Consider the following 57,671-nt stretch of genomic DNA (forward strand, 5'->3'; position numbering starts at 1 on the left):
TTCCACAAGGTCGTTCGGAACTGGAGCGTGTGGTCGATATCGACGGCGGCTTGCTGCTGTCCGGCGGTACGCTGTATGTCGCCAGCTATCAGGGTCGCGTTGCGGCGCTGGACCTGGAAAGCGGGCGTCAGCTCTGGCAGCGTGATGCTTCCAGCTATGCCGGCGTCGCCCAGGGTTTTGGCAGCGTTTACGTGAGCCTGTCCTCGGGCACCGTTGAAGGCGTCGACGAACGTTCCACCACCGCGTTGTGGAGCAACGATTCGCTGGCCCGTCGTCAACTGTCGGCTCCGGAAGTGTTCTCCAGCTATGTTGCAGTCGGTGATATGGAAGGCTACCTGCACCTGCTGAGTCAGGTGGACGGTCGTTTCGTCGGCCGCGAGCGCATCGACAGTGACGGCCTGCGTGCCCGTCCGCTGGTGGTGGGTGACACGATTTATCTGTATGGCAACAGCGGCAAACTGGAAGCCCTGACCATTAAGTAAGAACTATGCTTGGGGTTAACGCCCCAGGCTGCTTCACTTGTGGGAGCGGGCTTGCCCGCGAAGGGCGTCAACGATGACGCGTACAGCCTGAATAAACGCGGTGCTGTTACGCTTTTTCGCGAGCAAGCCCGCTCCCACAGTGATGCCCCGAGCACCAGCCGCTGCCTCGCAGCGGCTTTTGTATTTTCTGAAATAACGAAGTGGAGAGCCGCATGGTTCCCGTAATCGCCCTGGTGGGCCGACCGAACGTCGGCAAGTCCACCTTGTTCAACCGCCTGACCAGGACTCGCGACGCCATCGTCGGCGACTTGTCCGGTCTGACCCGTGATCGCCAATACGGTGAGGCCAAGTGGCAAGGGCGTTCCTACATTCTGGTCGACACCGGCGGTATCTCCGGTGACGAGCACGGTATGGACGAAAAAATGGCCGAGCAGTCGCTGCTGGCCATTGAAGAAGCGGATGTCGTTCTGTTCCTGGTAGATGCCAAGGCCGGTTTCACCGCCGCCGACCAGATGATCGCCGAGCATTTGCGCAAACGTAACAAGCGTTCCTACGTGGTTGCCAACAAGGTCGACAACATCGACCCTGAAATGGCCCGCGCCGAATTCGCCCCGTTGGGCATGGGCCACGCGATCCCGATCGCCGGTGCTCATGGTCGTGGCATCACCCAGATGCTGGAAATCGCTCTCAGCGACTTCCCGAAAGACGATGACGAGCTGGAAGTAGGCGAGGAAGAGATCGTTGCCGAAGGCGAGGAAGCCAAGCGCATTCCTGGCCCTAGCGAAAAAGACGGGATCAAGATCGCGATTATTGGCCGCCCGAACGTCGGCAAGTCGACCCTGGTCAACCGCATGCTCGGTGAAGACCGGGTAATCGTCTATGACGAACCCGGCACCACCCGCGACAGTATCTACATCCCGTTCGAGCGTAACGACGAGAAGTACACGCTGATCGACACCGCCGGTGTGCGCAAGCGCGGCAAGATCCACGAAGAAGTTGAAAAATTCTCCGTGGTCAAAACCCTGCAAGCGATCAAAGACGCCAACGTGGTGATCTTCGTGATGGACGCCCGCGAAGGTGTGGTGGACCACGACCTCAACCTGCTGGGCTTCGCCATTGAGTCGGGTCGTGCGCTGGTCATCGCGATCAACAAGTGGGACGGCATGACGCCGAGCGAGCGTGACTTCGTGAAGGTCGAGCTGCAACGTCGACTGTTCTTCGTTGACTACGCCGACATTCACTTCATCTCGGCCCTGCACGGCACGGGCGTGGGCAACCTCTACGCCTCCGTACAGAACTCGTTCAAGTCTGCGGTCACCCGCTGGCCAACCAACCGCCTGACCACGATCCTGGAAGATGCGGTCAGTGAGCACGCGCCGCCGATGGTCAACAACCGCCGGATCAAACTGCGTTATGCCCACTTGGGTGGTGCGAACCCGCCGATCATCGTGATCCACGGTAACCAGATCGAGAAGGTACCGAAGTCTTACGTCCGTTATCTGGAAAACACTTACCGTCGTGTCTTGAAGCTGGTCGGTACGCCGATTCGCATCGAGTTCAAGGGCGGCGAGAACCCGTACGAAGGTAACAAGACCTCGCTCACCGACCGTCAGGTCAACAAGAAGCGCCGCATGATGTCGCACCACAAAAAGGCCGACAAAAAGCGCCGCGACAAGCGCTGATTCAGGTGATCGATTGATCGTTCCCACGCTCTGCGTGGGAATGCCGCCATGGACGCTCTGCGTCCCCCGCGAATGTGACGCAGAGCGTCACGGGATGCATTCCCACGCAGAGCGTGGGAACGATCAATATAGAGAGGGCGCCAACGGGCGCCCTTTTTTTATGGGCGCCGGATGGGCTATCCTCGGGCTCTCCCGCGCCGCCGTTAGAGCCGGGTGTAGAGCAGGGAATCACCGATGATCACCAGTAAGCTGCCGAATGTCGGCATCACTATCTTCACTCAGATGTCTCAGCTCGCGGCGCAAACCGGGGCGATCAACCTGTCCCAGGGTTTTCCCGATTTCGATGCCCCGCAAGCCCTGTGCGACGCGGTCGGTCGGCACATTGCCAATGGCCACAACCAATATTCACCGATGACCGGCCTGCCAGCGCTGCGCCAGCAGATTTCGGCGAAGATCGCCCGCAGCTACGGCGTCAACGTGGATGCCGACCATGAAGTGACGGTCACTCCCGGCGCCACTCAAGCGATCTTCTGTGCGATTCAGGCGGTTATCCACAGCGGCGATGAAGTGATCGTGTTCGATCCGTGCTACGACAGTTACGAGCCATCGGTGGAACTGGCCGGTGGTCGTTGCGTGCACGTGCAACTGGGCCTGAATGATTTCTCCATCGACTTCCAGAAGCTGGCCGAAGCGATTACACCGCGCACCCGGATGATCGTGCTAAACGCTCCGCATAACCCGAGTGGCGCGCTGATCAGCCGTGCCGAGCTGGACCAGTTGGCCGCGTTGATTCGGGATCGCGACATCTACATCGTCAGCGACGAAGTCTACGAACACCTGGTCTTCGACGGCGTGCCTCACGTCAGCGTGCTGAATCACGAAGAGCTGTATCAACGCGCCTTTGTGGTCAGTTCCTTCGGCAAGACTTATCACGTCACCGGCTGGAAAACCGGCTACGTGGTCGCTTCGCCGGCGCTCACCGCCGAACTGCGCAAGGTGCACCAGTACGTCAGCTTCTGCGGCGTGACCCCGCTGCAATACGCCCTGGCCGACTTCATGGCCGAACATCCTGAGCACGTCGAAGAGCTGCCGGGTTTCTACCAGGCCAAGCGCGATCTGTTCTGCGATCTGCTGACGCCGTCGCGTTTCAGCTTCAAGCGAGTGACCGGCACGTATTTCCAGTTGGTCGATTACTCGCAGATCCGCCCGGACCTCAATGACGTCGAAATGGCACTGTGGATGACCCGTGAACATGGCGTGGCGAGCATCCCGATTTCGGTGTTTTACCAGACACCACCTGAAGGCCAGCGTCTGGTGCGCTTGTGCTTCGCCAAACGCGAGGAGACGTTGCGTGAAGCAGCGGCAAAACTATGCGTGATCTGAGTGAACTGCCCAATCTGAACGTCGCGCTGATCCAGACCACCCTGGCCTGGCACGACCGTCAGGCCAACCTGGAGCATTTCGAGCAATTGCTTGAGCAGGCTCGCGGGGCGGATCTGATTATCTTGCCGGAGATGTTCACCACCGGCTTCTCCATGGAGTCGGAAACCCTCGCCGAAGCGGAAAACGGTCCGACCAGCAAATGGTTGCGTGTTCAGGCGGCGAAACTCGATGCGGTGATTACCGGCAGCGTCATCGTCCAGGCCGCCGATGGCAGTCACCGCAATCGACTGTTGTGGGCGCGGCCGGACGGGGAGGTCTGGCACTACGACAAGCGCCACCTGTTCCGCATGGCCGGCGAGCACAACCACTACACGCCGGGCGAGCGCCAGGTGCAGTTCGAACTCAAGGGCTGGCGAGTGCGGCCACTGATTTGCTACGACTTGCGTTTCCCGGTGTGGAGCCGCGATGCACAGGACACCGACTTGCTGCTCTACACCGCCAACTGGCCCGGCGCACGCCGTCAGCACTGGAACCGCTTGCTGCCAGCGCGGGCGATTGAAAACCTCTGCTACGTAGCGGCGGTGAATCGCATTGGTACCGATGGCAAAGGCTTTGCTTACACCGGTGATAGCCAGGTGCTGGATTTTCAGGGTGAAACTTTACTCAGTGCGGGCGAGGCGGATGGGGTGTTTCAGGTCGTTCTGAATGCGGCGGATCTGCAAGCCTACCGCACACGCTTCCCGGCGAATCTCGATGCTGATACGTTCGAGTTCACGTAACCGATCGTTCCCACGCTCTGCGTGGGAATGCAGCCCGTGACGCTCCGCGTCACTGGACGCGGAGCGTCCCTTGAGGCATTCCCACGCGGAGCGTGGGAACGATCAAACAAAAAGGCCCCAAGGTTCTCACCCCGGGGCCTTTTGCGTTTCAGCGAAGGCTTACGCCGCTTTCGCTTCCGGCTGGCTCAGGGAGCGGTTCAGTGCGCTGAACAGGGCCTTGAAGCTCGCGGTGGTGATGTTTTCATCGATACCGACGCCATGCACCGCACGTTCACCGTTCACACGCAGTTCAATGTAGGCCGCTGCCTTGGCATTGGTGCCCGCGCCGATTGCGTGTTCGTTGTAGTCCATGATTTCCACCGGAATCGGCAGGCCGGCCACCAGGGCTTCCAGCGCGCCGTTGCCCTTGCCGCGCCAGTGCAGGTTGGTTTCGCCCTGGCCTTTACCCGAGACTTCCACTTCCACGGCGCTGTGACCGTTCTCTTCCTGCAAGCGATGGCTGACCAGCGCATACGGGGTGTTGGCCTGCAAATACTCGCTGTGCAGCAAGGCGTGGATCTGTTGGGCGGTCATCTCCAGACCGAGGCGATCGGTTTCACGCTGTACAACCTGACTGAACTCGATCTGCATGCGACGCGGCAAGCTGATGCCGTATTCCTGTTCCAGCAGGTAGGCGATACCGCCCTTGCCCGACTGGCTGTTGACGCGAATCACCGCCTCGTAGCTGCGGCCAATGTCGGCCGGGTCGATCGGCAAGTACGGCACTTCCCACAGTTCGTCTGGCTTCTGCTGGGCGAAGCCCTTGCGGATGGCGTCCTGATGGGAGCCGGAGAACGCGGTGTGAACCAGGTCGCCGACGTAGGGGTGACGCGGGTGCACCTGGATCTGGTTGCACTCTTCGACGACTTTGCGCACGCCGTCGATGTCGGAGAAGTCCAGCTCAGGGTGAATGCCCTGGGTGTAGAGGTTCAGTGCCACGGTCACGAGGTCGACGTTGCCGGTACGCTCGCCGTTGCCGAACAGGCAGCCTTCGACACGGTCGGCACCGGCCATCAGGCCCAGCTCAGTGGCCGCAACGCCCGTGCCACGGTCGTTGTGGGTGTGCAGGCTGATGATCACGCTGTCACGACGGTTGATGTGACGGCCGAACCATTCGATCTGGTCGGCATAGATGTTCGGGGTCGCGCATTCGACGGTGGCCGGCAGGTTAAGGATCACCTTGTGCTCAGGCGTCGGGTTCCAGACTTCGATGACCGCGTCGCAGACTTCTTTGGCGAACTCGAGCTCAGTGGCGCTGAAGGTTTCTGGAGAGTATTCGAAGGTCCACTCGGTGTTTGGCTGCTGGGCGGCATACTTGACGAACAGCTTGGCCGCGTTCACGGCGATGGCCTTGACCCCTTCCTTGTCCTGGTTGAAGACAATGCGACGGAAGGAAGGGGAGGTGGCGTTGTACAGGTGAACGATGGCTTTCTTCGCCCCGCGCAGGGATTCGAAGGTGCGCTCGATCAAATCTTCACGGCCCTGGGTCAGCACCTGAATGGTGGTGTCGTCCGGGATGTGGTTGCCTTCGATCAGGGTGCGCACGAAGTCGAAGTCGGTTTGCGAAGCGGCCGGGAACGACGCTTCGATCTCTTTCACACCGACCTGCACCAGGGTTTTCCAGAAACGCAGCTTCTTCACCGCGTCCATTGGTTCGATCAGCGACTGGTTGCCGTCACGAAGGTCGGAACTGCACCAGATCGGCGCTGCGGTGATGGTCTTCGATGGCCAAGTGCGGTCCGGGATATCGATGGTCGGGAACGCGCGGTATTTCGAAGACGGGTCTTTGAGCATGCTCATCGGGAAATCCTTATTGTGTGGGCCGAAAAAAGGCGGCCTGCCGGTGGATCAATGTTCTGGGGATAAAGCGTAAGACGAGGCACCGCAATTCAGCCTGGCAGTCGTGCGCTGACGAGGCACAGGCTGCGGTGCTGGCGAAGCTGAATGAGGGTGTGAGAGGTTTTCATGCCTTCAACCCTAACCTCGGGGGTGGAGGATGGCAAGCAGTCGAAAAAAATTGAGAGGAATACTCGAATGGGGCGATTTATCGAGATTTTATTGCGGTGAAAGAGAGTGATCTTGTGGATATTTGCGCGAGGTTTGAGGGATGCGCAATTGGGCGGGATTGGTTGTGTCTATGATATCGCCTTCGCGGGCAAGCCTCGCTCCTACAGGTTTTCGGTAACCACAAAACCCTGTAGGAGCGAGGCTTGCCCGCGAAGAGGCCAGTCGCCTCAAAGAAGATTCAGGGCTGAAACGCGCCAATAAAAATCGCCGGATCCACCCGCGCATCATTCAGGCTGACATTCCAGTGCATGTGCGGCCCGGTTGCCCGCCCGGTGGCGCCGACTTTCCCGACCACACCGCCACGCGCCAGCTGCTGCCCCACCTTCACGTCAATCTTCGACATATGGCAGAACATGCTGATAAACCCCTGCCCATGGTCGACAAACACCGTATTACCGTTGAAAAAGTAGTTACCGATCAGAATCACCTTGCCGGCGGCCGGGGTCTTGATCGGTGTGCCGGCGCCCACGGCGAAATCCAGGCCAGAGTGGGGATTACGTTCTTCACCGTTGAAGAAACGGCGCACGCCGAACTTGCTCGACAGCGGTCCGTTGACCGGTTTGTCCAGCAGCAGGTTGCTCGGGGTGTTCGGACTGAACGTGCGGTAGGCGGCGATTTGCTCGGCCAGTTCGCGCTCGATGCGCTTGAGATTGTCCGGGTCTGGATTGACCTGTTGGGTGTTTTTCAAGGTGATGCGCTGTTCCGGGTATTTCTTGCTGCCGACTGTGAAGCTCAGATTACGACCGCCGCTGCTGACCTGCTGCGTGCCCGGTTTAACCGTCAACGGCACGCCGACAATCGCCAGCCAATTGTTCTGTTCCTTGACCACCAGCACCGGCTTGCCCTGATAGCTGGCTTTTGGCGCCTGGGCAGAAGCGCCCAGATCCACCACGGCCACGCCCCCCGGCACCGGTTTGTTCAACAGGCGGGTGATGTAACTGTCGGCGTGGGCGTTGAAGGTCAGGCACAGCAACAGCAGCGGAGCTAAAAAACGCGGCATGGATCAATCCAGTAAAGAAAGGGTGACAGGCGTCAGGTGATTGTCTTCAACCCGGACCTGCAGTTCGCCGTCGCCCAGTTTGGCTTTCAGGCGCTGACCGGTGTGGGTTTGCCCGGCGCTGCGGATCGCATTGCCGCGCTCATCCAGCAGAATGCTGTAGCCACGTGCGAGGGTCGCGAGCGGGCTGACCACTTGCAGTGTCTGCACCTGACTTTGCAGTTGCAGGCGACGGGACTTGAGCCCTTCGCGCATGGCTCGCGGCAGGCGCTCGGCGAAGCTGTCGAGGCGCTGACGAAGCATTGCCAGTTGCCGTCCCGGGTGTTGCCCGGCGAGGCGGGTTTCCAGACGAATCAAGCGTTCGCGGCGAGCGTTGAGACTGCGCTCGAAGGCGCGGCGCATCCGCATGTCCAGGTCATCCAGGCGTTGTGCTTGCTGTCGCAGGCGTTCGCCGGGATGACGCAGACGGCGGGACATGCCTTCCAGGCGCAGCCGGTCGCGCATCAAGCGGTCGCGGATGCGCATCACCAGGCGCCGGTGCAGGCTTTCGACCCGGCGCACCAGGTCGCTGGAATCCGGTGCAAGCAGTTCGGCGGCAGCGGAAGGCGTCGGGGCGCGAACGTCGGCCACGAAGTCGCTGATCGAGACGTCGGTTTCATGGCCGACGGCGCTGACAATCGGTGTCACGCAGGCATCCACGGCGCGGGCCACCGCTTCTTCGTTGAAGCACCAGAGGTCTTCCAGCGAGCCGCCGCCACGGGCGAGGATCAGCGCATCGAAACCGCGAGCGTCCGCCAGTTTCAGCGCGCGGACGATCTGCGCGGTCGCTTCACGGCCTTGCACGGCGGTCGGGATCAGCGTCAGCTGGACCTGCGGCGCGCGGCGGCGAAAGACGCTGATGATGTCGCGAATGACCGCACCCGTCGGCGAACTGATAATGCCGATGCGTTGCGGATGCGCCGGCAACGGCACTTTGCGCTCGGCGCTGAACAGGCCCTCGGCGCTGAGTTTTTCCTTCAGTGCATCGAAAGCCAGGCGCAGCGCACCGTCACCGGCCGGCTCCACGGTGTCGAGGATCAACTGATAGTCGCCACGCCCCTCGAACAGCGAAACCTTGCCGCGCACCTTGACCGCCAGGCCGTCCTTCAGCGCCTGGCGAACCCGTGCCGCGTTCTGCCGAAACAGCGCGCAACGCACCTGGGCGCCGCTGTCCTTGAGGGTGAAATACACATGACCAGACGCCGGCCGGGCGAGGTTGGAGATTTCGCCTTCGACCCAGATGTTGCTGAACACGTCTTCGAGCAACACCCGCGCGCGGCCGTTGAGCTGGCTGACAGTCAGGACTTCACGGTCCAGGCCGAGTCTTGCAAAGGGATCTTTAATCATGGGGCGCAGTTTAAAGGCATTCGATGATCAATCTCCATGACCCAGCGAAAATCCCTTGTAGGAGTGAGCCTGCTCGCGATAGCGCTTTAACATTCAATAGTTCAGTCGACTGACACACCGCAATCGCGAGCAAGCCCGCTCCCAAAGTGATCGGTGCAGGTTTTGATGAAGTGTTGCACCAATGCGGTGGGATTTTGCTTGCAGGCGAGGGCGACGGTGCTATGGCAATCCGGATCGGCCAAGGGCAGGAAGTGGATGTCGGGCGGCGCAATGTCCTGCATCGATTCCGGCAGCAGAGCAATGCCGAACCCGGCCTGAATCAGTTGCAGTTGTGTGGTTTTGCGCGACACCACCCGCGCCGCTTTCGGGAAAAATCCCTGGCGCATGCACAGCTCGGCGGACAGGTAGCTCAACCCGCCACGCTGCGGATGAGGAATGGAAATAAACGCTTCATCCTTGAGTTGCGCCAGATCGATGCCCTGAGCGGACTTATCCACAGCCAAGCTGTGATGGGGAGGAACGGCCAGCAGCAATCGTTCGCGATACAACGGAACAATCTGCACGCCTTCACGTTGGCGCAACACCGGCAGGCGCAGCAGTCCGACATCCAGCCGATTGTCGGCCAACGCCTCGAGCTGCGCTTCGGAAGACAGCTTGACGATGTCCATGGACACGCCGACATGCTGATCCAGATAGTCGCTGATGCTTCGCAGCAAACGACCACTCATGGGCACGGTGCTGGAATGGCTGAGGCGCAAGGTGCCGAGTTCTCCATTGCCGACCTGGGTGGCCATCTCGCTGGCCTTGGTCAGCTCGTTCAGCAGGTTTCTGGCCCGGGGTAGAAAGGCTTCACCGGCCGCCGTCAGTCGGGGCTGGCGTGCGGTGCGTTCGAACAACGGCGTTTGCAGCCGGGTTTCCATGTCCTTGATTTGCCGGCTCAAGGCCGACTGAGCAATGAACAGTCGTTCGGCCGCGGCGCTGAAACTTCCGCAGTCGGCGATTTCCACGAAGTAACGCAATTGGCGGGTTGAAAGCACCAGGCATGCCTTTTTGAGATGGGTGGGTGGCTTTGAAGATATTAGTCGCAAGACTCGGCGCTGGCTAAAGTCATCACGGGTAGTCAAGGAAGCCGTGCAGATGAATGTGCTTGAGTTGTTGAACCAATGGCCATTCGGCGCCACGGATTGGCTGGTGATCGGATTGGGCATCGCCCTGGCCTATATCGTGTTTGGCATCGCCGGGTTTGGCACCGCGCTGGTGGCGGGGCCGATTCTGATTCTGTTCATGCCGCTGTCGAAGATTGTGCCGTTGCTGGTGCTGCTGGATTTCGTCGCAGCCTTCGGCAATCTGCTGCCGTCGCGCCGGGATGTGGCGAAACCCGAGTTGCTGCGGCTGCTGCCCTGCATGGCCGTGGGCTGCACACTGGGGGTGATCTTTTTGCTGAACCTCAAATCCGATGTGTTGTTGCTGTTGATGGGGCTGTTTATCAGCGCCTATGCGATTTACAGCTTGTGGGTGAAAACCCGGCCGACGCAATTGTCCTCCGGTTGGGCCGTACCGATGGGCACCGTGGGCGGGATGTTCGGGGCGCTGTTTGGCAGTGGCGGCTTTTTATATGCGATCTATCTGAACAGTCGGTTGCCGAAAGAGGCGGCACGGGCGACCCAGAGTGCGCTGATCAGTTGCAGCACCGTGGTGCGCTTGAGCCTGTTTGCCGTCGCCGGTGTCTATGCCGAGCTACCCTTGTTGGTATTGGCGCTGTGCTTGTTACCGGCCATGGCCTTGGGGTTGTGGATCGGTCGGCGGTTGACCATGAGGTTATCCCGCGAGGCGTTCGTGCGGCTGGTGACCTGGTTGGTGCTGGCCAGTGGGATTGCCTTGATCGGGCGTTATTTGAGTACTTGACCGGATTTTGTCAGGTATTAAGCTGCCGGCCGCCCTGATGCTATCGCGGGTGGCACACCGCAGAACTTTCTATTTAACGCAGTAGGCTGCATCCATGAATTCGCAAAGCATCATCGTCCCGAAAATCTCCACGCTGCCGGTGCATGAACCCCGGGCCCGGGCGGTCGTGCGCTGGTTGGTGCGCAAAAACATCGTCAAAGAAGAACTGACCACCTGTGGCCGCACGGGAAATCGCATGGCTCACGCCATCGGCGACGGTGCCCGCGCTGTAGTGCTTCACCCTGAAGCCCTGCCGTTCGGCGAATCGATCAATGGCCTGGAGATCATCACCAAACGCTGCATCTACACGCCGGCCAAGGGTTTCCTGGAAGAAGCGGGTTGTGCCGAGTGCCGCAAGGAAGTCGGTGAAGCGCTGTTCGAAAGCCTGGAAGACTGGATGCCGGGGCGCACCGATAACTTCACCTGCCCGGAATGCGGGCATGAAGACGATATCAACGGCTTTCTTTTTCTGCAGGAATGCGGTTTTTCCAACCTGGGGTTCATCTTCAACAACTGGGCCGAGGCCGGGTTCAAGCAGAGCTTTATCGATGAGTTTGCCGATTGGCTGGATCAGCCCGTCAGTTGGGTGAAAGTCGAGTTGTAGGAAGCGACAATCCCCGTATATCAGTAATGCTAATAATAGACAGAGTTTTACATTGAACCCGAGGGGGTGTCTGACTATAATGGCGCGCTTCCATTTTCCCGCTCGGGAGCCCCCGCGATGCTGCGTATCAGCCAAGAAGCTCTGACATTCGACGACATTCTCCTAGTGCCTGGTTATTCCGAGGTGCTTCCTAACGAAGTCAGTCTCAAGACCCGCCTAACCCGTGGCATCGAGCTGAATATTCCTCTGGTTTCTGCCGCCATGGACACCGTCACTGAAGCCCGTCTGGCAATCGCCATGGCTCAGGAAGGTGGCATCGGCATCATCCACAAGAACATGACCATCGAGCAGCAAGCTGCCGAAGTTCGCAAGGTCAAGCGTTACGAGGCCGGTGTGGTCAAGGACCCGATCACTATCGAGGCCGACGCCACGGTTCGTGAGCTGTTCGAACTGACCCGCCAGCACAACATCTCCGGCGTTCCGGTTTTGCACAATGGCGACCTGGTCGGCATCGTCACTTCCCGTGACGTGCGTTTCGAAAATCGTCTGGAAGCCACTGTCCGCGAAGTGATGACGCCGAAAGAGCGTCTGGTCACGGTCAAGGAAGGCGCCGACAAGAACGACGTTCGCGAGCTGTTGCACAAACACCGTATCGAACGCGTGCTGATCGTCGACGACAAATTTGCCCTCAAAGGCATGATGACCGTCAACGACATCGAAAAAGCCAAGGCTTACCCACTGGCCAGCAAGGATGATCAAGGTCGTCTACGTGTTGGCGCTGCCGTCGGTACCGGTAAAGACACCGGTGACCGCGTAGCCGCCCTGGTCAATGCCGGCGTTGACGTGGTGGTGGTCGACACCGCACACGGTCACTCCAAAGGCGTGATCGACCGCGTTCGCTGGGTCAAACAGAATTTCCCTGAAGTGCAGGTCATCGGCGGCAACATCGCCACCGGCGCTGCCGCCAAGGCCCTGGCCGAAGCCGGCGCTGACGCAGTCAAGGTCGGTATCGGCCCGGGCTCGATCTGCACCACCCGTATCGTCGCCGGTGTCGGCGTCCCGCAAATCAGTGCCATCGCCAACGTCGCCGCTGCCCTTGAAGGCACTGGCGTTCCGTTGATCGCCGACGGCGGCATCCGTTTCTCCGGTGACCTGTCCAAGGCCATCGTAGCCGGTGCTTCCTGCGTGATGATGGGCTCGATGTTCGCCGGTACCGAAGAAGCGCCGGGCGAGATCGAACTGTTCCAGGGTCGTTCGTACAAGGCTTACCGCGGCATGGGTTCGCTGGGCGCCATGTCCCAGGCTCAAGGTTCCTCCGACCGTTACTTCCAGGACTCCTCGGCAGGCGCCGAGAAACTGGTTCCGGAAGGCATCGAAGGGCGTGTTCCGTACAAGGGCAGCCTGAGCGCCATCATCCATCAACTGATGGGCGGCCTGCGTTCCTCGATGGGCTACACCGGCAGTGCCGACATCGAAGAAATGCGCACCAAGCCTGAGTTCGTGCGGATCACCGGCGCCGGCATGGCCGAGTCCCACGTCCACGACGTACAGATCACCAAAGAAGCGCCAAACTACCGCGTAGGTTGAGGCTTCCAGCAAAAAGTTAAGTAACCGGGGCTGTTTTATTCAGCCCCGAGTTGTTTCTGAATCACGACTGTTTCTGAATTACTAGACGAGACTGAATCATGGCCCTCGACATTCACGCTCACCGCATCCTGATCCTCGATTTCGGTTCCCAGTACACCCAACTGATTGCCCGCCGCGTGCGTGAAATCGGCGTGTACTGCGAACTGCATCCGTTCGATATGGATGAAGACGCGATTCGCGAATTCGCTCCAAAAGGCGTCATTCTCGCCGGCGGCCCCGAGTCCGTGCACGAAGCCAACAGCCCTCGCTGCCCGCAGGCGGTGTTTGACCTGGGCGTTCCGGTCTTCGGTATCTGCTACGGCATGCAGACCATGGCTGAACAGCTGGGTGGCAAGGTTGAAGGTTCCGAACTGCGTGAGTTCGGTTACGCTCGTGTCGACGTGGTCGGCAAGAGTCGCCTGCTCGACGGCATCGAAGACCACATCGACGCTGACGGCCTGTTCGGTCTCGACGTGTGGATGAGCCACGGTGACAAGGTCACCAAGATGCCCCAGGAATTCCACATCCTGGCCAGCACCCCAAGCTGCCCGATTGCCGGCATGTTCGACGATGCGCGTGGCTACTACGGCGTGCAATTCCACCCGGAAGTGACCCACACCAAGCAGGGCGGTCGCATCCTGTCGCGCTTCATCCTCGACATCTGCGGCTGTGAAGCGCTGTGGACGCCGTCGAAGATTGCTGAGGACGCCATTGCCCAGGTTCGCGCCCAGGTCGGCACCGACAACGTCTTGCTCGGCCTGTCCGGCGGCGTTGACTCCTCGGTGGTTGCCGCGCTGCTGCACAAAGCCATCGGCGACCAGCTGACCTGCGTCTTCGTCGACAACGGCCTGCTGCGTCTGCACGAAGGCGAGCAAGTGATGGCCATGTTCGCCGAGAACATGGGCGTCAAGGTGATCCGCGCCAACGCTGAAGACCAGTTCCTCGACAACCTGGCTGGCGAAAGCGATCCAGAGAAGAAGCGCAAGATCATCGGCCGTACCTTCATCGACGTCTTCGATGCCCAGTCCAACAAACTGGACAACATCAAGTACCTCGCCCAGGGCACCATCTACCCGGACGTGATCGAGTCGGCTGGCGCCAAAAGCGGCAAGGCTCACGTGATCAAGTCGCACCACAACGTGGGTGGCTTGCCGGAAGAAATGAACCTCAAGCTGGTTGAACCCCTGCGCGAGCTGTTCAAGGACGAAGTCCGTCGTCTGGGCCTGGAACTCGGCCTGCCGTATGACATGGTCTACCGTCACCCATTCCCGGGCCCGGGCCTGGGCGTGCGCATCCTCGGTGAAGTGAAGAAGGAATACGCCGACCTGCTGCGTCGCGCCGACCACATCTTCATCGAAGAACTGCGTAAAGCCGACTGGTACCACAAGGTCAGCCAGGCGTTCGTGGTGTTCCAGCCGGTGAAATCGGTTGGCGTGGTCGGTGATGGCCGTCGTTACGCCTGGGTCGTGGCCCTGCGTGCGGTGGAAACCATTGACTTCATGACCGCGCGTTGGGCACACCTGCCTTACGAACTGCTGGAAACCGTCAGCGGCCGGATCATCAACGAAATCGAAGGCATCTCCCGCGTCACCTACGACGTGTCGAGCAAGCCACCAGCGACGATCGAGTGGGAGTGATCCCGGTTTCAATTGATCGTCCGTAACACCTGAAAGGCCCCGTGAGCGTAAGTTCACGGGGCCTTTTTGCTATCAGGCCGCTACAGCGGGCAGGCGCCCTTCAATCGTCAGGCCCATGCGGTTGAGTGCATGAACAAGGCTGATCAGATTCGCGTAGGTGACCTGATGCACGGCGGTCCAGGCAGGGCGGTTGATCAGAAAGCCGCCATCCGCCGTTCGCTCAATCATCGTTCGCACAATCTGGTTGGTCCGGCTGCGATGAATCAGCGTCAACGTGTCCTCCGACCTTTCAATGGTGAACATGCCTTGGCGGAACAGCAGTTCATTGATTTGCTCGGGCGATCTTTGAATGACCTGAGTCGGCATCTGCAAGCTGATGTCGGCATACAGGGTGTCGAAATCGCCGCGCATTTGGGGGGGAGCCCCTGTAATGTCACGGCCTACGTCGATGCCATGGTCGATGTCCAGATGTAGATTCTGGTCAGGGCTCACTTCTTCGATTCGTAGACCGATACCTCCCTCTGTTTCGCTGATGCCGGCCATTCCCCTGAACGTGTTGGTACTCTCCTGGTCGGTGAGCACCACCCATTTACCGCCGCCGTTGCGGGCTTGAGTGGCCTGCATGATGGTATGGGTGAAGTAGGTCCTGACGGATTGCCGTGAGATGGCGCGGAAGTTCGAGTCTGTGTAGCGATAACTGGCCAGGCAATCGGTGGCCTGGATTCGAATGCCGTTCTGTTGGGCGGTCTTGACGACCTCCAGAGGGGTGAACTGTCCGGCAGGATCGCCTGGCAGCTTTTGCAGATACTTTTCCAGCATGCCATGCATGTCCCCGGTTTTGGCGAAGTCGTTCAGGTCGACTTGATTGAAGTCGTTGAGCAGGCGATGCATGTAGATCGTCTTGACGCCTTGTTTCGCCAGCGTCGGCATGTTTTCGATCAGGAATCGCATGCTGGCAATGCGGTCCTGACTTTCACCGACTACAAGGCCGGGCGCTGCGTTAAATATTTTCTCGATGAGTTCCGTAACGGTCGTGGAGGGCGTGATGACGGGCTGAACCGGGCGGGCCGGCAACGAGGCAAAAAAGTCCTTCGGGATCTGGAAGCCGGTTGCATCCCTGACCAGGACCGCTCGACGCCCGGCGACATACTCCTCATAGGGGGAGATCCCTCTGATGCTCCCGTCAGGCGTGGCGACGACTTTTAAATGGGTTTCGGGCTTTCCCAGGGCCAGGAAGTTCAGCGAACGTCCATTGGGGGCGTCGTATCTCGTCAAGTGCCTGAAAAAATCAGACTTTGGCCGGACATGAGTCGTCGGCTTCGAGGGGCCGGGAACAGGCTTGCTGAGGTTTTTGCCGCCGCCCTTCAATCCGGCTTTCGGCGCCAGCTCCCATTCACCCTCGCCATTCAGGCGCACGGGAATTGACCCCGTAGAGGCATGCGGGTTACCCGGGTCGATGATGGCCCACGTACCGCCACCATTGATGTCGGCTTCGTAGCGAACGTAGTAAGCCTGATCGTTCATCATGATGGCGGTGGAAGGGTTTGAGTTCAGCGAGTAGGTACCCTGGAATTTTCCGCTCGTGGCCATAGGGTAGTTTTCGAGGATTTCATTGCATTGCCAGTGCTCTGGCACTTCAAGAACTTCTGCGGTTTCATCTGACAGGGTGGGCAACACGCCCGATTGCAGGGGACCCTCCTCTGGTTCTTCAGGCGCCTGCGGGTCTTGTGTGTCGACGGTTTCTTCCGGATTTAGCGTTTTGTTCAAATCCGCCATCTCGGCCGCTTCAGCCGCCTCGGCTGCGGCCCCGACTTCCTCCAATACGTTGACTTCCTTGAGCATCGGAATATTGAACAGGGCATTGATTCCATCGAGCACCGCGCCGATGACACCTGCCTTGCGTTGCGCCGCCGTTTTGCCATTGACCGCCTTGTCGATGTTCAAGCCCATCGCGGCGATGCTGGCCCCGATCACCGGCAACGCGATCGGCCAGCCCATCACAGCCAAGGGGCCAAAAACATGCAGCCCGGCAGTCAGATAACCCAGCCAAAGTTGTTTGCGCATTTGTCCGTGGGTCACCAGCGTCAAGTCGGCCTCTTCCAGCATCGTGCTCTGGACCGCCCGGCTCTGCCAGGTGAAGGCATCGCCGCTGAGGGTGATGTCTTTCTGATTGATCAAGTGGTGGTCGTATTTTCCCCAGGTGCCGACCAACTGGTTCATCAGCGGAGTGATGTTGTCGTGGACTTCCTTGCGTGCCGACAGCGGGAAATGGGTCATGAACTCGGTGCGCGGCTGCTCTTCATTCATTTGCAGCAAGATCCACCAGTGCATGTCCGTCAATGTCGGATGCACGTGGAAAGCCTGTGCGGCGCCGGGAACGTAAGTGATCTGCCGACCGTTGCGCTCAACGATACGCAGAATATCGGTGGCGACATGCCCTGCGACATCCAGGGCGCAGACACGAAGATCCGCAGGCGAAGTGGTTTGGGACTGCAGGGTCGCCAGGGTGATTGGCCAGGCCGCGCCACCGACGACGGCCCTTATGACGGTCTGGAAATCCTCCTCTTCCAGTTCGCCGTTTTGCCGCGCCTCGACGGCTTTGCTGAGGTAGTTGGATTTGGCCAGGGTCCGGAAATCATCGAAATGAGTAGCCCAGAACGCGTTGAGTTTATTCAGATAGCGTTCACTGAGGTTCATCTCCCACAGGTCCGTGAGGACCTTGCTGGGGTACATCCGCACTTCATTGGTTTCATTGAAAATGCTGGCGCTTGCATCCTCAGTGTAAAACCCGCCGTTACTGTTCAGTTCGAGGGCGTCGTCTTGATCGGTCACGCGGTATCCCTGGATGACCAGTTGCGTCAGGGTCAATGATTCACAGGGTTTGGGGGCGTGCTCCCAACTCAGAAAGGCCTTGGTACTGCTGGCCGAGACGTTGTCGAACCGATGCCACCAGACCTGATCCGGGTCCATGCCGGTGATGCCGTGTTTTTGCAGGATTTCGCTGGCGACTGCGTGGGCTTCTTCCTTCAAGCCCGGACAGGCTGTCACAACGACGGGGGCAATCGTTTTCAGCTGCTCCTTGTCGGCAGCATTGGGTAACGCTTCGGTACTCTGATCAACAGGCATGCTCTCGCTCCTTGAGAAATGGGCCGTGAGGATGACCCCTTTGCTCAAGGCAAGTGCACTACATAGTTATGCCCACATGCCTTTCGTGACCGTGTAGGGTCAGCGCCGTGCCACATCCGAAAAGTAGAACTTGTCGAGGGTATGCCGTGATTCGGTGTACTCGAACTGGCGACCGTCCTGCAGGAAAGTCTGGTTGCTGACCACGATCACATGGCTCTGGCCGTCGAGGTCCAGGTGATGTTGGTCGTCCTTGCTCCGTGGGACCGCTTCAATGGTGCGCTGGGCGTAGGCGATTTGCAGTTGCAGGGTCTGTTCGATGAAGGCGTAGATCGACTGCTCGGCGATATCGCGGGACAAGCCGGGAATCACGTCGCTGACGAAATGGTTGATGTCGAGGATCACGCGTTTGCCGTCGATCCGCCGCACGCGCTTGATCCGCGTGATCAGACTGCCTTCTTCAGCCTTGATGTGGTCGAGCAGCGGGCCTTCGAGGGGGACTTGTGTGAATTCGACCACTTCGGTGCTGACGTCGTTGCCCAGGCGCGGATAAGTCTCCTGGAAGCTGACGATACCGCCCAACTGGAATTCGATCGGGTTGGTGGAGAGCACGAAGGTGCCTTTGCCGTGGACTTTCTGGGCGAAACCACGCTCCTGCAACTGCTCGATGGCCTTGCGCACGGTGCCGCGACTGGCCTGATAGCTGTCCATTAATTCGGTTTCGGAAGGCAACCGGGCGCCGCGTTCCAGACGTTCGGTCGTGATGCTGGCAAGCAGATCGCTGTAGATCTGGTTGTATTTACTCATGGGGATGGCTCTGTGCCGCGAGGTACTCAAGGTTTCGAACCTTAAGGGCAGGGTAGGGGTTTGTCCATGCAGCTTTAGGTTTCATCGTTCCGGGAAGTAGGAAAAGTCGCTGACTGCCCTGGTCAGAATAAACAAAATCAAACTCGTCTGTACGAGTTGTTGCTTTAACTCGTACAGACGAGTACTTTTCGCTTCGGCGTGCTGCCAAAAACAAAAAACTACAGCGGAAGAAAAGCATGAGCCACGACTATCCGAATATCGCCAGCGAGCTGCTGCAAAGCCTCGGTGGCAGCGACAACCTCGAGCAGGCCGCGCACTGCGTCACACGCCTGCGCCTGGCCCTCAAGGACCCGAGCCTGGTCGACAGCGCCACGCTGAATCAGGTTGACCTGGTAAAAGGCTCGTTCTTCACCGGTGGCCTGTTCCAGGTGGTCATCGGCCCCGGCGAGGTTGAAAAGGTTTACGCCGAACTGCGCCGTCAAACCGGCCTCGCCGCGTCAACCATCGCCGACGTTAAACAAAAAAGCGCCGACAAGATAAACGCCATGCAGCGTCTGGTGCGGGTGTTTTCCGACGTGTTCATGCCGATCCTGCCGGCGTTGATCATTGCGGGGCTGTTGATGGGCATCAACAACCTGATTGGCGCCAAGGGGATGTTCATCGAAGGCCAGACTCTGCTGGACGCCTACCCGAAACTCGACGGGCTCTGGAGCCTGATCAACCTGATGGCCAACACATCTTTCGTGTTCCTCCCTGCGTTGGTGGGCTGGTCGGCAGCCAAGCGGTTCGGCGGCAGCGAAATCCTCGGCATCGTGCTCGGCCTGATGCTGGTTCACCCGGACCTGCTCAACGCCTGGAACTACGGCAAAGCGGTGGCCGGGCTGGACGGGCAGAGCCTGCCGTACTTCGACATTCTCGGGCTGTTCCAGATCGAGAAGGTGGGTTATCAGGGACAAATCCTGCCGATCCTGCTGGCGGCCTATGTCATGAGCGTCATCGAAAAATGGCTGCGGGCGCGGGTCCCCAATGCGGTGCAATTGCTGGTGGTGCCGATTACCACCATCGTGGTCACCGGCGTGTTGGCGCTGGCCTTGATCGGCCCGGTGACCCGGCACCTGGGGATTCTCATCACCGAAGGCGTGGTCATGCTGTTTGACCTCGCGCCGATGGTCGGCGGCGCGATTTTCGGGCTGCTCTACGCGCCGCTGGTGATCACCGGCATGCACCACATGTTCCTCGCGGTCGACTTGCAGCTGATTTCCACCCAGGGCGGCACGTTCATCTGGCCGATGATCGTCATGTCCAACCTCGCCCAGGGCAGCGCGGCACTGGCGGTGTTCTACATGACCCGCAATGTGCGAGACAAAAGCATGGCCTCGACCTCGGCGATTTCCGCTTATTTCGGCATCACCGAGCCGGCGATGTTCGGGGTCAACCTGCGCTACAAGTTTCCGTTCTATGCGGCCCTGTGCGGCTCGGCCCTGGGTTGCATCTTCCTGTCGCTGAACAAGGTCCAGGCCTCGGCCATCGGTGTCGGTGGCTTGCCCGGTTTCATCTCGATCATTCCGCAGTTCATCCCGATGTTCGTGATCGGGATGGTCATCGCCATGGTTGTGCCGTTTGTTCTGACCTGTGGGTTGAGCATGAAGATTGTGCGGCCGGGGTATCGGGTTGCGTAAAGCATCTATTTATTGAAGGAATAGCGCCATGCAAGACTGGCAACGTTCGGTGATCTACCAGATCTACCCGAAGAGTTTTCACAGCCACGCCGGCAACCCCACGGGTGATTTGCTGGGTGTCGTGGCCAAGCTCGATTACCTGCAATGGCTGGGTGTCGATTGCCTGTGGATCACGCCGTTCCTGCGTTCGCCCCAGCGCGACAACGGTTACGACATCAGCGATTACTACGCCATCGACCCGAGCTACGGGACCATGGCCGATTGCGAGTTGCTGATTGCCGAAGCGGGCAAGCGCGGGATCAAGCTGATGCTCGATATCGTGGTCAACCACACTTCGATCGAACACGCCTGGTTCCAGCAGGCCCGCAGCAGCCTCGACAACCCGTACCGCGACTTTTACATCTGGCGCGATCAGCCGAACAACTGGGAATCCAAGTTCGGCGGTTCGGCCTGGGAGTACGAGGCGCAGACCGGTCAGTACTTCCTGCACCTGTTCGATCACACCCAGGCCGACCTGAATTGGGACAACCCGAAGGTGCGCGCCGAAGTCTTCAAAATGATGCGTTTCTGGCGCGATAAAGGTGTCGGCGGTTTCCGTCTGGATGTGATCAACCTGATCTCCAAACCGGCGGACTTCCCTGAAGACAACACCGACGGTCGACGCTTCTACACCGACGGCCCGAACGTGCATGAGTACTTGCAACAAATGCACCGCGAAGTCTTCGAAGGTCACGACCTGATCAACGTCGGCGAGATGTCGTCCACCCGCCTGGAACACTGCATTCGCTACTCGAAACCTGAATCGAAAGAACTGTCGATGACCTTCAACTTCCATCACCTGAAGGTCGATTACCCGAACCTGCAGAAGTGGATTCGTGCCGACTTCGACTTTCTGGAACTCAAGCGCATCCTCTCGGACTGGCAGACAGGAATGCAGGCTGGCGGTGGTTGGAACGCGCTGTTCTGGTGTAACCACGACCAACCGCGAGTGGTCTCGCGTTTTGGCCATGACGGCGAGCATCGCGTGGTGTCGGCGAAGATGCTTGGCACCGCGCTGCACTTCCTTCAGGGCACACCGTTTGTGTATCAGGGCGAAGAGCTGGGCATGACCAATCCGGGGTTTGATCACATCGATCAATACCGCGATGTCGAAACGCTGAACATCTTCCGCCTCAAGCGTGAAGCCGGTGCAAGCGATACCGACAACATGGCGGCGATCATGCAGAAATCCCGGGACAACGGCCGTACACCGATGCACTGGAACGCCGAGCCGAATGCAGGGTTCAGCGCCGCAGAGCCCTGGATTGGCGTACCGGCCAACGCGACGCAGATCAACGTCGCCACCCAGCTCGACGACCCGGACTCCGTGCTGCATCACTACCGTCAGTTGATTGCCCTGCGCCGCAGCGAAGCGCTGATGTCCGATGGCGTCTATCGGCAATTGTTGCCGGAGCACCCGCAAATCTGGGCGTATGTGCGTGAAGGTCATGGCGAGCGTTTGCTGGTGCTGAATAACTTCTATGGCGCGCAGTGCGAAGTCGAGCTGACGGATGACGTGATCAGCGAAATGACGGCTCAACGCCTGGTGATCAGCAACTACCCGGACTGTCCGCCGCGAAACCGGCAGATTTCTTTAAGGCCCTATGAGTCGTTCGTTTTGCACCTGACCGACTGACCGACCAAAAAAACACCGACTTTTTAAAAACACGCAGAACGCTGCGCGGGGAGTTTTGCGCGCTGATTTTGTGGAACGACACAATAAAAATAATGGGGTGGTTCTTGAAAACAACAATAAATCGCAGCCTTGCCGCCGCGAGCGTATGCCTGGCGTTGCCATTGTCGGCGCCGGCCCTGGAGTTCGGCGGTTACCTGCGTAGCGGCGTCGGAACATCGGTCAACAGTGGTAAGCAGCAGTGTTTTCAACTGCCCGGAGCGCAGACCAAATACCGCTTGGGCAACGAATGCGAGCAGTACGCCGAACTGGAACTACGCCAGGACCTGTACACCCTCGACGATGGTTCGGTGCTGAGCGTAGACGGCATGGCTTCGCTGTATAACCAGTACGACAAGGACCTGACGTTCAACGCCGATAATGGATCGGTGCGCATGCCGCAGATGTACGCGCAGTGGTCGAACATGCCTAGCCTCAACGGCGGCTCGTTGTGGGCCGGTCGGCGTTATTACAAACGGAACGACATCCACATCTCCGACTTTTACTACTGGAACCAGAGCGCCACGGGCGGTGGTATCGAGGACGTGCTGATCGGCGATCTGAAATACAGCTATGCCTTCTCGCGCAAGGACAACCTGTACCAGAAGGACTACATCAACCGTCACGATTTCAACGTCGCCGGTTTCCACACCAACCCCGGTGGTGAACTGGAACTCGGGCTGAGTTACATCGACAAACCCGACAGCCGCAATGCACACCGCGGCTGGGCAATCACCGCACAGCATGTGCAAAAAGGTTTTCTGGGCGGCAAGAACAAACTGGCTTTCCAGTACGGCGAAGGCCCAGGCACTGGATTGGGTTATACCGGTAACGTAAAGCTGGACGACAGCAACAAAAGCTATCGGGTGGTGGAGTTCTTCGACTGGCAAGTGACGCCACGGTTTGGCGGGCAAGTCGAGGCGGTTTACCAGAAAGACATTCGCCCGGACGGGGCCGATCAGAACTGGATTTCCCTGGGGATTCGCCCGGCTTACGCTATCACCGAGCAGTTCAAACTGGTGACCGAACTGGGGCACGATCAGGTCGAAACCACGGGTGGCACACGCAAACTGAGCAAGTTCACCTTCGCCCCGACGTGGTCGCCCAAAGGTCCGGAATTCTGGGCGCGGCCCGAGGTGCGTCTGTATTACACCTATGCCAGCTGGAACGAAGCGGCAAAGCGGGCGGCCAATGAACTGGCGGCGGGTTCGGCATTGTCCGATACCGGCGCTTTCGGTACGGCGCGGCACGGTGCGAATGTCGGATTGCAGGTCGAGTATTGGTGGAAATAAGCGATGCTGTCGGAGCCTCGCGCTCCATCGGCACTTCAAAGAACAAAACAGCAGGTGACGTCATGGCCACACCCCAACAATTGCAACTGCACGCCCCCCTGTCAGGCGTATTGATGCCACTGGACCTCGTGCCCGATCCGGTGTTTTCCAGCCGGATAATCGGCGATGGCCTGTGCATCGATCCGACTTCAACGACGTTGTGCGCGCCGCTGGCCGGGGTTGTCAGCAATGTGCAGGCAAGTGGACATGCCGTCAGCATCACCAACGAAAAGGGTGTGCAGGTGTTGATGCACATCGGCCTCGACACGGTGAATCTGGTCGGAAAGGGGTTTACGCGGCTGGTGGAGGAGGGTCAGCAGGTCGACGTCGGACAGGCGCTGATCGAGTTCGATGCCGATTTTGTTGCATTGAATGCCCGCAGCCTGCTGACGTTGATGCTGGTGGTCAGTGGAGAACCATTCACCTGGCTGACGCCGGAAACGGGTCTGGTAGACAGTGGCCAGCCGCTCCTGAGCCTGAACATTGGCGAGCAGACAACCGATACGCCGCTAACTGAAACGGACGAAGCACTGTTTTCCAAACCGGTGACGCTGGCCAACCTTAACGGCTTGCACGCCCGTCCGGCCGCGGTGTTCGCCCAGGCGGCCAAAGCTTTTTCGGCGAGCATTTCCCTGCATAAAAAGCAGGAGACTGCGAACGCGAAATCCCTGGTGGCGATCATGGCGTTGCAGACGGCGCACGGTGATGTCATGCAAATCAGCGCGGCTGGCCCCGATGCAGAAGCGGCGATCAAGACGTTGACCGAATTGCTGGTGGCTGGATGCGGCGAAGCGGTGGTTGTTTCGGTGCAGGTTGAGGCAAATGCGACAGAGGCCTCATCGTCGACGGTTCTGCGCGGGGTTTGTGCATCACCCGGAGCGGCATTTGGCCAAGTGGTGCAGATCGCCGAGCAAAACCTGGAGGTGAATGAGCTCGGCACCACACCGCAGATTGAACGCGACCATCTGTTTCGCGCCCTGGCCGAGGCGCTGGTGGCCCTGCAACAGTTGCGTGACAACGCCATTGGCGACGCGCAGGCAGACATCTTCAAGGCGCATCAGGAGCTGCTCGAAGACCCGGGTTTGCTGGAAGTGGCTCACGTGCTGATCGATGAAGGCAAAAGCGCCGGGTTTGCATGGCGCGCGGCCACCGAGTCAGCCGCCACCTTGTTCAAAAGTCTGGGCAATGCCTTGCTCGCGGAGCGGGCGGCGGACCTGGCCGACGTGAGCCAGCGGGTGCTCAAGCTGCTCCTCGGTGTACGGGATCAGGCGATGGAGCTGCCTGAAGGGGCGATCCTGATCGCCGAACAACTGACGCCGTCGCAGACTGCCGGGCTCGATACCCGCAAGGTACTGGGTTTCGCCACGGTCGGCGGCGGCGCCACCAGCCATGTCGCGATCCTCGCCCGGTCGTTCGGTTTGCCGGCGATCTGCGGGCTGCCAGTGCAAGTGCTGGCGCTGGTCAACGGAACCCAGGTGTTGCTCGATGCCGACAAGGGCGAATTGCAGCTGGATCCGGATCTGCAGGCCATCGAACAGCTGCAAGCCAGGCGCCAGCTTCAGCAACAACGTCAGCAGCATGAGTTGGCGCACGCAACGCTGGCCGCCTGCACCCGCGACGGTCACCATGTTGAAGTGACGGCCAACATCGCTTCGCTGGCAGAAGCCGAGCAAGCCATGGCACTGGGAGGCGAGGGCGTCGGTTTGCTTCGTTCGGAGTTTCTCTATCTGGATCGCAACCATGCGCCGAGCCATGACGAGCAGACGTCCACCTACAGCGCCATCGCCAAGGCACTCGGGCCGACGCGCAATCTAGTGGTGCGCACCCTGGACGTCGGCGGCGACAAACCCCTGGCCTACGTGCCGATGGACAGCGAGACCAATCCCTTCCTCGGTATGCGCGGGATTCGTTTGTGCCTGGAGCGCCCGCAGCTGTTGCGCGATCAGTTCAAGGCCATTCTTGCCAGTGCCGGTCTTGCTCGTCTGCACATCATGCTGCCGATGGTTGCGCAGCTGTCGGAGTTGCGTCTGGCCCGACAACTGCTCGAAGAAGAGGCGCTGGTTTTGGGCCTCACGGAACTGCCCAAGCTGGGCATCATGATCGAAGTGCCGGCGGCGGCACTGATGGCTGATCTGTTTGCGCCCGAGGTGGATTTCTTTTCCATCGGCACCAACGACCTCACGCAATACACCCTGGCCATGGACCGCGATCATCCGCGGCTGGCCAGTCAGGCCGACAGCTTTCATCCGGCGGTGCTGCGCTTGATTGCCGGCACCGTGAAGGCCGCGCACGCCCACGGCAAATGGGTCGGTGTGTGCGGCGCCATGGCCTCTGAGACGCTGGCCGTGCCGCTGTTGCTGGGATTGGGGGTGGATGAGCTGTCAGTGAGCGTGCCGTTGATCCCGGCCATCAAAGCGGCGGTTCGCGAAGTTGACCTGGTGGACTGCCAGGCCATCGCCCAGCAAGTGCTGGGCCTGGAAAGTGCCGAGCAGGTGCGCGAGGCGTTGCGGCTGTATCACGAGGCGACGGTCGATACTTCACTGGTACTGGAGAACTGAACATGTTCGAGAAAATACAGCGGGCGTTCTGGAAAGCGTTGACGCCGGATCTGGTGGTGGATCAGCCGAAGGTGGTTGCTCAACCGGTGTCCGGGTTGCCAGGGAATGTAGTGGCCGCGCTGGGTGGCGTGGATAACCTCAAGTCGCAGCAGCCTGTGGCGTTGACCCGGATGCGGGTGGAGTTGCGGGATGTGGCGCGAATGGATCGGCAGGCATTGAGTGTGGCGGGTGTGCCGGGCGTCATGATGCTGGATGACGGGGTGGTGCATCTGATCACCGGCCTCCAGCCATAACCGATGTCCTGTGGCGAGGGGGATGTGCGGCCCTTGGTCGCCCTTACTGTTTCTCATCCGCAGGTGTATCGTATTCGCCTTTTACAGGCCTCGTGCCTGTCGCTGATACGTGAGGTAGTTGAGTTCATGTCCTTTACCCGTCGCCAAATCCTCGGTGGCCTGGCCGGTCTTGTTGTCGTAGGTGTCGGAGCGGGCGGCGCGTCGCGGTACTGGCTGGGCAAGATGGCCGACGCTGACGCCGGTCATGACTATGAGCTGATCGCGGCACCGCTGGATGTCGAACTGGTTGCCGGGCACAAGACCCCAGCCTGGGCGTTCGGCCCGTCGGCGCCGGGCACTGAACTGCGGGTTCGCCAGGGCGAATGGCTACGGGTGCGCTTCATCAATCATCTGCCGGTGGCGACCACCATTCACTGGCATGGCATTCGCCTGCCACTGGAGATGGACGGTGTTCCGTACGTTTCGCAATTGCCAGTGCTACCGGGCGAATACTTCGACTACAAATTCCGCGTGCCGGACGCCGGCAGTTACTGGTATCACCCGCACGTGAACAGCAGCGAAGAACTCGGCCGCGGTCTTGTCGGCCCGCTGATCGTCGAAGAGCGCGAGCCGACCGGTTTCAAGTACGAGAAAACCCTGAGCCTCAAGAGCTGGCACGTCGACGAAGAGGGTGCTTTCGTGGCCTTCAGCATTCCTCGCGAAGCCGCCCGTGGCGGCACCGCGGGACGCTTGTCGACCATCAACGGTGTTTCGCAAGCGGTGATCGACTTGCCTGCCGGGCAAATCACCCGCGTGCGCCTGCTCAACCTCGATAACACGTTGACCTATCGCCTCAACATTCCCGGCGTCGAAGCGCAGATCTACGCGCTGGACGGCAATCCCGTGGAGCCGCGCCCAATGGGCAAGGAATACTGGCTCGGCCCGGGCATGCGCATCTGCCTGGCGATCAAGGCGCCGCCCGCCGGTGAAGAACTGTCCCTGCGCAACGGCCCGGTTCGCCTGGGCACGTTGCGCTCGGTGGCGAACACCGATGCACCCACCGAATGGCCGGCCGCCCTGCCGGCCAACCCGGTGGCAGAACCCGACCTGGCCAATGCCGAGAAACTCAACTTCAATTTCGAATGGGTGGGCTCGGTGTCGGTCAACGTCGACAACGGCAAGCCGCCGAGCCTGTGGCAGATTAACGGCAAGGCCTGGGACATCACGGACAAGACCTGCGCCGACCGCCCGATTGCCAAGCTCGAGAAGGGCAAAAGCTACATTTTCGAATTGAAGAACATGACTCAATATCAGCACCCGATTCACCTGCACGGCATGAGCTTCAAAGTCATCGCCTCGAACCGGCACAAGGTCATCCCGTACTTCACCGACACTTACCTGTTGGGCAAGAACGAGCGCGCGCGAGTCGCGCTGGTGGCGGATAACCCCGGCGTGTGGATGTTCCATTGTCATGTGATCGATCACATGGAAACCGGCCTGATGGCCGCTATCGAGGTGGCCTGATGCGTCAGATACGTCCCGCCGCGATCATCGACCGCAGCCGCGATCGCGACTTCATGCGCGAAGCCCTGACCCTGGCCGCACAAGGCGCGGCGCTGGGTGAAGTGCCCGTGGGCGCGGTGTTGGTGCAGGACGGCGAGATCATCGGTCGCGGCTTCAACTGCCCGATCAGCGGCAACGACCCGAGTGCACACGCCGAAATGGTCGCGATCCGCGCCGCAGCGTTGGCTGCCAGCAACTATCGCCTGCCGGGCAGCACGCTGTACGTGACCCTTGAGCCGTGCAGCATGTGCGCGGGGCTGATCGTGCATTCACGGATTGCGCGGGTGGTGTATGGCGCTCTGGAGCCGAAAGCGGGGATTGTGCAGAGTCAGGGGCAGTTTTTTACCCAAGGATTTTTGAATCACCGGGTGTTGTTTGAGGGCGGGGTGTTGGCGGAAGAGTGCGGGGCTGTACTCAGCGAGTTCTTCAAGGCTCGAAGAGCCAAACCTTCAGAATAAACACCGGCCCCTGTGGGAGCGGGCTTGCCCGCAATGGCGTCGGCACATCAAACATTGATGTCGACTGAACCACCGCAATCGCGGGCAAGCCTGCTCCCACAGGGTTATCTGGTGTCTGGGAGATTGGGGTTCTATTTACGAGCAACGATGACCGCACGCATCGGCGCCGGCAGTCCTTCAATCGTCTTGCTGTGATCCTTCGGATCCAGAAAATCACTCAACGACTGATACTTCATCCACTCTGTCCCGCGCTGTTCCTCGACCGTGGTCACGCTCACGTCGACACAGCGAACATCCGTAAACCCGGCGCGCCGCAGCCACAATTCCAGCGCCGGCACCGACGGCAGGAACCACACGTTGCGCATCTGCGCGTAACGGTCTTCCGGCACCAGCACCTGCTGTTGATCACCTTCGATCACCAACGTCTCCAGCACCAGTTCACCGCCCTTGACCAGGCAATCCTTCAGCGCCAGCAAATGTTCGATCGGCGAACGACGATGGTAGAACACGCCCATGGAAAACACCGTGTCGAAGCCTTCCATGTTTGGCGGCAGGTCTTCGAAAGGGAACGGCAGGTGCCAGGCATTGGGTTCTGACAGGTAACGCTGCACCGCCTGGAACTGGCAGAAAAACAGCCAGTTCGGGTCGACACCGATCACGCTGTCCGCGCCCGCGCCGAGCATGCGCCACATGTAGTAACCATTGCCGCAACCGACATCGAGGATGCGTTTTCCCTTCAGGTCCAGGTGCGGAGCCACTCGCGACCACTTCCAGTCCGAACGCCATTCCGTGTCGACGTGCACACCAAACAGATCAAACGGCCCCTTGCGCCATGGCGATAATCCCATCAACGCAGTACGCATTTGCGCACGGGTTTCGTCCTCGCAATCAGTGTCCAGCGTCAAACCATTGAGCAGGTCGACTTCACTCGGCTGAATCTTCGGCAAGGCGTCCAGCGCACTTTGCCAGCGCTCCAGATCGCCGTGACCCTTTTCCATTTTCTTGTCGAGTTGCGCTTGCAGGGTGTTGGCCCATTCGGCCAGCGGGGTGCCCGCCAGACGGCGGGCGAGGGGGGACAGATCAATCATGGCAAGGCAATCAACGAGGCAAAGTTAAGACACTGGAACCACGGCACGACTTTCGAGAACCCGGCGGCCAGCAGGCGCTCGCGGTGTTCTTCGAGGCTGTCGGGCTTCATGACGTTTTCAATGGCGCTACGCTTCTGGGCGATTTCCAGTTCGCTGTAGCCGTTGGCGCGTTTGAAGGCGACGTGCAAATCAGTGAGCAGCGCGTGTTCTTCAAGGTCGTTGAAGCGCAGCTTCTCCGAGAGGATCAACGCGCCGCCGGGCAGCAGCGATTGGCGGATGCGCGAGAGCAACGCGGTGCGCTGGTCCGGGGCGATGAATTGCAGGGTGAAGTTCAGCGCCACCACCGAGGCCGGCTGGAAGTCGAGGGCGAGGATGTCGCCTTCGATCACTTCCACGGGCAGCAACTCCTGGAACATCGAGTCCTGACCGTTGAGGTACTCACGGCAGCGCTCGACCATCGCCGCAGAGTTATCCACAGCGATCACGCGGCAACCGTCAGTGCGCACGTGACGGCGCAATGCTTGAGTCACCGCGCCGAGGGATGAGCCGAGGTCGTAGAGCACGCTGTTGGGCTGGGCGAATTGCGCGGCGAGCACGCCGAGGTTCTCAACGATGGTCGGATAACCCGGCACCGAGCGCTTGATCATGTCCGGGAACACCCGCACCACGTCCTCGTTAAAGGCGAAGTCAGGCACCTGGGCCAAAGGCTGGGCGAAAAGGCGATCGGGTTCTTTGCTCACGGCGGTTCCAGCGGCTTAGGTGGAAAAGGTCGGCATTTTAGCCAAATTGACGGGGGGATGCGCGGGTTGTCTGATAAACCGCCGGGCTCACGCAATTTGAATGGTGAAAGGGCTGTTGTGGCGAGGGGGCTTGCCCCCGTTGGACGGCGAAGCCGTCCCATTGCGGTGTATCAGTAAGATCGTAAATGCCGGTTTTGCGAAGGCTGCGCCGGCGAACGGGGGCAAGCCCCCTCGCCACAGGGGCAGCGTTATTTTTGGGAGAACGCCGACGCCGCAATTCCCCATTGTCCCAGCCAGTAACTGAGGATGATCACGTAAGGCGCCGCATCGAACGGCGCAACAAAGCGACTGATGCCGATCACGCTATCGGAAAACACAAACGCCACCGCACCGGCCGCTGCCAACAGTGCAGAGCGTTTCGGCACTTCGCTCCCGAGCCGGGCCAGCGCCCGCCAGAGCATCGCGCTGATGGCCAACCCGTAAACAATCACCGGAATCAACAATGGGCCCAGCCCGTGGGAAATCAAAATCCCCAGCAGCACCACACCAACCCCTAAGGCAATCACCAATGGCAACAACGCCAACCGCCGGCAATCGCTCAGGTAAGCCTTCAGATACGCCAGGTGGGCGACCAAAAAAGCCCCAAGCCCAAACACAAACAAATCCCCCGGCCAGGCCAGCAACACATCGCCGAGCAGGGAGAAAATCAATCCAAGGCTGATCCAGCGCCGGTATTCACTGGGCGGCGCATCGTGCAACCAACCGAGCAAGGCCAACACCGGCAACGGCTTGACCAGCAGGCACAGCAGCGCGGCATGCACGCTCAGGCCATACAGAAAGGTCACCGCGCCCATCAGCGCCAGAATCAGCCAGCCCACGATCAGTTGACCGCGATCGCGCAGTCGAAGGTTTTCACGGCCGGCACTTCTGGTGCCCAGGGCTGTGAATAGGTCAGGCGTAAGCGGCCTGTACCGGTGGCAAACGCCTGGAAGCGCCAGGTCGAAATCCCGGCGCTGCCGACGATCCCGGCGTCTTCCGGGTTGCTGTACACCTCGGGGCTGAGTGCATGCAGTACGCCGCCGGCCGAATCCTGGATCGCCCAGCGATAACCCGTGGTCGGGTTGCTCGGCAGGGTCAGGATCAGGCTTTGTCCGTTGCGCATTTGCACCGGGCATTCGCCTTGTTTTTCCACGGTCACGTTCTGTTTCGGTTGCGTAGCGCAGGCGGCCAGCAAGGAGAGGGCGAGGGGGACAAACAGGCGAGTGGGGGACATGGGGTCAGTGGCTCCGGCGTTCACGACGAACGGCGAGCATAACTGAAGATGAGACAAAGTGTGACAACGACGGGGGAGTCGGCGTTGTGAGTGCCGACGCCTTCGCGGGCAAGCCCGCTCCCACAAGTTTTTGGAGTGGACACAAAATGTGTGACCACACTCGATCCCTGTGGGAGCGGGCTTGCCCGCGATGGCGTCGGTACAGACGCTACAGGACTGTCAGAACAGAATCTTCGCCACATCCGAAAAACGCTTGGCAAAGTGCACGGTAATCCCTTCCTTCAGATTATCCGGCAGGGTCAATTCAAACAGCTTCTGTCGCCGAGCCGCGTGCATCTCCTCACGCCCGCCGCCAATCGGCAGTACTGCCTGGTCGGCATCAGTTCTCCTGCCCATCAACAGTATTGAGCGAAGGTAGACGATGAGTCTAAAGTGAGGTTACTAAATTAGTGATAGAAATATACCCGCTTCCAGCCAGTTCACGAGTTTCATTATTATCACGTCTCTTGGCCAGAATGTTGAATTCGATCACGTTGTACCTATTTTTATGCGGTGCTATTTCCTTTGTTACGATGTTGCTGGTGCAGTTTATGAATTCGAAATCATAAGGGCGCGGATTCGTTTCTGTGGTGAAGGCTTCCGAGTATTGAGTGATAACGGGCGCTTGGCCGGTGGGGAAATTAATAATCAGTTTTCTTTCGCTGGAAAGGCCTTTGTCTTTATAGCAGCTGACAAAAAACCCAGGCCTGAATTTATCCAATGAATATTCAAAGGCAGTAAAGGTAAAGAGGCCCATTGGGAAGGGGGTTGCGTCTGAAACGTCTTTTGTTTCAATGGTTAGTTGGCCGTCAACTAAAACCCCGTTGGTTACATTTGTGTTAGCCATAAATCACCTTATTCAGTTGTAGGAGCCGAATAAGGAGTGTGCTGAGGAAATCATGCAGAGGTAACTGTCAGGTTTGACAGTTTTTAAGTCTGATTTGTTTAATGATTTTCTTTTCTTATAATTGAAAGCGCTCGCTGCCAAGTCCGTCAGGCAGCGGCGCATTCGGATTGTTAAAACAATATCTTCGCCACATCCGCAAACCGCTTGGCAAAGTGCACGGTAATCCCTTCCTTCAGATAATCCGGCAACTCTTCAAAGCTGCCACGGTTAGGCTCCGGCAGGATCAACTCGAAAATCTTCTGCCGCCGCGCCGCGATCACCTTCTCGCGCACCCCGCCAATCGGCAGTACGTGGCCGGTCAGGGTCAGTTCGCCAGTCATGGCCACGCCTTTTTTTGGCGGCTGGTTGCGGGCGAGTGAGAGCAGGGCGCTGGCCATGGTCACGCCGGCGCTCGGACCGTCTTTCGGGGTGGCGCCTTCCGGGACGTGCAGGTGGACGAAGGCTTCGTCGAAGAATTTCGGATCACCACCAAACGACTTCAGGTTGGAGCTAACGTAGCTGTAGGCGATTTCCGCTGACTCTTTCATCACGTCGCCCAGTTGCCCGGTGAGTTTGAAGCCACGGTTCAAGGTGTGAATGCGCGTGGCTTCGATCGGCAGAGTTGCGCCGCCCATGCTGGTCCAGGCCAGCCCCGTGATGACACCGGTGCCGGACAGCACTTGTTCATTGCGGAACACAGGATGACCAAGCGAGGCTTCGAGGTCTTTCGGGGCAATTTTGATCACGGCTTTCGGTTCGTCGATCAGCTTCACCACGGCTTTGCGTACCAGTTTGCCCAGTTGTTTTTCCAACTGACGCACCCCGGCTTCACGGGCATAACCGTCGATCAAGGCTTTCAACGCGCTGTCGCTGATGCTCAGGCTGCCTTTGGACACGCCGGCCTTTTCCAGCTGCTTGGGCCACAGGTGACGCTTGGCGATGGCGATTTTTTCTTCGGTGATGTAACCCGACAGGCGAATCACTTCCATCCGGTCCAGCAATGGGCCGGGGATCGAATCCAGGGTGTTGGCGGTGCAGACGAACAGCACTTTCGACAGGTCCAGACGCAGGTCCAGGTAATGGTCGAGGAATTCGACGTTCTGTTCCGGGTCGAGGGTTTCCAGCAGCGCCGAGGCCGGGTCGCCCTGGTAGCTCTGGCCCATCTTGTCGATCTCGTCGAGCATGATCACCGGGTTCATCACTTCGACGTCTTTCAACGCATGGACGAGTTTGCACGGTTGCGCGCCGATGTAGGTGCGGCTGTGGCCCTTGATCTCGGCTTCGTCGCGCATGCCGCCGAGGCTGAAGCGGTAGAACGGCCGGCCGAGGGATTCGGCGATGGATTTACCGACACTGGTTTTGCCCACGCCCGGCGGGCCGACCAGCAAGACGATGGAGCCGCTGATCTCGCCTTTATAGGCACCGACTGCGAGGAATTCGAGGATGCGGTCCTTGATGTCATCGAGGCCGGCGTGGTGTTTGTCCAGCACCTTGCGGGCGTGCTTGAGGTCGAGCTTGTCCTCGCCGTACACGCCCCACGGTACCGACGTCGCCCAGTCGAGATAGTTGCGTGTGACCGCGTACTCCGGCGAGCCAGTCTCGAGGATCGACAGCTTGTTCATTTCCTCTTCGACGCGTTTTTGCGCCTGGGCCGGCAGGACTTTGCCTTCCAGGCGCTGCTCGAACTGCTCGATGTCGGCGCTGCGGTCGTCCTTGGTCAGGCCCAGCTCTTGCTGGATAACCTTGAGCTGTTCCTTGAGGAAGAACTCGCGCTGATGCTCCCCGATCTTGCGGTTAACTTCGGCGGAAATTTCTTTCTGCAGGCGCGCGACTTCGACTTCCTTGCGCAGCATCGGCAGGACTTTTTCCATGCGCTTGAGCATGGGCACGCAGTCGAGCACTTCTTGCAGTTCGCTGCCGGTGGCCGAGGTCAGGGCGGCGGCGAAGTCGGTCAGCGGCGACGGATCGTTGGGGCTGAAGCGGTTGAGGTAGTTTTTCAGTTCTTCGCTGTACAGCGGGTTGAGCGGCAGCAGTTCCTTGATCGCGTTGATCAGCGCCATGCCGTAGGCCTTGACCTCGTCGGTCGGCTCGGTGGGCTGATGCGGGTATTCGACTTCCACCAGGTACGGGGGGCGATGGTGCTTGAGCCAGGTGCGGATGCGCACGCGGGTCAGGCCTTGGGCGACGAATTGCAGTTTGCCGTTTTCGCGACTGGCGTGGTGCACCTTGACCAGCGTGCCGTACAGCGGCAGGGCCGAGGTGTCGAAGTGGCGCGGATCTTCCTGGGGCGTGTCCATGTAGAACAGGGCCAGGGAGTGGTGATCGGATTTGCTCACCAGATCCAGTGTTTCAGCCCACGGTTCTTCGTTGACGATGACCGGCAGCACTTGGGCCGGGAAGAACGGGCGGTTGTGGATCGGGATGATGTAGACCTTGTCCGGCAGGTTCTGGCCGGGCAGGGCGAGGCCTTTGCCGGTGGAGTGGTGTTCGGCGTTCTCTGGGTCGGCGTATTCGCTCGGGTCTTCGGGGAATTCTTGCTGGTCGCTCATGGGGCACCTGCGCAATGGGGTATGGGTCTTAGATGGGGCAGGTGGGGGGTGGTTTCAATGGGGCGGGATATTTCTGGGTGTGTGTTCAGGGTTTGGACAGGTGCTTTTGACTTGGCGGCCTTTGGGCCGACCATGTTCTTGGGGGTTGGGTACATATCCGTTTCTGCGGTAACGGCGGCTGGCGGTTTCGCCCTTACGGCGACTCACTTTTTTTACAAGCGCCTAAAAAAAGTAAGCAAAAAAACGCTCGCCCCAAGCGTCCGGCCCCTCGCTAAGGCTCGGCGTACCTTCGCTCCGGTATCCATCCGGGGACACTGCCCTCCGGTCTGCTTCGCGACGACCTACATGCAGCGTGTTCGACTGCGTCGAACGGCGCTGCGCGCCACTCCCCGGATGAACACCTCCACTCAGCCTCCCGAAGGGGCGGGTGGATCAAGATCAAGAGCTGCAGGCGAGCTAACGCTCGGCCTGATGAGTGGTGAGGAGCGAACGGTGTCCGCCGAATCCTTGTAGGAGCGAGGCTTGCCCGTGATGGCGGCCTGACAGCCGACCAGTTTCTTGCCGATGAACACCAAACCTTGTGGGAGCTGGCTTGCCTGCGAAGGCGGCCTGACAGCCGACCAGTTTCTTGCCGATGAACACCAAACCCTGTGGGAGCTGGCTTGCCAGCGATGGCGGCCTGACAGCCGACCAATATCTTGCAGATGTACTCAATCCAATTGTGGGAGCTGGCTTGCCTGCGAAGGCGGCCTGACAGCCGACCAGTTTCTTGCAGATGTACGCCGAACCCTGTGGGAGCGAGCTTGCTTGCGACGGTGATAGTTCATTCAACATTGATGTCGATTGACACACCGCCATCGCGGGCAAGCCCGGCTCCCACAGGTATTAGCTGTGTGGCTCAGGTTTTGGGATGGCGACGTTATCGAGCATCCGGTTTGCGGCCAGTTCGGCCAGCATGATGATCTGCTGGATCGCCATTGCCTTGTGCCGGTGCGGGCCTTCCAGATAGTCCGCGAAATCACTCGCCATCACACTGGCCTGGGCCAACGACTCGCAGGTGTGGGCCAGCAGGTCTTCGTCTTTGATATCCGGTGCAATCAAAAACATCGTGCTGGGTTTGCGGGTAGCGGGGGATTTGAGGGCGGCGGGGTTGAGGTAGTGATCCAGCGCGCGCTCGGCGGCTTCGTTGAGTTTTTTGGAATCGAGGGATTCGTAGGGGGAAACGTCGTCGGTTTGCGGGGGATTCGGGGTTTGTTTGAACATGGTGAAGCTCCATTCGGGGACTGGAAGTTCGCCACGACTGCGACCAAGCAGTAGGGTGGCGAACCATACGCAGGTTGGTCGACCAGGGAATGGAACCCGGCAGGGCCGAAGCCCTCCCACGCACAGCTCGCCATGAAGCAAGCACGAAAAGTGCGCCATTCTAAACCCGGGCGACCAAACCCGGCCGCTGAATTTGCAGCGACCACAAAAGCCTATCCCTCCGGCTTCTGACACAACAACCGATAGAACTTGTCGGAATCCTCCGCCAGAACAGCAACGGCTGTAGGACTTACGCACAGTTTCTTCAGGCCAACCGAGAACAAATGTGGGAGCGGCGGTGCGACGATTCGACTTGCTCGCGAAGGCTGTTTAACATTCAACATAGAAGTTGTTTGAAACACCGCTTTCGCGAGCAAGCCCGCTCCCACATCGGATCTGCAGAGTGGCGAAAATGGCGGCCAAAAAAAAGGCGACCCCCTCACAGGAGTCGCCTTTCCTTTAACCGCCGCTAAACCTTACTCGGACAGTTTGTACGCAATCACATAGTCACCTTGCTTGGTGCCCAGCGAACCATGACCGCCCGCGACAACGAGCACGTATTGCTTGCCGTCCTTGCCGGTGTAGGTCATCGGTGTGGTTTGTGCACCTGCTGGCAGGCGACCTTCCCACAACTGCTTGCCGTTTTTCACATCGTAGGCGCGCAGGTACTGGTCGAGGGTACCGCTCAGGAAGCCAACGCCGCCAGCAGTGACGAAAGTACCGCCCAGGCTAGGCACGCCCATGCTCAGCGGGATCGGAACCGGTGAGCTGTCGCGCACGGTGCCGTTTTTGTGTTTCCAGATGGTTTTTTGGGTGGTCAGGTCGACCGCAGCCACATAACCCCAGGCCGGTGCCTGGCATGGCAGGCCCACAGGCGAGAGCAGGGGTTCGAGGACGACGCCGTATGGCGCGCCTTTGTTCGGCTGCACGCCTTCGGTTTCGCTTTTACGCGGGCCTTGGGCAGCGATTTCGGCGGCCGGGATCATTTTCGATTTGAACGCCATGTAGTCCGGGTTCATGAAAGCAATCTGACGCACCGGGTCAACCGAGATGCCGCCCCAGTCGAACACGCCGAAGTTGCCTGGATACACGATCGAACCTTGCAGCGATGGCGGCGTGAACGGGCCGTCGTAGCGCATGGATTTGAAGTCGATCCGGCAGATCAGTTGGTCGAACGGGGTGACGCCCCACATGTCGCGCTCTTGCAGCGGCGGCGGCATCAGGTTGAGGTCGGATTTCGGTTGGGTCGGCGAGGTGCGGTCACCTTCGACAGCGCCTTGTGGCACCGGCACTTCGTTGATCGGCACGATCGGCTTGCCGGTGCTGCGGTCCAGCACGTAGATGCTGCCTTGCTTGGTGGACGCGAGTACCGCTGGCTTCACGCCGTCAGCGGTTTTCAGGTCCATCAGGGTTGGCTGGCCACCGACGTCCATGTCCCACAGGTCATGGTGGGTGAACTGCATGTGCCAGCGCACCTGGCCGGTCGCGATGTCGAGAGCGGTCAGGCCGGCGGCGTGCAGTTCCGATTCAGGCGTGCGATCGCCACCGAACTGGTCCGGGGTCTGGTTGCCCATCGGCAGGTAAAGCATGCCGAGTTTTTCGTCGACCGCGAACATGGACCACATGTTTGGCGAGTTACGGGTGTAGACCTCACCTTCAGCAATCGGCGTGGTGTCGTCCGGGTTGCCGCTGTCCCAGTTCCACACCAGTTTGCCGGTGTGCACGTCGAAGGCGCGGATCACGCCGCTGGGTTCGTCGGTGGACACGTTGTCGGTGACGTGCCCACCGATCACCACCAGGTCTTTGGTGACGGCTGGAGGTGAGGTGGAGTAGTAACCGCCGGCATTGAAGCCGCCGATGTTGGCGCGCAGGTCGACCTGGCCTTTGTCGCCGAAGTCTTCGCACATCTTGCCGGTGTCGGCGTCGAGGGCGATCAGGCGGGTGTCGGCCGTTGGCAGGAAGATGCGGCGTGGGCAGACCGTGCTGACCGGCGCAGGGCTGGCGGTGCCGGTCGGGCTTTGTTCGGACGCATAGGCGGCATCATCGTGATAGGTCACGCCACGGCAGGTCATGTGCGCCCAACCCTTGAAGTTCGCCGCGTTTTGCGTGGAGAGCTTCGGATCGAAACGCCAGATTTCCTTGCCGGTGTCCGGGTCCAGCGCGATTACCTGGCTGTGCGGCGTGCACACGTAGAGCATGCCGTTGACTTTCAGCGGGGTGTTTTCGGCGGTGGTTTCACCCGGGTCGTTCGGCCCCGGCAGGTCGCCGGTGCGATAGGTCCAGGCCGGAACCAGCTTGCTCACGTTCTGCGGGGTGATCTGTGCCAGAGGTGAGTAACGATCACCATGGGCGCTGCGGCCGTAGGAATTCCAGTCACCGTCGGGCATCGCCGGGGCGGTGTTGGTCATGCCGGGCACGCTGTCGCGGTCCAGTTCGCCTTTGATTTCACCCGGGTTGGTGAACTGGCTGGCCAGTGCAGCAACACCCGCGAGCACCACCGCCACGCTCAGTGCGCCCGTGCCCATCGGCGCAGGGCCGGTGATCAGCAACGGACGGCGCAACCACGGCAGCAACATGACGATGCCCAGCGCAAACAGCATCGCCAGACGCGGTACCAGTTGCCACCAATCGAGGCCGACTTCCCACAAGGACCACACGGTACTGGCGAACAGCACCAATGCGTAAAGGCCCAGCGCAGCGCGGCGGGCCAGGATCAGCAGCACGCCGGTCAGCGTCAGGCCGATACCGGCCAGCAGGTAATACAGCGAGCCGCCGAGCAGGCTCAGCTTGATCCCGCCGGCCAGCATGGCCAGGCCCATTAGCAGAAGCAGAATGCCGAGCAGGGTCGGCAATAGACGGCTTCGACTCAAAGCACCATCAGTGCTCATAGTGTGGTTCTCCGTGACGTTTCAAGTTGTCCCGCGCAAGTTCACTGTAGATGACGATCCTGGGCGGGCATGGTTCAGATAAAAAACGGTTGGACGCCGCATTACCTTGTAGGAGCGAGGCTTGCCCGCGAAGAGGCCATCACGTTCAACATTGATGGTGGCTGACACGCAGCCTTCGCGGGCAAGCCTCGCTCCTACAGGGTTCTGGGGTGTTGGTTAGAACGATGACTGGATTTTTATCCCCCCAATCAGCGCGTCATCGACCCTGTCCACGCCACCGGGGTGGCGGATGTATTGCAGGTTCGGGCGCACGGTCAGCCAGTTCGTGACGTGCACGCCGTAATAGAGTTCGGCGCTGTATTCGGTGTCTTGCGGCGGCAGAAAGGACGGGTCGTCGTAGTCGAAAACGGCGCGGGCCTGGTTGGTCGCTTCGGCGTTCTTGCGATAGGCCGGGTTGACGTGCACCCGGGCGAGGGCAAAGCCGATGTCGTCTTTGGCGCGAGCATCGAACAGGCCTTTGTAGACGACGCCGGCCTGGACATAGTTGTCGATGGCGTTGGTCTTCTTGTCGTGCATCGTGCCGTTGGCGAACACGCTAAGGCCGCGGGAGTTGTCGCTGGCACGGCTGGTGATCTGCTGCTGCACACCCAGCCACACGCCGTGCTTGCTCGACGCGCTGCGGTAAGCCTCGCCGCTCAGGGCTGCCGGCTGCCCATTGCTGTCCTTGTAGGCATCCGTGGCCTTGGCGTTGCTGTAGTAATAACCGGCGCGGTATTCGCCCGGCAGGCCGTTGAGCTTGGGCGACCACACCAGTTCGACCGGCAAGATCACGCCTTGAGTGCCGCTGCCGCTGAGCTTGAAGCCATTGCCGCGATCGAGGTTCGACGGGTTTTGCTCATACGCGCCGACTTGCGCGTACAGCTCGGGTGTCAGGTGATATTTCACGCGCATCGCCCACTGGCTGACCGGCCAGTTGTACCAGATGCCGCCGACCCAGTTGCCAACCTGCGAGCCGCAAAACGCCAGGTTCTGGAAGTCGCACGGGAAGCTATTGAAGTCCTCGCCCTCGCCGAAACGGCCGACCTTGATGTCGAGTTTCTGATCGAAGAATTTCTGCTGATACCACATCTGCGTCAGGCGCCAGGTTTGCCCGCGGCCCCAGACTTCCTGAGCGGAAGTGAAGCCGCCGACGCGCGGGTCGTTGATCCGGTCGTTGCTGATGTTGTTGCCATTGCGCTCGGTGATGGTCAGCTGAAATTCAGCGTCGTCCCAGCCGAGGATTTTCTGCAAATCCAGATGTGTGCCGAAACCAAACTGGTCGCTGTAGCGCGCGGTGCGATCGTGGTCGTAGCCACCGTGCAGATTGCTGCCCATTTCGCCGGTGTAATCGACTTTGAAGTCGTAGCCTTTTTCCGAAAGTTCGGTGCGCGTGCCGTTCCAGTCGCCGAGCATCCAGGGGGACTCGCTATCGAAGGCGGGAGCGGCCTGGGTGCATGTGGCCAGGCTCAACGCGGTGAACCCACCGATCAGGTTCAGGGCTTTTCGGCTGGCAATAGCGGTGCAGACAGCGCTGTCTCGCGGAGTTGGGAAATCAGGCATAGAGAAGGAATTCTTGATCTTTTTCTGGGGGGTGAACGGAAAGCGGCACTATGTCGCGGGCAGATGAAGCGTTTCAGCTTGACGGGCGCAAGGATAATGTCCTGTTACAAATAGAGAAAGCGCTTTTGCTGACATGGAGCGTTTCGGATTTGGTAACAGTGCGTGGGAAAGATCGCAGCCTCGTTTCACTCGACAGCTCCTACATTGAAACGCGTGCCCCTTGTAGGAGCTGTCGAGTAAAACGAGGCTGCGATCTTTTGCGTTTCACCTACATTTAACTGACCACACACAGATCGCTTCCCCCCAACGAAGCCCTCGGCTAAGGTGCGCGGCTTCCCATCCCCTACATCGCTCGAAGGCCCGGCATGACCGAACAGAACAACAACCCGCTGCATGGCGTGACACTGGAGCAAATCCTCAACGCCCTGGTTGAACATTACGAATGGTCGGGGCTGGCCGAGCGTGTCGATATCCGCTGTTTCAAGAGTGACCCGAGCATCAAGTCGAGCCTGACCTTCCTGCGCAAAACCCCGTGGGCGCGGGAGAAGGTCGAGCGCTTGTACGTGAAGCTGATGCGCACCAAGCGTCCGCTCTGAACATGGGCTCGCTCTCGACGCCAGATTCTGCCGCGAGGCGTCGTTTTGTGGCGGTGGCCGCGGTGCTGGGCTGGGCGGGGCTGGCCATTCAGCTGTACCTGATTCTCTACTCGCGCTGGACGCTGCAAGCCAGTTTGCTGGGTGGGCTGATGAGCTTCTTCAGCTATTTCACCGTGCTGACCAATACGCTGGTGGCGACCGTGCTGACGTGCGAGCTGACATCCCGCGAGTCAGCGGCGCGACGCTGGTTTTTGCAGCCGTGGGTCAGCAGCGCCATTGCCGTGAGCATCGTGGTCGTCGGTCTGGCGTACAGCCTGCTGTTGCGCCACTTGTGGCATCCCGAAGGCTGGCAGTTGCTGGCCGATGAGCTGATGCATGACGTCATGCCGCTGCTTTTTCTGACGTATTGGTGGTGGTGCGTGCCAAAAGGCACCTTGCGCCTGGGGCATATCGGGTTGTGGGTGATCTATCCGCTGGTGTACTTCGCCTATTCATTGCTGCGCGGGCATGAATTGGCGGTTTATCCCTATCCGTTCATTGATGTCGGTACGTTGGGTTATCCACAGGTGTTTTTGAATGCGGCGGGGTTGTTGGTTGGGTTTGTTCTCGTTGCGCTTGTCTTGATCGGGCTGGATCGGTGGCGCCCGGGCCGAAAGTGAACACCCATTGTGGCGAGGGGACTTTGTGGCGAGGGGACTTGTCCCCGTTGGGTTGCGCAGCAGCCCCAGAATCTCGGCAAGTGTCGAAAATTTTGGGAGCGCTTCGCACTCCAACGGGGACAAGTCCCCTCGCCACAAAAGCCCCTCTCCACAGTAGCCCCTCTCCACAGAAGCCCCGTCACCACAGAAGTCCCCTGGCCACAGAAAATCTGGCAGGCGTAAAAGCCTTTCACTCTTCGTCGCTGTCATCCGCCCGCCAGTAACCCACGGCTTTGACGAATTGCTCGTTCAAACCATGCTCATCGAGCAGCACCCGGCGGATCTGCCGTGACACCTTGGTCTCGGTCGCCACCCACGCATACAGATTGCCGCTCGGCACTTGCAACTGCTTCACGGTGGTCAGCAAGTTGTCTTTGCCACCGTCGCGCAAGACCCAGATCACGTTGACCTGCGCGGCGCTTTCCAGGCGTTGCTGCTCGGCGCCGTTCTCCACTTCCACGATCACCAGCGCACGCCGATTGGCCGCCAAACCTTCGAGCCGGCGGGCGATAGCGGGCAGGGCGGTTTCGTCGCCGATCAGCAGGTAACTGTCGAACATGTCCGGCACGATCATAGAGCCCTTTGGCCCGCCGATGTGCAGGAACTGGCCGGGTCTGGCCTGCTCGGCCCAGGTCGCGGCAGGGCCGTCGCCATGCAACACAAAGTCAATGTCCAGTTCCAGAGTGTCGAGGTCGTAACGACGGGGCGTGTAGTCGCGCATCGCCGGCATCGGGCCGTTGTCTTTACCGGCGCCGAGCACCAGGGTTTCCAGCGCCGCTTGTTCCGCCGCGTTCTGCGGGAACAGCAGTTTGACGTGGTCGTCCGTGCCGAGGCTGACGAAACCGGCCAGCTCCGGGCCGCCCAGGGTGATCCGGCGCATCCGCGGCGTCAGGTCAACCACCCGCAGCACTTGCAGGCGGCGGCGTTTGATTTCATGCATGACACGGTGAATGGTGTGCACAACGTCAGTCATTCGGCTTGCTCCTGAACGGGTTGAACGGCAGGGCCATCGACGATGGCTTTGGCGGTGTTATTGAGCAGGTCGCGAACCCGCAGGATTTCTTCCGGGCTCCAGCGGCCGTGATGCATCTGCAGGGCGTGACGCAAGTTGTGCACCGCCTCGTGGATCTCGGCCGGGCGATCATGGCCGCGCAACGAACGCTTGCTGACTTCGATGCGCATCCGCACGCCGTCCAGCGCAATCGCCTGTTGGGTCAACGACAGACGTCCGGCGTCGGTGATGGTGTAGCGCTTTTTGCCGCCCTCGGCATCGCCCAGGATCATTTCGCTTTCTTCGAGAAAGGTCAGGGTCGGGTAGATCACGCCGGGGCTGGGGCTGTAGGCGCCGTCGAACATGTTTTCGATCTGGCGGATCAGGTCATAACCGTGGCAGGGCTGTTCGGCGATCAGTGCCAGCAACAGCAATTTCAGGTCACCGGGGGCGAACACCCGTGGACCGCGTCCGCCGCGTTCACGGCCGGGGCCAGGGCGTTTTTCGAAGCCGTCGCGGCTGTCGTTGTGGTCTCGATGGGAATGATGGTCTCTCATTTTTGCGTCTTCTCTCGTCGTGTTTAGATACAACTTAAGATATATCGTAAGGCTTACGCAAGCGTTCTGGACCAACGGTCCGCTTCGGTCGCCGCCCTGGGGCCAGGCGCAATCAGTGACGAAGAAAGATGCGATTGTTGCTCTTTTAGAGTAATTGAACTAATCATGGAAGTTGTGCGGTTGGTAATTAGTTCATCATCATGAGATAAGTAGTCCCGGTCTTACGGAAGTTTGATTAGTTCATATCTGTGTGCTTTTTCAGTTAAAACTGTGTGTAGTATTTCTCTGAGGGTAAAACAATCCAGTTAGCGGTTTTTCAAACTTTTTCCTAGTGTTCGAAAGCCATTGTTACTACATGTTCTTCGGAAGTTGCGTACTTACTTTCTCAAGGGATTGGACGATCATTCTTCGGCGTCGAAAGTTAAGCGAAATCGCCATCACCGCGTGGAGTGATGTTCGCTTGCCAAGACTTTCCTCGGCCCAATCCTTTGAAAAAGACAGGTACTCAACAATGTTCAAGAAGATTGCAATCGCCGTTCCGATGACCCTCCTGGCCTTGAGCGCTTCGATGGCGTTCGCTGCTGAAGAATCGCGCACCTCCATCAACATTACTGCGGATATTCCAAGCAAGGTCTTCCATGCCCAGCCTGTGAACCCGGACTTCGGCAGAGACGAGAGAATGCAATACGTCGTTGGCGCCGGCGACCTGACCGAGGTCCGTGGTACCTATGATATTCAACACACCAATGGCTCGGTCGGCGCTTATGTCGTCGGCGGTCCTACCCCACTGTTCAACGGTAATCCAACCTTGAACATTCCGCTGACTTACACCTTCAATGGCACGGTGCTGACTGCCGATTCCCAGGAAGTGGTAGGCGATACCGAGTCCAACGGTGGCATGCGCGCAGACCTGGTCATCAAGGCCGCGAAGCCGAACAACAATCAGGTGGGGGTCTACACGGCCAACCCGGTTGTCATGTTTGATGCCATTCCGCGCATTTAAACCAACGCGCGTTCTGTAAGTAAGTTCTGTCTTACTTGACAACGTTCACCGATCGACAGGGGGTTGTTCCTGTCGATCGGGTTTCAACGAATTTATCTTCAGAGTATTTCGTTCATGTTCCCGATGACTCCCATCGCGACGGCACTTGCCCTGTGTTTTTGTGCAACTGCCCTGGCCGCGCCAGCGGACAACGGCCACACTCCCCGAAGTTTGCTTGCGCAAGCCAAGGGTTTACCGAGCGAGTTCGAAGAGCACTTCTTTGATGTACCGCTGGCGGTGCGCGTGGAACTTGATCAACAGTTTCTCGGTGAGGCGATGGTCGTGTTGACCCGCGACGATCGCATCACCCTCGTTGACTTCGCCGATGTCAGCGACAGCACGATCAAGCCCAGTGAGCGCGACATCTGGGCCAACTACCTGAAAAAAGGCGTGGTGCTGGGCGCCTGCCAGGCCAATTGCCCCGAACAACTGCTGGCCGTGCACTACAGCCTGGAAAATTCGCTGGTGTCGATCCTCACGGAAAACGCCGAGCGTGATGATCAGGTGCAGCTCTATTACAACCTGCCCGAAGGCGGCAGCACCGGGTTGATCGTGCGCAACCAGCTGAACCTCAATGGCGGCCAGAACCAGGACCTCGGTGGTCGCTACGGTCTGGAAGCCAGCAGCAGCGTGGGCAACTGGACTCAGGCGGTGAACATGCAGTTGTCCCGCCTGGGCGGTGTGGACAACCAGACCTATCACGCCGTGCACGAGCTCTTTACCCAGCGCGAACTGCAAGGCAATTTCCTGCGTCTGGGCTTGTTCACGCCCACCTCGGAAGGCCTGACGCGCCAACCGCGCTCCTTTGGCGCCAGCCCCGACACCGCGCTGGGCGTCATGTACGGCAGTTCCGACAGCCTGGCCATCAACAACCCGAAACCGGCGGTCTACCCGATCTATGTCACGGCCAATCGCCAGGGTTCGGTGGAAATCTATCGCGACGGCTTGCTGATCAACACTCAGGCGATGCCGGCCGGTTTACAGACCCTTGATACGCGGCCATTGCCCGGCGGCATTTATGAAGTCGAAGTGCGACTGATCGAAGACGGCCAGATCACCTCCAGCACTCAGGAACTGGTCTACAAACCCAACAACTGGCGCAATCATGACGAGCGCTGGCGCTACAACCTGTTCGCCGGGCGTGAATCGAAAATGCTCAGCAACTGGGATGAGCAGGCCGACGGCGACATGACCGCCGGCGCTGCGTTCAACTTCCTGCTGCACCCGCGGGTGATTCTCGGCCTGTCGGGTCGACAAGTGAAAGACACCCTGCAATACGGCACATCGGTCGACTGGGCCATCGTCAACAACGCCAGCCTCTATGCCAACGTCTACAAGACCGAGGACTACGGCACCGGCTTCGACGTGCAGGGTCTTTATTCCTACGGCAGCGGCAGCATCGTCGCCAGCCATAACCGCAGCTGGCTCGACACCACCCGGCTCTACGACACCCTGCCCGACGGCACGCGAGTGCGGCAGCGCAACGTATTTATCGGCCAGACCAGCAACTCGTCGTTGTCGCTGAATCATCGACTCACCAGCAAAAGTTCGGTCAATGCCCGGGTGTCCCACAGCGAAGGCAACACCGAAGGCGTCGGTGTGGATCTGGGCTGGACCCAACGCACGCAACTGTTCGGCAGCGACGCCAATTGGCGCCTGTCACTGTTCGACAGACCGGGCAGCTTCAGCTCGGGGAATGATCGAAATCGCGGGCTTGATCTGAGTGTGAGTGTCGCGCTGGGTGGTCCGGGAGAACAGCTCTCCGGCAGCATCGGCACCCGCACCGATCGCGACGGCGGGCGCGATAACAATGCTTCGATCACCTACCGCAAAGACTTGCAGGATCACCTTCTGCAAAGCGTTTCCGCCACGGCCATCACCGACACCTATGGCATCGGCATGAACGCGATGGCGACGATGCAATCGGACCTGGCCAACGCCGACGGTTTTATCCAGCGCTCCTCGTACAACAACGACTTCACCGGTGGCCTGAACCTCGACAGCACCGTCGCCGTCGGCGGGCAGAAAATAGTCATGACCAGCCAGTACCACCGCAACGGTGCCGGCATGATCATCGATGTCGAATCGGACATCGACGACATCGCCCTGCGTGCCGACGATTTGAGCGGCGGCAGCGCGGTGCTCAAGCCCGGACGCAATTTCGTGCCGATCACCGCCTACAAAAGCAGCTCTGTCAGTTTCGATTTCGAAGGCAACCACGTGCCTGCCGCGACCATCCAGCCGGCCCGTTCCAGTTATCACCTGAACAAGGGCGGCGTGGATTATCGCCAGATTCGCGTGATGCGAACCCTCACCGTACTCGGCCGCCTGATCGACCCCCAGGGCAACCCGCTCAAGGGCCATCACATCATCAACCACGCCAGTCGCGGGGTGAGTGAGGTGGACGGTTTCTTCTCCATGGAAATGAATGCCGGTTCACCGACCCTGGAAGTGCGCCACGGCAACCAGTTGCTGTGCCAGTTCCGCCTGGACCCGAGCAATGGCCGCACGGAAAACAATGTGCTGATGATCGGCGATCTGCGCTGCACGCCGGACACGTTGGCGGATGTGGCCGATGCCGTGCAGAGGGCGGGTTGATGGACGCTGCTCAATTTTCTGGAGTTTTTAATGTGCTGAACGTATTGGGCGCCCTGCCATGGCAAAAGGTCAGGAGGATTTTATTCGGGACCTGCCTGGTTGTTTCGAGTTCTCAGAGCGGAGCAGTCGTGTTGCCTGTCACGGCCACCTTCAATCCGGACCCGAGCAACCCGCAGAAGAATGAATTCAGGAACACGACACCCAGTACAGGATTTTGCCGGGACTATCCGACCATTTGCCAGGCATACGGGATATTCAGCCTGCGCTCTCATCTGAATATCGCCCTCAATGGCCCCATTCAAGCCCATCACACCGATGTACGAAAAGGCGCGATGATCAAGACGCCAGCTGCCTGGCGCCGGTTGACAGTTCGGGAGCGCACGACAGGTGAAGAGGCGCAGGTGGAAGTTCGTATTGCCGGGATGGGGGGCGACTACAGGCTGAGTGATGATGTGCGGTCGCTGACCGGTATCACGGATGTCTTCAACGCTCATGCTGTGTTATGGGGGCAGTATTGGTCGTCGGCGCCTAGCCCCTGTTTCAGTATTGGCCGCAATACCGTCAGTTCTACGCGCTACACGTTTTTCTGGTTAACCCCTGAGGAAGCAGTCTGTAGCAAACAAGCCAAGTTCCTTATTCCTGGTTTCGGTTTTTCGCAACTGAACTTCACTTACGAACTGCGCACCCCGGACCCGCTGAAAATGTCCACCGGCGTGTACGAAGGGACCCAGGTTTATTCGATCGGCCCCGGCGGTGACTTCGATCTTGGCGACATCGTTGTACCCACGGACAACCTCATCCAGCTCGACTTCACCCTCACCGTCGAGCACGCCCTCAAAGTCGAGATCCCACCCGGCGGCAATCGCGTCGAACTGGTGCCACAGGGCGGCTGGCAAGCCTGGCTGCAACAGGGCCGCAAGCCCACGCGGCTGTTCCGCGACCAGACCTTCAACATCTCTTCCAGTTCGCGCTTCAAGATGAAACTGGAATGTGAGTACACCCAAGACAGCAGGACCTGCTCGTTGCGCGAGCCGGTATCCGGCAATTTCGTGCCGCTGAACGTCAGCGTCAGCCTGCCCCGAGGCTTGAGCAATGCCAGTGGTCAGGGCGTCGAGCGTCAGCCCTTGCTGATGGATGGCAGCGGTACCGAACTGTTCCAGCCGGTGTTTTATGTGGAGCGCAGACCCGGAACGCTGCACTTCGAGATTCCTTCCGACGAAGTGGCGCAGATGCTGCGCCCGGGGCAACAACGACCGTATTCCGGGAATGTAACGGTTGTCTGGGATTCGGAAGTCTAGCCGTCCGCACGTTTGCTCAAGTTCATTTTTACGAGGTTCAGAACGATGAAACCCCTGTTGGCTCTGTTTGGTTTTTACCTGTTCACGCAAATGGCTCACGCCGGGCCGAGCATCAATATCGGCACGGTTTACGACTACCTGGACGGCGACAAAAGTACCTTTTTGAAACGCGTCTACAACGGCGGCGACAGCACCGCCTTCGTCAAGGTCAACATCCTTGAGATCCTCTACGACGCCGATGGCAAATCCCAGGAAGTGCCGCTTAAATCCAATGCCGACGGCAACTCCCGGGATGGCTTGATGGCCAGCCCGGCGCGGCTGATCGTGCCCGCCAGTGGCATGCAAGGCACGCGATTGCTGTACATGGGCGAGCGCGACAAGGAGCGCTATTTCCGCGTGCGGTTCGTGCCGGTGGTGCCCGAGAAAGAAGACGAGTTCGCGGTCTCCGGCGAGGAGCGTGAGGAATACAAGAAAGCCCTGTCCGCCGGGGTTACGGTGCTGGCCGGTTATGGCGCGGTGTTTTTCGTGCGCCCCAAGGACCCGCGTTACGCCAGCGTGATCGAAAACGAGGCGGCCAGGTACCGGATCCGCAATACCGGTAACACCGTGGTGGTGATCGATGAGTTCAAGGATTGCGCGGTCAAGAACGACCAGGACTGCCAGCCGACCACCAAGCATCACATTCTGGCCGGCCGCAACTTCGAGTTCGAGAAACAGGCCGGCCGCGAGTATCGCTTCACGTTGGTTGAAGGCGAGAGCCGCAAGAAACTCGATGTGAAAGGTTGATGACTATGTTCAGAAAATTGACGGTCCTGATGGTGTCGGCGGTGGCCTGCCATTCAGCGTATGCCGCCCGCGAAGTGCAGCACTTCGAAGTGTTCGTGACGATCCCAAGCCAGGCGTTTTATGTCATTCCCGCAGACCCCGGCTGGATTCACCGCGAACAGCAACTGCCGTGGAATCTGGCGACGTCGACCCTGGGCGGCTTGCGCAAGTATTTCGATGTGAAGAATGAAGCCGGCTCCATCGAAGCGCGCCTTGAGGGCAGGCCGTATTTGTCCAATGGGACGGATGGCCATGACATTGGTTTGCGCGTGCTGTTCAACGGCCATTTGCTGAATGAACTGGAAAGTAGCGAAGTGGTGTCGATGAGCGATGCGGCGCCGGGCAAACGTGTGTTGCTGGAGATCGTACCCATGCCACCTGTCGATGGGGTTTACAAACCCGGTAGCTATTTTGGCAGCGTCAACCTGGTTTTCAATGCGGTGCTGCCGGGTGCGTGATGCCATGAAAGATTGGCTGTCGACCTCACTCGTTTCAGGGGAAAAAACATGAATTGTTCACTGCGGCCGGGACGGCAGGTACGTTGCTGTGTCGGGATCGGGATGCTGCTCACCTGTTCTTCAGTCTGGTCGGAAGAAGTCTCGATCATGGCGTCGTTCAGACCGGATTCTGCAAACCCTCAGCAGAATAAATTCAGGAATGACACACCTTCCAGTGGTTACTGCGCGAGTTATCCTGGTGAGTGCCGCGACAACGACATGTTCAGCCTGCGCGTGCCGATTCGGTTCAACTCCAATGCGCCGATCCAGGCGAATCACCCGTCGTCGCGTCAGGGTGCTACGTTCAAAGTCCCGGCACAGTGGCGCGAGTTGTCCGTGGTGCACGAATCGACGGGCGAACCCGAGACGGTCAAGGTTCGAATTGCAGGTCTGGGCTCCCGGTATGTGACGGAGGACGTTCTCAGTCTTGTCGGTGGAGGGAGCAACTATCAACTTGCCCACGCTCAACTGTGGGGCGCCAGTTGGGTGTATGCGCCCGCTCCCTGTCTTTATAGTGGCGTAGGGCTTATGGGGACGAATAACTATGCCTTTTTCTGGAAAACTCCAGCCGAGGCCAACTGCGATAAGCAGGCCAGGTTCAACGTGCCGTGGTTGCGTTACGACTATCTGGATTTCGCTTATGAACTGGTCACCCCCAACCCGTTGGGCATGTCATCGGGCCGTTATTCGGGAAGCCTGACCTACAGCGTCGGACCGAACGGCGATTTCGACATGGGTGATGTCATGCAACCAAGCGATTCAGCACTCACGCTGAACTTCACTCTGGAAGTGCAACACACGCTCAAGGTCGAGATTCCCCCCGGGGGCAATCGCGTTGAACTGGTCCCGCAGGGCGGCTGGCAAGCCTGGCTGACGCAGGGACGCAAGCCGACACGCCTGTTCCGCGATCAGACGTTCAATATATCGTCGTCGAGTCGCTTCAAGATGAACCTGTCATGCCAGTACGGCTTCGATGCTGATACCTGCGCTGTGCAAGACCGCGTTTCCCGTCACTCCGTTCCGATAAACGTCAGCGTGACCCTGCCCAATGGCCTGGTGGATGCCGCCGCTCAACCGGTCATTCGCCGGCCGCTACGGCGCGGTACCAGTGGCGCCGAGCTGTTCCAGCCACACTTCTATGTCGATCGAAAGCCTGGAACGTTGCACTTCGAGATTGCGCAGGATCAGGTTGGCGAAATGCTCAAGCCGAATGTCGCCAGTACCTACTCGGGCCTTGTCACGGTCATCTGGGATTCGGAAGTTTAACGGGCGCCTGAAGGATTAATTCAGCAAGGCTGAGCATCAATATGGACTTTGAAGGAAAGACAATGCGGTTTCTATGTGGACAATCGGTTCGACTTTTGAGATGCCTGTCGTTTGCTGTGTTTGCACTGCCGGTGCAGGCGGCAGTCATGGAGATCGAAGCGGAATTCGTGCCGGATTCGTCAAAGCCGCAGAAGAATGAATTCGTCAACCTGACGCCCTCGGAGGGGTTCTGTCGCCAAGTCCCGACGGCCTGTGAGCCGTATGGGCTGTTCAGCCTCGGTGCGCCCATTGCTTTCACGGCCAATGCACCGATTCTGGCCAATCACACGGACCCTCGCCAGGGCGGTATGGCCCGTGTTCCCTCGGACTGGAGAGACGTGGTAGTGACCCATGAGTCGGGGGATTCGAAAATCCTGTCCGTGCGAATCGGTGGTATTGGTCACGAAGCGTCAATTCCCCGAACCATCATGGAATTGACGGGAGGAGGTTGGTGGGACGAACTGTGGGAAGGCGGGCGTTGGGTGTATGCGCCTGCGCCGTGTGAAGGTGTCGGTTCGGCCACTGCGGGCCCTGTGGGTTACAACAGTTTCTGGAGAGTCCCTTTAGGGGCGGGCGTGTGCAGCAAGAAGGCACTGTTCGACATCCCGCTGTCCTTTCGGTATCTGTATTTCGTGTTCGCCTATGAACTGCGCACGCCCGATCCGTTGAACATGGTCGCGGGTAAATACACCGGTTCGATTACCTATTCGGTCGGTCCGCATCAGGACTTCGACATGGGCGATGTCATGATTCCCAATGACAACCAACTGACCCTCAACTTCTCCCTGGATGTTCGGCACACGCTCAAGGTCGAGATTCCCCCCGGGGGCAATCGCGTTGAACTGGTCCCGCAGGGCGGCTGGCAAGCCTGGCTCACGCAGGGGCGCAAGCCGACGCGGTTGTTTCGTGATCAGACGTTCAATCTCTCTTCGTCGAGTCGCTTCAAGATGAGCCTGGACTGCCAGTACAGCACCGATGGCAATCGCTGCTCGGTGCGCGATCAGGCTTCGGGTCACGTCGTGCCGCTCGACGTCAGCCTGACCCTGCCCAATGGCCTGGTGGATGGCGCCGATCAACCGGTCAGCCGCCGGCCGTTGCGGCGCGACGGCAGTGGTACCGAGCTGTTCCAGCCGCGCTTTTATGTCGATCGCAAACCGGGAACTTTGCACTTCGAGATTGCGCAGGACGAAGTCGGCGAAATGCTCAAGCCCGGAGTCGCCCGAACGTACTCGGGCAATGTCACGGTGATCTGGGATTCACAAGTGGGTTAAGCGTTGAACCCTGATGCATCACCCGATGCACCAGGGTCTGCCGATTACGGCTGTGCGTCTTTTTGCAGCGCTGCGCGGGTCAGCTTTCTGCTCAGCTCTTTTTCTTCGTAGCCCATGTCGTGAAGCAAACTGCCATAGACCTCATCGGTCATGTCTTCATCGGTCAACACCACCTTTTCATCGACATTCAGTCGCCGGGCGAGGTCTTGCAGGCGCTGTTTGAGTGCTCGTCGTTGTGCAATCTGCTGGCCTCTGGAACTGGCCCAGGCGTGTTGAACTTCGCGTAACTCATCCAGCAATTCGCTCTTGGTTTCGTAAAACCGGGCATTGCGCCTGAACTCGTTCGGGTAAGTGTCCTGCAGGTATTTCTGCCAGAACGGCAGTTCGATCATGTCGTTGATCAAGCCATCGCCGGCCTCCATGGACATCACCGTATCGAAGGCGGTGTTGAGGGTTTTGGCGTTCACGCTGGCCAAGGGGCGATACAGCATCGACTCCGATTGCCACGGTAAACCGAGGCGTTGAGCCAGGCCGGTTTCGTAGGCGAGGTACACCTCGACCTCATCCGGATTGCCCGGCCGACTGCCGAAGTCGGCACGGGCAATGTCATCCACGCGCGCGAGGCGAGCGGCACCTCTGGCCAGGTTCATCAGTTTGCTTTCAAGGACGGCGTTGGACGTCGACAACGCATAGGCTTCGGAGGCGAGCACCTTGATGCCCATGTGGTTGAACACCTGGGCCCCGGCATCGGCGCAGGTGGTGGGCGCCCTGGCCATTTCGAACAGATCCTTGCGCAACTCGGTGTCCAGGTCGATGGCTTCGATCATGCGCCATACCCGACTGCTGAGCTGTTGACGCAAATCACCACCGGCCTTGTAATCGGCCGAGCGGGCCTGTTTCTGGATCAAGGCAAAAAAATCCTCGGAGCCACGCTCGGTCATCAAGTCGTGCCAGGCTTCCTCCCGGAAAGTACCCAGCCCCGAGACCTCGGCACTCCACCATACCGAGTCGTCGTTCATCGGCCACAGGTTCATCGCGTCTCGTGCAGCGTTGGCATAGACCTGCTTGGGCGAGATGCCGACCGACCGTCGATACGCTTTGAAAGCGACCAGGTTGGCGTCCGAGAGTTGCTTTTCGTACAAACGGGTGCGCGCCAGGAGGAAGGCATCATCCGAGCCGGGCACGACTTTCGGAATGACGCTGATCGGGTTCTCCTGCAAATCCAGAAAGAAGCCGCGCGGTCGACGTTTGTTGAAGGGCCCGAACAGGCCATCGGGCCAGGTGGTGGCCCCCGTGTTGCTCAAACTCAGGATTCCCAGTTTTGGCATGCGTCCGACGTCCGGGAGCCTGCCCAACCGGGTGTTGTCATCGAGCCTGAGGGTTTCCATGTGGGTCAGGTTTCGCAGTTGCTCGACGGCCGACGGGGTCAATGTGATGTCGTTTTTCATCAACCGCAAAGTGCGCAGGTGGTGCATTTTGCCGATGCTGTCGGGAAGTCGTGTCAAGCCGCAGCTGCGGGCGCTCAGTTGCCGCAGATGAGGGAAGTCACCCAACAAACCGGAGGCAGTTTCGGAAAAGGTCGTGCGGTCCAGATTCAAGGTGCTGATCTGATCGAGGTAGCGCTTGATATCCGGCAGTTCCTTCCACCAGCGTTCGAGGTCGAGCACCCCGAACTCTGTGGACAGGTCCAGTGCATATCCGCCGTCGGCGGTGATACTGCGCTCACCAAAAACCGTGGGTTTGCGTTTGAAGCAATCGATGAAGCGTTCGGCAATGTGCAACCCGCCACTGTTGACGAACCCGCGTTGATCCGGGCCCCAGGTATCCGGCTGCTGGTAGCGCCAGCGATTGAACAGCACACGCAAGTCATCCAGTTCGCGGTCCAGTCGGGTCAGCGTCTGGTGCCCTTGTTCCTGCGAACCCAGGGATCGAACGAAGGTATTGACCTCGCGTTCGTTGAAGTGGGGGTAGATATCCTGCACCCGTTCGGTGAGCGTGGGGGCGACGGAGGAAAAACCGGGGCCGCGCAACAGCATCATGTCTTCATGGTCAGCCAGCGGACGGATCGGCGGTGCGGCGAGCGCAGTGCGGCGCTGCGCCGGTGTCTCGGTCTTGGCCATCACCCATTGCTTGAAAAGGGCGCCCTGGCCCGGCCGATAGCCCAGCTGCGCCTGTTTGTTTTTTGGCATGGCGTTGAGCACGGCTTCGTAAAAATCAGCGGCGTCGTGCAGTTTGTGGTTGTCGCCGTCCCAGACTTCGAACCGGTTTACATCATCCTTGACCAGCACCCGAACCATGGATGCGTCCTCGGCCCCCACACGGCTGCGCAAGGGGCCGGCATCGTTACCTTCGCGAACCTCGATGCGCAATTGCGCGAACGTGTCGGTATGAATCCTCAAGGCGTTCAGCACCAGGTTTTCGGTGTCCGCCACCCACTGCGCGTCGTCGTGGAAGCCTTCGTAGGCATGGTTGGTCCGGGCTTCGAAGGCGGCCTCACGGGCGCGGCTCTTGAGGCTCAACGGTAGTTGTTGCGTTTGGGTCATGCGCCTGAGGTCGGCAGCGTCGGCACTGTTCAGCAGCGATTCTGCCGCGCGGGACGGCAGCTCGGGAAAGGTCTGGCGTATGAGTCTTAGCTGCGGATCGTTGGACGCCTGAGCCCCTTGGTAAAGCTGATTGACGATGTCAGCGTCCATTCGACTGGCTTCGTCCGCCAGTCGATTACGCAACGCTTGCACCCGTTCACGTTTGGCGGTGGACCGGCCGAGCATGGCTTGCAGCTCTTCTTCGCTGAGAAACTCGACAAGGCCCGGCGCAAATTGCTCGCTCATGAGGTTGGACAAACTGGTGGACAGCGTTTGCTCGTCCGTCGCATCGGCATTGCCGTACTGGCGGAACCGGCCGCTCATGTCGGCGTTTTCGTAAACCTTCAGGGCTTTATCCGCAGGCCAGCCGTCCAGGTAAGTCGCCAGCGGTTCAAACCAGTAGGAGGAAGGATCCAGGGGCTGACCCGAGCGAATCCTTTCAATCGCCTGGCGGGCCTGGCGCTGGATGTTCAAGCGGGTGAGGCTGTCGTCCAGTAACGGTGGCGGGGCCGTGCTGTCGACGTACATCCGGCGCAGCGCACCGTCGTCGGTGCCGCTGGCGATGCGAACGTCTTCGAGCTGCGCGTCACTGAAAGCCTCCACGGAGTGGCCGAGACGGCGCATCAACGTTGGGCGATCCCAGGCTCGCGGGTTCTCGGCTTCATGAGTCCAGGCGCCGAGGCCGTTGTGTTTCAGCTCGGGCAGATAAGCATTCTCGCGATGCGGGTGTTTGACGCGGTAGTTGCCGGTTTGCGGATCCTTTTGCACGGCGTAGTACTTGTCATCCAGTGGCAGAACATTCTTGCCTTCGTGGGCATGCAGCCCCAGCGCGTCGGGTCTGGAGTCCGGCGATAATTGCGCATCGGGCAACTCATAAGGTTTGAGGTCGGGATTCCATAGCCGGGGTTCGCCGTTGGGCAGGGTGACCGGTTTCATGCCTTCGATCAGCGGCGACAGTTTCAGGCGTGCCAGCGTACCGATCTGCGCGCCGGCGGCAAACGCTGCCAGCTGAAGAACATCCGTGACCACGCCGACGATGTGTTCGGTGGCTTCGGTCCACAGCCCCAGGGTCATGTCGACGATGCCTTCGATGGCGTCGCTGGCCATCTGATAAGCCATGTAGCCCATCATCAGTTCACCGAGTCCGGGAACGAACGGCGTGACGACCATCAGGGCAATGTTGAAGATGTCCGAGACGATTTTCTTGAAGTTCTCCCACCAGGCCCAGCGGGCGTTGGTATCGGCATCAGCGGTGGACACGGCAATGTGGCGGGCGTCTTTGAGGACCTTGTCGAGCTTTTGCTCAAACAAGGATTCCCAGAGCTCGCCAGTGGACGGTGCGACACTGAACTGCAGCTGAGGGTCAGTGACGGCCACTTCCCGCCAGCTCGGCCTCTGGTCCAGCGGCTCTTTCTGATGCCATTTCACTTCGAACAGACGTTGTTGCAGCGCGCCGAAAAAATGCCCTCGATCGGACTGATCGACGAACCGGCTGAAGTATTGCCGGTAGTTCATGCCGGTGGACGATATGACGCCGTTGTCGCGCAGCTGACGCGTCATTTCATTCATGAAAGCGACGGTCGAGGGGTACTCTTTCAGTGGGTGCTCAGGGTCTTGCGGGACGTAAGCGAATATCGGCACAACCTCACGGGCCCGGTCCAGATCCGGCGTAATCAAGACGATCCCGGTCAGCAAACTGTCGAGAATCGACAGGTTGGCGAATTGCATTATCCGGCCTTTGCGGGTGAGGTTGCGCTGGCCATCGAGCATCATCAGGATCAGGTCACCGGCATCGGCGTCGATGTCGCCCTTCAGGACGGCCAGTCTGGCGGCCGCTTTAAACGCGGCTTTCTCGCTCTCGACAATCTTGTGTTTCAAAACAACCTGCGCGAGGCCGTCCCTGGGCCGCAACTGTTCTTCGAGGTATTTGGTGTAGCGCGCGCCAATGTCCAGCTCGCGACACAGGGTCTGGAACCGGGCGATGGACATTTTGCGTTTGATCGGCAGGATGTCGAAATGCCCGCGGGCATCGGGCTGGCTGATGAAGTCCGAGTCTGGTTCGCAGGTTTCGCTGCTCGCGAAGTTGTGCAGCGCCGCGTCCAGCAGTGAAACGATTCGGGTAACGGCACCGCCGATGTCGGCTGAATACCAGGGAAGCTTTTTGGGTAGATAAAGGTGCAAGTGAGTGGTCTTTACATCGACGTCGACACCGAACTGTTTCAGCAACGCCTCTGTCAGCAACGGTTCGGCGAATTCGTAAACGCCTTGTACCTTGTCCATGACCCGGTCGACGGTGTTTTGAGCGGACCAAAGTTCGAGGTTGGCTTCTTGTACCGGTGTGTGATCGAGGTCCCTGGTGGCCTGTACCCAATACCCTGAAGCCGTTTGTGTGAGGCTCAGTTCCCGAATCCGTCGCAGTGAAGCGTCCTTGAACGCAGGATGGATACGGCTCTTGATAAACGCGTAGTGGCGACCTTTATTGTCATCGGCCCCCGGTGTCGGTAGCGCTGATATACGTCCGTGTAAGTCAGTCATGCTTTTAATGAACCTTGAGCGTTAAGTGGAGTGACCAGCCTAACGCCCGAGGCTCAAAGTAAAAGCCTGAATTACCGCTGCTTAATCCGTGCTGGCCCCCCAAACGCATTGGAATTACCAATGCCGAAAATCAATAATTACCGCCTTTTTTCAGCGCCGCGCTACCTCCACCGGCAGGCATTGCGTATGCGCACCCGGTTGCAGATACGGCGTGAGAATCGGCGCCATGCCCTTGAGCACCTGTACGGGCAGCGCCGAGGTGAACTTGAAGGCTTCGGCGGTGCGCCCGGGCACGAAGGCGGTCAACGTACCGAAGTGGTTGTCACCGATAAAAAACACGAAGGTAGCCGTGCGGTTGATCGACTTCGAACTCAGAATCCGCCC

44 protein-coding genes (2 of these 44 running past the window's edge) are annotated in these 57,671 nt (G+C 59.4%); 24 read left to right on the top strand and 20 right to left on the bottom strand.

The features are described from left to right. The 4 genes from bamB to ACIQV9_RS08745 all read left to right on the top strand — a co-directional run. Nucleotides 1-482, top strand: partial view of an outer membrane protein assembly factor BamB gene (gene bamB, locus ACIQV9_RS08730; RefSeq protein ID WP_403100089.1) — the end only. It extends 670 nt beyond the left edge of the window; 482 of the gene's 1,152 nt are visible here — the last part of the coding sequence; the start codon falls outside the window, past its left edge; its stop codon occupies nt 480-482. A gap of 212 nt (nt 483-694) precedes the next feature. Beyond that, on the top strand, nt 695-2,164 hold the full coding sequence (gene der / locus ACIQV9_RS08735) for a ribosome biogenesis GTPase Der (RefSeq protein ID WP_403100090.1): 1,470 nt from the start codon (nt 695-697) through the stop codon (nt 2,162-2,164). A gap of 234 nt (nt 2,165-2,398) precedes the next feature. Further along, complete coding sequence (locus ACIQV9_RS08740) at nt 2,399-3,547, top strand: pyridoxal phosphate-dependent aminotransferase (RefSeq protein WP_403100091.1); 1,149 nt, start codon at nt 2,399-2,401, stop codon at nt 3,545-3,547. After that, entirely contained in the window at nt 3,535-4,326 is a 792-nt protein-coding gene (locus tag ACIQV9_RS08745) for an amidohydrolase (protein WP_403100093.1), read from the top strand. Before ACIQV9_RS08740 ends, ACIQV9_RS08745 begins: the two co-directional genes overlap by 13 nt. Before the next feature lie 159 nt (nt 4,327-4,485). Here the strand turns inward: ACIQV9_RS08745 and leuA are convergent, their stop codons facing one another. From leuA to ACIQV9_RS08765, 4 genes are all read right to left on the bottom strand, one after another. Further along, on the bottom strand, nt 4,486-6,165 hold the full coding sequence (gene leuA, locus ACIQV9_RS08750; RefSeq protein ID WP_403100096.1) for a 2-isopropylmalate synthase: 1,680 nt from the start codon (nt 6,163-6,165) through the stop codon (nt 4,486-4,488). Between the two features lie 445 nt (nt 6,166-6,610). Further along, a complete protein-coding gene (locus ACIQV9_RS08755) occupies nt 6,611-7,432 on the bottom strand; it encodes a peptidoglycan DD-metalloendopeptidase family protein (RefSeq protein ID WP_403100097.1) in 822 nt (273 codons plus the stop codon). A gap of 3 nt (nt 7,433-7,435) precedes the next feature. Then, complete coding sequence (gene xseA / locus ACIQV9_RS08760; protein WP_403100099.1) at nt 7,436-8,815, bottom strand: exodeoxyribonuclease VII large subunit; 1,380 nt, start codon at nt 8,813-8,815, stop codon at nt 7,436-7,438. A 101-nt stretch (nt 8,816-8,916) separates the two neighbouring features. Further along, nucleotides 8,917-9,852 (bottom strand): LysR family transcriptional regulator, encoded by a 936-nt coding sequence (locus ACIQV9_RS08765; RefSeq protein WP_403100102.1) that lies wholly within the window; start codon nt 9,850-9,852, stop codon nt 8,917-8,919. Between the two features lie 100 nt (nt 9,853-9,952). Here ACIQV9_RS08765 and ACIQV9_RS08770 point away from each other — a divergent pair, with 100 nt between their 5' ends. The 4 genes from ACIQV9_RS08770 to guaA all read left to right on the top strand — a co-directional run bounded on the left by ACIQV9_RS08770 (nt 9,953) and on the right by guaA (nt 14,626). Next, complete coding sequence (locus tag ACIQV9_RS08770) at nt 9,953-10,720, top strand: sulfite exporter TauE/SafE family protein (protein ID WP_403100103.1); 768 nt, start codon at nt 9,953-9,955, stop codon at nt 10,718-10,720. Nucleotides 10,721-10,814: 94 nt separating this feature from the next. Then, nucleotides 10,815-11,363 carry a sugar ABC transporter ATPase gene (locus ACIQV9_RS08775; protein ID WP_403100104.1) on the top strand — a complete coding sequence of 183 codons (549 nt, stop codon included), beginning with the start codon at nt 10,815-10,817 and terminating at the stop codon, nt 11,361-11,363. Nucleotides 11,364-11,480: 117 nt separating this feature from the next. Continuing rightward, nucleotides 11,481-12,950 carry an IMP dehydrogenase gene (gene guaB / locus ACIQV9_RS08780; protein ID WP_109634587.1) on the top strand — a complete coding sequence of 490 codons (1,470 nt, stop codon included), beginning with the start codon at nt 11,481-11,483 and terminating at the stop codon, nt 12,948-12,950. A gap of 98 nt (nt 12,951-13,048) precedes the next feature. Further along, on the top strand, nt 13,049-14,626 hold the full coding sequence (gene guaA, locus ACIQV9_RS08785; RefSeq protein WP_266016673.1) for a glutamine-hydrolyzing GMP synthase: 1,578 nt from the start codon (nt 13,049-13,051) through the stop codon (nt 14,624-14,626). Between the two features lie 72 nt (nt 14,627-14,698). On the opposite strand, the gene ACIQV9_RS08790 is transcribed toward guaA, so the two are convergent. Next, nucleotides 14,699-17,752 carry a membrane-targeted effector domain-containing toxin gene (locus ACIQV9_RS08790; protein ID WP_403100106.1) on the bottom strand — a complete coding sequence of 1,018 codons (3,054 nt, stop codon included), beginning with the start codon at nt 17,750-17,752 and terminating at the stop codon, nt 14,699-14,701. A gap of 99 nt (nt 17,753-17,851) precedes the next feature. Continuing rightward, nucleotides 17,852-18,556, bottom strand: coding sequence for a trehalose operon repressor (gene treR / locus ACIQV9_RS08795; protein WP_403100107.1), 705 nt, complete (start codon nt 18,554-18,556; stop codon nt 17,852-17,854). A gap of 236 nt (nt 18,557-18,792) precedes the next feature. Here treR and treP point away from each other — a divergent pair, with 236 nt between their 5' ends. The 7 genes from treP to tadA all read left to right on the top strand — a co-directional run bounded on the left by treP (nt 18,793) and on the right by tadA (nt 28,128). Continuing rightward, nucleotides 18,793-20,235: a PTS system trehalose-specific EIIBC component gene (gene treP, locus ACIQV9_RS08800; RefSeq protein ID WP_403100109.1), complete on the top strand. Its 1,443-nt coding sequence runs from the start codon at nt 18,793-18,795 to the stop codon at nt 20,233-20,235. Between the two features lie 28 nt (nt 20,236-20,263). After that, nucleotides 20,264-21,910, top strand: coding sequence for an alpha,alpha-phosphotrehalase (treC, locus tag ACIQV9_RS08805; RefSeq protein WP_403100110.1), 1,647 nt, complete (start codon nt 20,264-20,266; stop codon nt 21,908-21,910). Between the two features lie 104 nt (nt 21,911-22,014). Then, nucleotides 22,015-23,238, top strand: a complete 1,224-nt coding sequence (locus ACIQV9_RS08810; RefSeq protein WP_403100112.1) for a maltoporin — start codon at nt 22,015-22,017, stop codon at nt 23,236-23,238. A gap of 62 nt (nt 23,239-23,300) precedes the next feature. Then, the gene (gene ptsP, locus ACIQV9_RS08815; RefSeq protein ID WP_403100113.1) at nt 23,301-25,835 is read left to right on the top strand and encodes a phosphoenolpyruvate--protein phosphotransferase; all 2,535 of its coding nucleotides are present in this window, start codon (nt 23,301-23,303) and stop codon (nt 25,833-25,835) included. Between the two features lie 2 nt (nt 25,836-25,837). After that, a complete protein-coding gene (locus ACIQV9_RS08820) occupies nt 25,838-26,128 on the top strand; it encodes a PTS glucose transporter subunit IIB (RefSeq protein ID WP_403100115.1) in 291 nt (96 codons plus the stop codon). A 126-nt stretch (nt 26,129-26,254) separates the two neighbouring features. Then, on the top strand, nt 26,255-27,631 hold the full coding sequence (locus ACIQV9_RS08825; RefSeq protein ID WP_403100116.1) for a multicopper oxidase family protein: 1,377 nt from the start codon (nt 26,255-26,257) through the stop codon (nt 27,629-27,631). Beyond that, the gene (gene tadA, locus ACIQV9_RS08830) at nt 27,631-28,128 is read left to right on the top strand and encodes a tRNA adenosine(34) deaminase TadA (RefSeq protein WP_403100118.1); all 498 of its coding nucleotides are present in this window, start codon (nt 27,631-27,633) and stop codon (nt 28,126-28,128) included. Before ACIQV9_RS08825 ends, tadA begins: the two co-directional genes overlap by 1 nt. A gap of 131 nt (nt 28,129-28,259) precedes the next feature. Here tadA and cmoB read toward each other — a convergent pair whose 3' ends face one another. The 10 genes from cmoB to ACIQV9_RS08880 form a co-directional block, all read right to left on the bottom strand. Then, nucleotides 28,260-29,216, bottom strand: coding sequence for a tRNA 5-methoxyuridine(34)/uridine 5-oxyacetic acid(34) synthase CmoB (gene cmoB / locus ACIQV9_RS08835; protein ID WP_403100120.1), 957 nt, complete (start codon nt 29,214-29,216; stop codon nt 28,260-28,262). Next, entirely contained in the window at nt 29,213-29,956 is a 744-nt protein-coding gene (gene cmoA / locus ACIQV9_RS08840; protein WP_403100122.1) for a carboxy-S-adenosyl-L-methionine synthase CmoA, read from the bottom strand. The genes cmoB and cmoA overlap by 4 nt, the downstream gene beginning before the upstream one ends. Before the next feature lie 248 nt (nt 29,957-30,204). After that, nucleotides 30,205-30,834 carry a lysoplasmalogenase gene (locus tag ACIQV9_RS08845; RefSeq protein WP_403100124.1) on the bottom strand — a complete coding sequence of 210 codons (630 nt, stop codon included), beginning with the start codon at nt 30,832-30,834 and terminating at the stop codon, nt 30,205-30,207. A gap of 2 nt (nt 30,835-30,836) precedes the next feature. Next, nucleotides 30,837-31,229, bottom strand: coding sequence for a protease inhibitor I42 family protein (locus ACIQV9_RS08850; protein ID WP_403100125.1), 393 nt, complete (start codon nt 31,227-31,229; stop codon nt 30,837-30,839). Between the two features lie 219 nt (nt 31,230-31,448). Then, nucleotides 31,449-31,625 (bottom strand): hypothetical protein, encoded by a 177-nt coding sequence (locus tag ACIQV9_RS08855; RefSeq protein WP_403100518.1) that lies wholly within the window; start codon nt 31,623-31,625, stop codon nt 31,449-31,451. A gap of 31 nt (nt 31,626-31,656) precedes the next feature. Further along, nucleotides 31,657-32,115, bottom strand: coding sequence for a hypothetical protein (locus ACIQV9_RS08860; protein ID WP_403100127.1), 459 nt, complete (start codon nt 32,113-32,115; stop codon nt 31,657-31,659). 170 nt (nt 32,116-32,285) lie between these two features. After that, complete coding sequence (lon, locus tag ACIQV9_RS08865; RefSeq protein WP_403100128.1) at nt 32,286-34,703, bottom strand: endopeptidase La; 2,418 nt, start codon at nt 34,701-34,703, stop codon at nt 32,286-32,288. Nucleotides 34,704-35,588: 885 nt separating this feature from the next. Next, nucleotides 35,589-35,966, bottom strand: coding sequence for a DUF6124 family protein (locus ACIQV9_RS08870; RefSeq protein WP_403100130.1), 378 nt, complete (start codon nt 35,964-35,966; stop codon nt 35,589-35,591). 515 nt (nt 35,967-36,481) lie between these two features. Further along, entirely contained in the window at nt 36,482-38,893 is a 2,412-nt protein-coding gene (locus ACIQV9_RS08875; RefSeq protein WP_403100131.1) for a glucose/quinate/shikimate family membrane-bound PQQ-dependent dehydrogenase, read from the bottom strand. A gap of 216 nt (nt 38,894-39,109) precedes the next feature. Further along, nucleotides 39,110-40,492: a carbohydrate porin gene (locus ACIQV9_RS08880; RefSeq protein WP_403100132.1), complete on the bottom strand. Its 1,383-nt coding sequence runs from the start codon at nt 40,490-40,492 to the stop codon at nt 39,110-39,112. A gap of 365 nt (nt 40,493-40,857) precedes the next feature. Here ACIQV9_RS08880 and ACIQV9_RS08885 point away from each other — a divergent pair, with 365 nt between their 5' ends. Beyond that, complete coding sequence (locus ACIQV9_RS08885; protein WP_403100134.1) at nt 40,858-41,088, top strand: VF530 family DNA-binding protein; 231 nt, start codon at nt 40,858-40,860, stop codon at nt 41,086-41,088. A 2-nt stretch (nt 41,089-41,090) separates the two neighbouring features. After that, a complete protein-coding gene (locus tag ACIQV9_RS08890; RefSeq protein ID WP_403100135.1) occupies nt 41,091-41,747 on the top strand; it encodes a Pr6Pr family membrane protein in 657 nt (218 codons plus the stop codon). Between the two features lie 229 nt (nt 41,748-41,976). Here ACIQV9_RS08890 and ACIQV9_RS08895 read toward each other — a convergent pair whose 3' ends face one another. Then, the gene (locus ACIQV9_RS08895) at nt 41,977-42,759 is read right to left on the bottom strand and encodes a siderophore-interacting protein (RefSeq protein WP_403100137.1); all 783 of its coding nucleotides are present in this window, start codon (nt 42,757-42,759) and stop codon (nt 41,977-41,979) included. Next, nucleotides 42,756-43,334 carry a PadR family transcriptional regulator gene (locus ACIQV9_RS08900; RefSeq protein WP_403100138.1) on the bottom strand — a complete coding sequence of 193 codons (579 nt, stop codon included), beginning with the start codon at nt 43,332-43,334 and terminating at the stop codon, nt 42,756-42,758. The genes ACIQV9_RS08895 and ACIQV9_RS08900 overlap by 4 nt, the downstream gene beginning before the upstream one ends. 511 nt (nt 43,335-43,845) lie before the next feature. Here ACIQV9_RS08900 and ACIQV9_RS08905 point away from each other — a divergent pair. From ACIQV9_RS08905 to ACIQV9_RS08935, 7 genes are all read left to right on the top strand, one after another. Further along, a complete protein-coding gene (locus ACIQV9_RS08905) occupies nt 43,846-44,337 on the top strand; it encodes a CS1 type fimbrial major subunit (protein ID WP_403100140.1) in 492 nt (163 codons plus the stop codon). A 114-nt stretch (nt 44,338-44,451) separates the two neighbouring features. Beyond that, complete coding sequence (locus tag ACIQV9_RS08910; protein WP_403100141.1) at nt 44,452-46,974, top strand: TcfC E-set like domain-containing protein; 2,523 nt, start codon at nt 44,452-44,454, stop codon at nt 46,972-46,974. Beyond that, nucleotides 46,974-48,272, top strand: coding sequence for a hypothetical protein (locus tag ACIQV9_RS08915; protein ID WP_403100143.1), 1,299 nt, complete (start codon nt 46,974-46,976; stop codon nt 48,270-48,272). Before ACIQV9_RS08910 ends, ACIQV9_RS08915 begins: the two co-directional genes overlap by 1 nt. Nucleotides 48,273-48,317: 45 nt before the next feature. Further along, on the top strand, nt 48,318-49,058 hold the full coding sequence (locus tag ACIQV9_RS08920) for a molecular chaperone (RefSeq protein WP_403100144.1): 741 nt from the start codon (nt 48,318-48,320) through the stop codon (nt 49,056-49,058). A gap of 5 nt (nt 49,059-49,063) precedes the next feature. Then, on the top strand, nt 49,064-49,555 hold the full coding sequence (locus ACIQV9_RS08925; protein ID WP_403100146.1) for a CS1 type fimbrial major subunit: 492 nt from the start codon (nt 49,064-49,066) through the stop codon (nt 49,553-49,555). A 102-nt stretch (nt 49,556-49,657) separates the two neighbouring features. Beyond that, a complete protein-coding gene (locus ACIQV9_RS08930) occupies nt 49,658-50,860 on the top strand; it encodes a hypothetical protein (protein ID WP_403100148.1) in 1,203 nt (400 codons plus the stop codon). 62 nt (nt 50,861-50,922) lie between these two features. Beyond that, entirely contained in the window at nt 50,923-52,170 is a 1,248-nt protein-coding gene (locus tag ACIQV9_RS08935; RefSeq protein ID WP_403100150.1) for a hypothetical protein, read from the top strand. A gap of 44 nt (nt 52,171-52,214) precedes the next feature. On the opposite strand, the gene ACIQV9_RS08940 is transcribed toward ACIQV9_RS08935, so the two are convergent. Further along, nucleotides 52,215-57,287 carry an NEL-type E3 ubiquitin ligase domain-containing protein gene (locus ACIQV9_RS08940; RefSeq protein WP_403100151.1) on the bottom strand — a complete coding sequence of 1,691 codons (5,073 nt, stop codon included), beginning with the start codon at nt 57,285-57,287 and terminating at the stop codon, nt 52,215-52,217. Nucleotides 57,288-57,437: 150 nt separating this feature from the next. Continuing rightward, on the bottom strand, nt 57,438-57,671 hold the end of the coding sequence (locus ACIQV9_RS08945; protein ID WP_403100153.1) for a transglycosylase domain-containing protein. The gene runs 2,883 nt beyond the window's last position; the window shows 234 of its 3,117 coding nt (coding positions 2,884-3,117); the start codon falls outside the window, past its right edge; its stop codon occupies nt 57,438-57,440.

Source organism: Pseudomonas sp. NPDC099000 (assembly GCF_044759925.1).
Lineage (GTDB): Bacteria > Pseudomonadota > Gammaproteobacteria > Pseudomonadales > Pseudomonadaceae > Aquipseudomonas.

Bases quoted from the DNA above. Each gene is read 5' to 3' on its own strand.
- guaB (WP_109634587.1), top strand. From the start codon at position 11,481: ATGCTGCGTATCAGCCAAGAAGCTCTGACATTCGACGACATTCTCCTA.
- ACIQV9_RS08940 (WP_403100151.1), bottom strand. From the start codon at position 57,287: ATGACTGACTTACACGGACGTATATCAGCGCTACCGACACCGGGGGCC.
- ACIQV9_RS08855 (WP_403100518.1), bottom strand. From the start codon at position 31,625: ATGGGCAGGAGAACTGATGCCGACCAGGCAGTACTGCCGATTGGCGGC.
- treP (WP_403100109.1), top strand. From the start codon at position 18,793: ATGAGCCACGACTATCCGAATATCGCCAGCGAGCTGCTGCAAAGCCTC.
- ACIQV9_RS08935 (WP_403100150.1), top strand. From the start codon at position 50,923: ATGCGGTTTCTATGTGGACAATCGGTTCGACTTTTGAGATGCCTGTCG.
- ACIQV9_RS08900 (WP_403100138.1), bottom strand. From the start codon at position 43,334: ATGAGAGACCATCATTCCCATCGAGACCACAACGACAGCCGCGACGGC.
- lon (WP_403100128.1), bottom strand. From the start codon at position 34,703: ATGAGCGACCAGCAAGAATTCCCCGAAGACCCGAGCGAATACGCCGAC.
- ACIQV9_RS08775 (WP_403100104.1), top strand. From the start codon at position 10,815: ATGAATTCGCAAAGCATCATCGTCCCGAAAATCTCCACGCTGCCGGTG.
- ACIQV9_RS08885 (WP_403100134.1), top strand. From the start codon at position 40,858: ATGACCGAACAGAACAACAACCCGCTGCATGGCGTGACACTGGAGCAA.
- ACIQV9_RS08890 (WP_403100135.1), top strand. From the start codon at position 41,091: ATGGGCTCGCTCTCGACGCCAGATTCTGCCGCGAGGCGTCGTTTTGTG.
- ACIQV9_RS08850 (WP_403100125.1), bottom strand. From the start codon at position 31,229: ATGTCCCCCACTCGCCTGTTTGTCCCCCTCGCCCTCTCCTTGCTGGCC.
- ACIQV9_RS08930 (WP_403100148.1), top strand. From the start codon at position 49,658: ATGCTGCTCACCTGTTCTTCAGTCTGGTCGGAAGAAGTCTCGATCATG.
- ACIQV9_RS08770 (WP_403100103.1), top strand. From the start codon at position 9,953: ATGAATGTGCTTGAGTTGTTGAACCAATGGCCATTCGGCGCCACGGAT.
- tadA (WP_403100118.1), top strand. From the start codon at position 27,631: ATGCGTCAGATACGTCCCGCCGCGATCATCGACCGCAGCCGCGATCGC.
- ACIQV9_RS08870 (WP_403100130.1), bottom strand. From the start codon at position 35,966: ATGTTCAAACAAACCCCGAATCCCCCGCAAACCGACGACGTTTCCCCC.
- leuA (WP_403100096.1), bottom strand. From the start codon at position 6,165: ATGAGCATGCTCAAAGACCCGTCTTCGAAATACCGCGCGTTCCCGACC.
- ACIQV9_RS08740 (WP_403100091.1), top strand. From the start codon at position 2,399: ATGATCACCAGTAAGCTGCCGAATGTCGGCATCACTATCTTCACTCAG.
- ACIQV9_RS08920 (WP_403100144.1), top strand. From the start codon at position 48,318: ATGAAACCCCTGTTGGCTCTGTTTGGTTTTTACCTGTTCACGCAAATG.
- ACIQV9_RS08820 (WP_403100115.1), top strand. From the start codon at position 25,838: ATGTTCGAGAAAATACAGCGGGCGTTCTGGAAAGCGTTGACGCCGGAT.
- ACIQV9_RS08860 (WP_403100127.1), bottom strand. From the start codon at position 32,115: ATGGCTAACACAAATGTAACCAACGGGGTTTTAGTTGACGGCCAACTA.
- der (WP_403100090.1), top strand. From the start codon at position 695: ATGGTTCCCGTAATCGCCCTGGTGGGCCGACCGAACGTCGGCAAGTCC.
- treC (WP_403100110.1), top strand. From the start codon at position 20,264: ATGCAAGACTGGCAACGTTCGGTGATCTACCAGATCTACCCGAAGAGT.
- ACIQV9_RS08905 (WP_403100140.1), top strand. From the start codon at position 43,846: ATGTTCAAGAAGATTGCAATCGCCGTTCCGATGACCCTCCTGGCCTTG.
- ACIQV9_RS08895 (WP_403100137.1), bottom strand. From the start codon at position 42,759: ATGACTGACGTTGTGCACACCATTCACCGTGTCATGCATGAAATCAAA.
- ACIQV9_RS08745 (WP_403100093.1), top strand. From the start codon at position 3,535: ATGCGTGATCTGAGTGAACTGCCCAATCTGAACGTCGCGCTGATCCAG.
- ptsP (WP_403100113.1), top strand. From the start codon at position 23,301: ATGGCCACACCCCAACAATTGCAACTGCACGCCCCCCTGTCAGGCGTA.
- treR (WP_403100107.1), bottom strand. From the start codon at position 18,556: ATGAGTAAATACAACCAGATCTACAGCGATCTGCTTGCCAGCATCACG.
- ACIQV9_RS08880 (WP_403100132.1), bottom strand. From the start codon at position 40,492: ATGCCTGATTTCCCAACTCCGCGAGACAGCGCTGTCTGCACCGCTATT.
- ACIQV9_RS08915 (WP_403100143.1), top strand. From the start codon at position 46,974: ATGGACGCTGCTCAATTTTCTGGAGTTTTTAATGTGCTGAACGTATTG.
- ACIQV9_RS08875 (WP_403100131.1), bottom strand. From the start codon at position 38,893: ATGAGCACTGATGGTGCTTTGAGTCGAAGCCGTCTATTGCCGACCCTG.
- ACIQV9_RS08925 (WP_403100146.1), top strand. From the start codon at position 49,064: ATGTTCAGAAAATTGACGGTCCTGATGGTGTCGGCGGTGGCCTGCCAT.
- ACIQV9_RS08755 (WP_403100097.1), bottom strand. From the start codon at position 7,432: ATGCCGCGTTTTTTAGCTCCGCTGCTGTTGCTGTGCCTGACCTTCAAC.
- ACIQV9_RS08825 (WP_403100116.1), top strand. From the start codon at position 26,255: ATGTCCTTTACCCGTCGCCAAATCCTCGGTGGCCTGGCCGGTCTTGTT.
- ACIQV9_RS08790 (WP_403100106.1), bottom strand. From the start codon at position 17,752: ATGCCTGTTGATCAGAGTACCGAAGCGTTACCCAATGCTGCCGACAAG.
- xseA (WP_403100099.1), bottom strand. From the start codon at position 8,815: ATGATTAAAGATCCCTTTGCAAGACTCGGCCTGGACCGTGAAGTCCTG.
- ACIQV9_RS08910 (WP_403100141.1), top strand. From the start codon at position 44,452: ATGTTCCCGATGACTCCCATCGCGACGGCACTTGCCCTGTGTTTTTGT.
- guaA (WP_266016673.1), top strand. From the start codon at position 13,049: ATGGCCCTCGACATTCACGCTCACCGCATCCTGATCCTCGATTTCGGT.
- cmoB (WP_403100120.1), bottom strand. From the start codon at position 29,216: ATGATTGATCTGTCCCCCCTCGCCCGCCGTCTGGCGGGCACCCCGCTG.